Origin of the sequence: Ollibium composti, assembly GCF_004801285.1 — a bacterium.
GTDB lineage: Bacteria > Pseudomonadota > Alphaproteobacteria > Rhizobiales > Rhizobiaceae > Mesorhizobium > Mesorhizobium composti.
Window position 1 is genome coordinate 1 of record NZ_SSNY01000018.1, and the last position, 54,996, is coordinate 54,996.

At 65.3% G+C, this 54,996-nt stretch carries 48 protein-coding genes and 2 tRNA genes; 18 read left to right on the forward strand and 32 right to left on the reverse strand.

The window, feature by feature from the left end; all coding sequences use genetic code 11:
- Positions 1 to 253: 253 nt before the first annotated feature.
- The 9 genes from E6C48_RS21345 to E6C48_RS22675 all read right to left on the reverse strand — a co-directional run bounded on the left by E6C48_RS21345 (position 254) and on the right by E6C48_RS22675 (position 5,874).
- Positions 254 to 329, reverse strand: a tRNA-Phe gene (locus tag E6C48_RS21345).
- Between the two features lie 181 nt (positions 330 to 510).
- Entirely contained in the window at positions 511 to 741 is a 231-nt protein-coding gene (yacG, locus tag E6C48_RS21350) for a DNA gyrase inhibitor YacG (protein WP_136360217.1), read from the reverse strand.
- A 10-nt stretch (positions 742 to 751) separates the two neighbouring features.
- Positions 752 to 1,381, reverse strand: a complete 630-nt coding sequence (locus E6C48_RS21355; RefSeq protein WP_136360218.1) for a Maf-like protein — start codon at positions 1,379 to 1,381, stop codon at positions 752 to 754.
- Between the two features lie 25 nt (positions 1,382 to 1,406).
- Positions 1,407 to 1,625: a translation initiation factor IF-1 gene (gene infA, locus E6C48_RS21360; protein ID WP_006200926.1), complete on the reverse strand. Its 219-nt coding sequence runs from the start codon at positions 1,623 to 1,625 to the stop codon at positions 1,407 to 1,409.
- Positions 1,626 to 1,846: 221 nt separating this feature from the next.
- Entirely contained in the window at positions 1,847 to 2,332 is a 486-nt protein-coding gene (locus tag E6C48_RS21365) for a UPF0262 family protein (RefSeq protein WP_136360219.1), read from the reverse strand.
- A 6-nt stretch (positions 2,333 to 2,338) separates the two neighbouring features.
- The gene (gene hisD, locus E6C48_RS21370) at positions 2,339 to 3,631 is read right to left on the reverse strand and encodes a histidinol dehydrogenase (RefSeq protein ID WP_136360220.1); all 1,293 of its coding nucleotides are present in this window, start codon (positions 3,629 to 3,631) and stop codon (positions 2,339 to 2,341) included.
- Positions 3,632 to 3,639: 8 nt separating this feature from the next.
- On the reverse strand, positions 3,640 to 4,074 hold the full coding sequence (locus E6C48_RS21375; protein WP_136360221.1) for a DUF2948 family protein: 435 nt from the start codon (positions 4,072 to 4,074) through the stop codon (positions 3,640 to 3,642).
- 207 nt (positions 4,075 to 4,281) lie between these two features.
- Entirely contained in the window at positions 4,282 to 5,583 is a 1,302-nt protein-coding gene (gene murA / locus E6C48_RS21380) for a UDP-N-acetylglucosamine 1-carboxyvinyltransferase (protein ID WP_136360222.1), read from the reverse strand.
- A gap of 126 nt (positions 5,584 to 5,709) precedes the next feature.
- A complete protein-coding gene (locus E6C48_RS22675; RefSeq protein ID WP_168734618.1) occupies positions 5,710 to 5,874 on the reverse strand; it encodes a hypothetical protein in 165 nt (54 codons plus the stop codon).
- A gap of 133 nt (positions 5,875 to 6,007) precedes the next feature.
- Here E6C48_RS22675 and E6C48_RS21385 point away from each other — a divergent pair.
- The 3 genes from E6C48_RS21385 to E6C48_RS21395 all read left to right on the forward strand — a co-directional run bounded on the left by E6C48_RS21385 (position 6,008) and on the right by E6C48_RS21395 (position 8,621).
- A tRNA-Thr gene (locus E6C48_RS21385) sits at positions 6,008 to 6,082 on the forward strand.
- A gap of 581 nt (positions 6,083 to 6,663) precedes the next feature.
- On the forward strand, positions 6,664 to 7,422 hold the full coding sequence (locus E6C48_RS21390; protein WP_136360258.1) for a WecB/TagA/CpsF family glycosyltransferase: 759 nt from the start codon (positions 6,664 to 6,666) through the stop codon (positions 7,420 to 7,422).
- Complete coding sequence (locus tag E6C48_RS21395; protein WP_136360223.1) at positions 7,419 to 8,621, forward strand: FAD-dependent oxidoreductase; 1,203 nt, start codon at positions 7,419 to 7,421, stop codon at positions 8,619 to 8,621. Before E6C48_RS21390 ends, E6C48_RS21395 begins: the two co-directional genes overlap by 4 nt.
- A 42-nt stretch (positions 8,622 to 8,663) precedes the next feature.
- Here the strand turns inward: E6C48_RS21395 and E6C48_RS21400 are convergent, their stop codons facing one another.
- Complete coding sequence (locus E6C48_RS21400) at positions 8,664 to 9,812, reverse strand: GNAT family N-acetyltransferase (protein ID WP_136360224.1); 1,149 nt, start codon at positions 9,810 to 9,812, stop codon at positions 8,664 to 8,666.
- A gap of 237 nt (positions 9,813 to 10,049) precedes the next feature.
- Between E6C48_RS21400 and E6C48_RS21405 the strand changes: the two genes are divergently transcribed.
- Entirely contained in the window at positions 10,050 to 11,579 is a 1,530-nt protein-coding gene (locus E6C48_RS21405; protein WP_230978901.1) for a glucosamine inositolphosphorylceramide transferase family protein, read from the forward strand.
- Positions 11,580 to 11,588: 9 nt separating this feature from the next.
- On the opposite strand, the gene E6C48_RS21410 is transcribed toward E6C48_RS21405, so the two are convergent.
- From E6C48_RS21410 to E6C48_RS21435, 6 genes are all read right to left on the reverse strand, one after another.
- Positions 11,589 to 12,683, reverse strand: coding sequence for a glycosyltransferase family 4 protein (locus E6C48_RS21410; RefSeq protein ID WP_136360225.1), 1,095 nt, complete (start codon positions 12,681 to 12,683; stop codon positions 11,589 to 11,591).
- The gene (locus E6C48_RS21415; protein ID WP_136360226.1) at positions 12,680 to 14,083 is read right to left on the reverse strand and encodes a lipopolysaccharide biosynthesis protein; all 1,404 of its coding nucleotides are present in this window, start codon (positions 14,081 to 14,083) and stop codon (positions 12,680 to 12,682) included. Before E6C48_RS21415 ends, E6C48_RS21410 begins: the two co-directional genes overlap by 4 nt.
- 180 nt (positions 14,084 to 14,263) lie before the next feature.
- The gene (gene ggt / locus E6C48_RS21420) at positions 14,264 to 16,003 is read right to left on the reverse strand and encodes a gamma-glutamyltransferase (protein WP_136360227.1); all 1,740 of its coding nucleotides are present in this window, start codon (positions 16,001 to 16,003) and stop codon (positions 14,264 to 14,266) included.
- 97 nt (positions 16,004 to 16,100) lie between these two features.
- A complete protein-coding gene (locus E6C48_RS21425) occupies positions 16,101 to 17,102 on the reverse strand; it encodes an Hsp33 family molecular chaperone (RefSeq protein ID WP_136360228.1) in 1,002 nt (333 codons plus the stop codon).
- 114 nt (positions 17,103 to 17,216) lie between these two features.
- On the reverse strand, positions 17,217 to 18,128 hold the full coding sequence (gene argF, locus E6C48_RS21430; protein ID WP_136360229.1) for an ornithine carbamoyltransferase: 912 nt from the start codon (positions 18,126 to 18,128) through the stop codon (positions 17,217 to 17,219).
- Between the two features lie 13 nt (positions 18,129 to 18,141).
- On the reverse strand, positions 18,142 to 19,338 hold the full coding sequence (locus E6C48_RS21435) for an aspartate aminotransferase family protein (protein WP_136360230.1): 1,197 nt from the start codon (positions 19,336 to 19,338) through the stop codon (positions 18,142 to 18,144).
- A 348-nt stretch (positions 19,339 to 19,686) separates the two neighbouring features.
- On the opposite strand from E6C48_RS21435, the gene E6C48_RS21440 reads away from it, so the two are divergent.
- Complete coding sequence (locus E6C48_RS21440; RefSeq protein ID WP_136360231.1) at positions 19,687 to 20,205, forward strand: GcrA family cell cycle regulator; 519 nt, start codon at positions 19,687 to 19,689, stop codon at positions 20,203 to 20,205.
- Between the two features lie 129 nt (positions 20,206 to 20,334).
- Here E6C48_RS21440 and E6C48_RS21445 read toward each other — a convergent pair whose 3' ends face one another.
- The 3 genes from E6C48_RS21445 to E6C48_RS21455 all read right to left on the reverse strand — a co-directional run bounded on the left by E6C48_RS21445 (position 20,335) and on the right by E6C48_RS21455 (position 23,518).
- Positions 20,335 to 21,342 (reverse strand): magnesium and cobalt transport protein CorA, encoded by a 1,008-nt coding sequence (locus tag E6C48_RS21445; RefSeq protein ID WP_136360232.1) that lies wholly within the window; start codon positions 21,340 to 21,342, stop codon positions 20,335 to 20,337.
- Positions 21,343 to 21,441: 99 nt separating this feature from the next.
- Positions 21,442 to 22,167, reverse strand: coding sequence for a phosphate signaling complex protein PhoU (phoU, locus tag E6C48_RS21450; RefSeq protein ID WP_136360260.1), 726 nt, complete (start codon positions 22,165 to 22,167; stop codon positions 21,442 to 21,444).
- Between the two features lie 115 nt (positions 22,168 to 22,282).
- Entirely contained in the window at positions 22,283 to 23,518 is a 1,236-nt protein-coding gene (locus E6C48_RS21455; RefSeq protein WP_136360233.1) for a sensor histidine kinase, read from the reverse strand.
- 107 nt (positions 23,519 to 23,625) lie between these two features.
- Between E6C48_RS21455 and ppk2 the strand changes: the two genes are divergently transcribed.
- Entirely contained in the window at positions 23,626 to 24,522 is an 897-nt protein-coding gene (gene ppk2, locus E6C48_RS21460; protein ID WP_136360234.1) for a polyphosphate kinase 2, read from the forward strand.
- Here the strand turns inward: ppk2 and E6C48_RS21465 are convergent.
- The 4 genes from E6C48_RS21465 to ilvD all read right to left on the reverse strand — a co-directional run bounded on the left by E6C48_RS21465 (position 24,512) and on the right by ilvD (position 29,456).
- Positions 24,512 to 25,075, reverse strand: a complete 564-nt coding sequence (locus E6C48_RS21465) for a DNA-3-methyladenine glycosylase (protein ID WP_136360235.1) — start codon at positions 25,073 to 25,075, stop codon at positions 24,512 to 24,514. The two genes, ppk2 and E6C48_RS21465, sit on opposite strands and share 11 nt — an antisense overlap.
- Positions 25,076 to 25,078: 3 nt before the next feature.
- Entirely contained in the window at positions 25,079 to 25,996 is a 918-nt protein-coding gene (locus E6C48_RS21470) for a DMT family transporter (protein WP_136360236.1), read from the reverse strand.
- 110 nt (positions 25,997 to 26,106) lie between these two features.
- Positions 26,107 to 27,387: an amidohydrolase family protein gene (locus tag E6C48_RS21475; protein WP_136360237.1), complete on the reverse strand. Its 1,281-nt coding sequence runs from the start codon at positions 27,385 to 27,387 to the stop codon at positions 26,107 to 26,109.
- A 233-nt stretch (positions 27,388 to 27,620) separates the two neighbouring features.
- Entirely contained in the window at positions 27,621 to 29,456 is a 1,836-nt protein-coding gene (ilvD, locus tag E6C48_RS21480; RefSeq protein WP_136360238.1) for a dihydroxy-acid dehydratase, read from the reverse strand.
- 223 nt (positions 29,457 to 29,679) lie between these two features.
- On the opposite strand from ilvD, the gene E6C48_RS21485 reads away from it, so the two are divergent.
- Positions 29,680 to 30,153: a VOC family protein gene (locus tag E6C48_RS21485; protein ID WP_136360239.1), complete on the forward strand. Its 474-nt coding sequence runs from the start codon at positions 29,680 to 29,682 to the stop codon at positions 30,151 to 30,153.
- Positions 30,154 to 30,220: 67 nt separating this feature from the next.
- Here E6C48_RS21485 and E6C48_RS21490 read toward each other — a convergent pair whose 3' ends face one another.
- Both E6C48_RS21490 and E6C48_RS21495 read right to left on the reverse strand, forming a co-directional pair.
- Positions 30,221 to 33,307 (reverse strand): efflux RND transporter permease subunit, encoded by a 3,087-nt coding sequence (locus E6C48_RS21490; RefSeq protein WP_136360240.1) that lies wholly within the window; start codon positions 33,305 to 33,307, stop codon positions 30,221 to 30,223.
- On the reverse strand, positions 33,304 to 34,509 hold the full coding sequence (locus tag E6C48_RS21495) for an efflux RND transporter periplasmic adaptor subunit (RefSeq protein WP_136360241.1): 1,206 nt from the start codon (positions 34,507 to 34,509) through the stop codon (positions 33,304 to 33,306). The genes E6C48_RS21490 and E6C48_RS21495 overlap by 4 nt, the downstream gene beginning before the upstream one ends.
- Before the next feature lie 160 nt (positions 34,510 to 34,669).
- Between E6C48_RS21495 and E6C48_RS21500 the strand changes: the two genes are divergently transcribed.
- The 7 genes from E6C48_RS21500 to E6C48_RS21530 all read left to right on the forward strand — a co-directional run bounded on the left by E6C48_RS21500 (position 34,670) and on the right by E6C48_RS21530 (position 41,845).
- Entirely contained in the window at positions 34,670 to 35,209 is a 540-nt protein-coding gene (locus tag E6C48_RS21500) for a TetR/AcrR family transcriptional regulator (protein WP_136360261.1), read from the forward strand.
- A 44-nt stretch (positions 35,210 to 35,253) separates the two neighbouring features.
- A complete protein-coding gene (locus E6C48_RS21505; RefSeq protein WP_136360262.1) occupies positions 35,254 to 36,165 on the forward strand; it encodes a LysR substrate-binding domain-containing protein in 912 nt (303 codons plus the stop codon).
- 133 nt (positions 36,166 to 36,298) lie between these two features.
- Entirely contained in the window at positions 36,299 to 37,459 is a 1,161-nt protein-coding gene (locus tag E6C48_RS21510; RefSeq protein ID WP_136360242.1) for an ABC transporter substrate-binding protein, read from the forward strand.
- Between the two features lie 154 nt (positions 37,460 to 37,613).
- Complete coding sequence (locus E6C48_RS21515; protein ID WP_136360243.1) at positions 37,614 to 38,621, forward strand: ABC transporter ATP-binding protein; 1,008 nt, start codon at positions 37,614 to 37,616, stop codon at positions 38,619 to 38,621.
- 59 nt (positions 38,622 to 38,680) lie between these two features.
- Complete coding sequence (locus E6C48_RS21520) at positions 38,681 to 39,586, forward strand: ABC transporter permease (protein WP_180375730.1); 906 nt, start codon at positions 38,681 to 38,683, stop codon at positions 39,584 to 39,586.
- Positions 39,576 to 40,391, forward strand: coding sequence for an ABC transporter permease (locus tag E6C48_RS21525; RefSeq protein WP_136360245.1), 816 nt, complete (start codon positions 39,576 to 39,578; stop codon positions 40,389 to 40,391). Before E6C48_RS21520 ends, E6C48_RS21525 begins: the two co-directional genes overlap by 11 nt.
- Before the next feature lie 26 nt (positions 40,392 to 40,417).
- A complete protein-coding gene (locus E6C48_RS21530; protein ID WP_136360246.1) occupies positions 40,418 to 41,845 on the forward strand; it encodes a gamma-aminobutyraldehyde dehydrogenase in 1,428 nt (475 codons plus the stop codon).
- 193 nt (positions 41,846 to 42,038) lie between these two features.
- Here the strand turns inward: E6C48_RS21530 and E6C48_RS21535 are convergent, their stop codons facing one another.
- From E6C48_RS21535 to E6C48_RS21560, 6 genes are all read right to left on the reverse strand, one after another.
- Positions 42,039 to 42,332 carry a formate dehydrogenase subunit delta gene (locus tag E6C48_RS21535; protein ID WP_136360247.1) on the reverse strand — a complete coding sequence of 98 codons (294 nt, stop codon included), beginning with the start codon at positions 42,330 to 42,332 and terminating at the stop codon, positions 42,039 to 42,041.
- The gene (gene fdhD, locus E6C48_RS21540) at positions 42,322 to 43,092 is read right to left on the reverse strand and encodes a formate dehydrogenase accessory sulfurtransferase FdhD (RefSeq protein ID WP_230978902.1); all 771 of its coding nucleotides are present in this window, start codon (positions 43,090 to 43,092) and stop codon (positions 42,322 to 42,324) included. The genes E6C48_RS21535 and fdhD overlap by 11 nt, the downstream gene beginning before the upstream one ends.
- 57 nt (positions 43,093 to 43,149) lie before the next feature.
- Positions 43,150 to 46,065 (reverse strand): formate dehydrogenase subunit alpha, encoded by a 2,916-nt coding sequence (gene fdhF / locus E6C48_RS21545; protein ID WP_136360249.1) that lies wholly within the window; start codon positions 46,063 to 46,065, stop codon positions 43,150 to 43,152.
- Between the two features lie 10 nt (positions 46,066 to 46,075).
- Positions 46,076 to 47,632, reverse strand: coding sequence for a formate dehydrogenase beta subunit (locus E6C48_RS21550; RefSeq protein WP_136360250.1), 1,557 nt, complete (start codon positions 47,630 to 47,632; stop codon positions 46,076 to 46,078).
- Positions 47,629 to 48,108, reverse strand: a complete 480-nt coding sequence (locus E6C48_RS21555) for a formate dehydrogenase subunit gamma (protein ID WP_136360251.1) — start codon at positions 48,106 to 48,108, stop codon at positions 47,629 to 47,631. Before E6C48_RS21555 ends, E6C48_RS21550 begins: the two co-directional genes overlap by 4 nt.
- A gap of 132 nt (positions 48,109 to 48,240) precedes the next feature.
- Positions 48,241 to 49,140, reverse strand: a complete 900-nt coding sequence (locus E6C48_RS21560; protein ID WP_136360252.1) for a LysR family transcriptional regulator — start codon at positions 49,138 to 49,140, stop codon at positions 48,241 to 48,243.
- A gap of 123 nt (positions 49,141 to 49,263) precedes the next feature.
- On the opposite strand from E6C48_RS21560, the gene E6C48_RS21565 reads away from it, so the two are divergent.
- The 3 genes from E6C48_RS21565 to E6C48_RS21575 all read left to right on the forward strand — a co-directional run bounded on the left by E6C48_RS21565 (position 49,264) and on the right by E6C48_RS21575 (position 52,181).
- Positions 49,264 to 49,905, forward strand: coding sequence for a DUF47 domain-containing protein (locus tag E6C48_RS21565; RefSeq protein WP_136360253.1), 642 nt, complete (start codon positions 49,264 to 49,266; stop codon positions 49,903 to 49,905).
- A 6-nt stretch (positions 49,906 to 49,911) separates the two neighbouring features.
- Positions 49,912 to 50,916 carry an inorganic phosphate transporter gene (locus tag E6C48_RS21570; protein WP_136360254.1) on the forward strand — a complete coding sequence of 335 codons (1,005 nt, stop codon included), beginning with the start codon at positions 49,912 to 49,914 and terminating at the stop codon, positions 50,914 to 50,916.
- Between the two features lie 104 nt (positions 50,917 to 51,020).
- Positions 51,021 to 52,181 (forward strand): Mrp/NBP35 family ATP-binding protein, encoded by a 1,161-nt coding sequence (locus E6C48_RS21575; protein WP_136360255.1) that lies wholly within the window; start codon positions 51,021 to 51,023, stop codon positions 52,179 to 52,181.
- A 152-nt stretch (positions 52,182 to 52,333) separates the two neighbouring features.
- Here the strand turns inward: E6C48_RS21575 and E6C48_RS21580 are convergent, their stop codons facing one another.
- The gene (locus E6C48_RS21580) at positions 52,334 to 52,780 is read right to left on the reverse strand and encodes an SRPBCC family protein (RefSeq protein WP_136360256.1); all 447 of its coding nucleotides are present in this window, start codon (positions 52,778 to 52,780) and stop codon (positions 52,334 to 52,336) included.
- 147 nt (positions 52,781 to 52,927) lie between these two features.
- On the opposite strand from E6C48_RS21580, the gene E6C48_RS21585 reads away from it, so the two are divergent.
- Complete coding sequence (locus E6C48_RS21585; RefSeq protein ID WP_136360257.1) at positions 52,928 to 54,730, forward strand: IlvD/Edd family dehydratase; 1,803 nt, start codon at positions 52,928 to 52,930, stop codon at positions 54,728 to 54,730.
- Positions 54,731 to 54,996: the final 266 nt, after the last annotated feature.

A 54,996-nucleotide genomic window follows, 5' to 3' on the forward strand; every position in this document is an offset into this window, starting at 1 on the left:
GCACAGGCCGCAACGAGCAAGAAGGAGAAAGCCGCCCCTTGACCAAAACCTAAGACCCAAACCATACATGAAGGCGGGTCACTTCTCGGCGAAAATCCCGGGTCAGCTCTCAGCGGAAATCAACACCATCTGGCAAAGCAGGCGTTTGAGCGCGCCGCTGAGTCAATAATTGTCCCACTTTCTACCAAAGAGGAAAAAAGTGGGACACTTTTTCCGCCTAAGACATTGAAAAGAAAGGAGAAAATAAGAACTTTGGTGCCCAGGGGCGGAATCGAACCACCGACACGCGGATTTTCAGTCCGCTGCTCTACCAACTGAGCTACCTGGGCCCTCGACCGCGACAGCGCATCCGCCTGCGGTGATCGTCGAGCGCCGGAGCGCCGCCGAAAGCGCGTGGGTTATAGCATGAGAATGACGCCTGTCCAGCGCCGGAAAGTCGATTTCGACGGGAAAGATCAGCCTTTGTTGCGCGGACCTCGGCGGCGTCGTCGAAGCGGGCCGCGGAACCGTTCAGCCGTCCTCGCCGCTGGGTGACGTGCGGCCTGAATCCGGCTGGTCTTCCTGCTCTTCGTCCTCGCGCACGGGGATGACGTAGGCGCCCTTCAGCCAGCGGTTGAGGTCGATCGCCTTGCAGCGCGGCGAACAGAACGGATAGGTCTCGCGTGCCGACGGGCGGCCGCATTCGGGGCAGGGGCGCTTCGGCCTGAGCGGCGTGACGGGTGCGCCAAGTCCGGTGCTCATGACGCCATGCTCATGAGATTGCGCCCGCCGGCGCAGCCTCGTGCGCCCGGTAGCCTTCGCCGGCAAGCAGCGCCGTGGTCTCGTAGAGCGGCAGACCGACGACATTGGTGTAGGAACCGACCAGCTTGACGACAAAAGCGCCGGCAAGGCCCTGCACGGCATAGCCGCCCGCCTTGCCGCGCCATTCGCCCGACGCGATGTAGCGCTCGATCTCGGCCCGCGGCAGGCGCTTGAAGCGCAGCCGTGTCTCCACCAGCCGCTGGCGCTGCTTGCCGTCCGGCGTGATCAGGCAGACGCCGGAATAGACCCGATGGGAGCGACCGGACAGCAGTTGCAGGCAGGCTGTCGCATCATCGATCGTCTCGGCCTTGGGCAGGATGCGGCGCCCGACCGCGACGACCGTATCCGCCGCCAGGACATAGGCCGGTGTGTGCCCCGGCTCGGCCCGCAGCGAGGCCGCCGCCTTTTCCGCCTTCTCCTTCGCCAGTCGCTTGGCCAGCGAGCGCGGATGCTCCGAGCGCTGCGGCGTCTCGTCGATGTCGGCCGGCAGGATGCGGTCCGGCTCGATGCCGGCCTGCTGCAACAGTTCGATGCGGCGCGGCGAGCCGGAAGCAAGCACGAGCGTCTGCGAAGGGCTCATGGCAGGTCCTTCGGCCGGCTGGCGATCACTTGAAGCGGTAGGTGATGCGGCCCTTGGTCAGGTCGTAGGGCGTCATCTCGACCAGGACCTTGTCGCCGGTCAGCACGCGGATGCGGTTCTTGCGCATGCGCCCGGCGGTGTGGGCGATGATCTCGTGTTCGTTTTCGAGCTTCACGCGGAACATGGCGTTGGGCAGCAGTTCCGTTACGACGCCCGGAAACTCGAGGACTTCTTCCTTCGGCATTCGTTACCTTTGGTCTGGGTGATTTCCGGCAGGAAGGCCGGATTTGCGCGGAACCTATATGATCGCGAACGGTTTGTGAACACGCTTATTCACTTGGTCCTGCCCTCGGCTACGGCCTCGGGCGTTCGTCGCTCGAAAAGTCCGTTCCGGGGCTTTTCGCCCGCTGCGCAGACCGCTCGGTGCCAGCCCGGGTCCCGCTGTCTGCGGCAGCTCCCGGGCGCTCACCCTCGCCAATGCAGGACGCACACCAGCGTGAACAGACGCCGTGCCGTGTCGAAATCGATGTCGATCTTGCCGGAAAGGCGCTCCAGCAGCGTCTGCGAGCCTTCGTTGTGCAGGCCGCGACGGCCCATGTCGATGGCCTCTATGTGGCTCGGCGTCGAGGAGCGGATGGCCTCGTAGTAGCTCTCGCAGATCAGGTAGTAGTCCTTGACGATGCGCCGGAACGGCGTCAGCGACAGGATGTGGGTGACGACGGACGCCCCGTCCTCGCGGCTGATGGCGAAGACCAGCCGCGACTCGGCCAGCGAAAGCTTCAGCCTGTAAGGGCCGCCCTGGTCGTCGCCGACGGGGGCAAAGCTGTTTTCCTCGATCAGGTCGAAGATCGCCACCGCCCGCTCGTGCTCGACGTCGGGCGTCGAGCGGCCGATCGTTTCGTCCAGTTCGACGTCGACCAGCTTGGCGCGGCTATGATCGCCCCCTGACATGGCCGCCTACATATTCAGCCTGACGGCGACGGAGCGGCCATGCGCGTCGAGTCCCTCGGCCTTTGCCAGTGCGATCGCCGCCGGACCCAGTGCGCGCAACTGCTCGGAGCCGAGCTTGAGGATGGAGGTGCGCTTGACGAAATCGAGCACCGACAGGCCGGACGAGAAGCGCGCCGAACGCGCGGTTGGCAGCACGTGGTTGGAGCCGCCGACGTAGTCACCGATGACTTCCGGCGTATGCCGGCCGAGGAACACGGCGCCGGCATTGCGCAGTCGAGCAAGAAACCCTTCCGCATCCGCTATGGCCAGTTCGACATGCTCCGCCGCGATGCGGTCGGCGAGCGGCAGCGCGGCCTCGATGGTGTCGACCAGGATGACGGCGCCGAAGTCGCGCCAGCTTGCCGCCGCCGTTTCGCTGCGCGCGAGCGTCTTCAACTGGCGCTCGACCGCCTGTTCGACGGCGGCGGCGAAAGCTGCGTCGTCGGTCATCAGGATGGACTGCGCCGAGACGTCGTGCTCGGCCTGCGCCAGAAGGTCCGCGGCGATCCAGTCGGGATCGTTGTCGGCATCGGCGATCACCAGCACCTCGGAGGGGCCGGCGATCATGTCGATGCCGACCGTGCCGAACACTTGCCGCTTGGCGGCGGCGACATAGGCGTTGCCGGGGCCGACGATCTTCGCCACCGGGCGGATCGTCTCGGTGCCGTAGGCAAGGGCGGCGACCGCCTGGGCACCGCCGACGCGGTAGATCTCGGAGACCCCGGCGAGATCGGCCGCGACCAGCACCAGCGGATTGACGGCGCCGCCGGAGGCCGGCACCACGATGACCAATCGCTCAACGCCGGCCACCCTGGCCGGCACGGCGTTCATCAGCACAGAGCTCGGATAGCTCGCCGTGCCGCCCGGCACGTAAAGCCCGACCGCCTCGACCGCCGTCCAGCGCGAGCCGAGTTCGACGCCGATAGCGTCGGTGTAGCGGTCGTCCTTCGGCATCTGCCGCGCATGATGGGCGTGGATACGGTCGCGCGCCAGCTTCAGGGCTTCCACCGTGGCCGGGTCGGCCTGCGTATAGGCGCTTTCGATATCCTGCCGCGAGATGGCGATGCCGAGTGTCGTCAGGTCGGCGCGGTCGAAACGGCGCGTATAGTCGATCAGCGCCGCATCACCTTCGGCGCGCACGCGCGCGATGATGTCGCGGACCGTCGTATTCACGTCGGCGGAAACCTCGCGCTTGGTGGTCAGGAAGGCCGCGAAACGCTGCTCGAAACCGGCATCGGATTGGCGAAGGGTGATGGCCATGATGCCGCTCAGACCTTGTGGAGGGGACGCGCGGATGCCTGCCAGGCGCCGCCGACATCGGCCAGCCGCGCCTCGATGCACTCGACGTCCAGCATGATGGTGCCGCCGCCCGAGAAGATGAGTTCGACCAGCCCGGCAGGCGCGTTGATCGCCACGAAGCTGACGGCCAGCAGCGACAGTACCTCGTCCGGCCTGTCCCGTCGGATGCCGCTGGTCTTGGCGCCGAGCACCCGGTCGAAATGCAGCACCGCCTGGCGGCGTTCGTTGTGGCGGCGCAGGAAACCGGACTTGGCCTCCCAGGCGAACCGGTTCATCGGCAGGACGAAGCGCTTGGCGGCGGGCAGGAACTGCAGGTCGCCCACCTTCATGACGGCGTCCTGCACATGCGCCGAAACGACCTTCAGGTCATCCTCGTCGAGGGCGAGAAGCTTGAGCGCGGTCATGCGGATTTCGCACCTGCGAAGGTTTTTCCAACATCACTCTGTTAGGCGGTCTTTGGCGCAGGCGCAACCGGGGAGGATGGAAGGGAGTAGGGGAGTAAGGGAGTAGGGGAATAAGGCAGTAAGGCAGTAAGGCAGTAAGGGAATGGGCTTCGGCTGACGGAAGCCTGCAGCTCACATATTGCCCTACTGCCTTAGCGCCCTATTGCCTTAACCACTTATCCTCTCGATCACCGCGCCGCAGCCCGACAGTTTCTCTTCCAGCCGCTCGAAACCGCGGTCGAGATGGTAGACCCGGTTGACGGTCGTTTCGCCTTCGGCGGCGAGGCCGGCGATGACCAACGACACCGAGGCCCGCAGGTCCGTCGCCATCACCGGCGCGCCCTTCAGCTTGGAGACGCCTTCGACGATGGCCGTCTGGCCCGATAGCGTGATGTGCGCGCCGAGCCGCGCCAGTTCCTGGACGTGCATGAAGCGGTTCTCGAAGATCGTCTCGGTGATGCGCGATTTGCCCTTGGCCATTGTCATCAGGCCCATGAACTGCGCCTGCAGATCGGTCGGGAAACCGGGGAAAGGTTCGGTGGTGACGTCGACCGGGGCGATGCCGGCGCCGTTGCGCCGAACGCGGATGCCGGCATTGGTCGGCGTGATCTCGGCACCCGTCTTCCGGATGACGTCGAGCGCCGCTTCCAAAAGGTCCGGCTGTGCGCCTTCCAAAAGCACGTCGCCGCCCGTCATCGCCACCGCCATCGCATAGGTGCCGGTCTCGATGCGGTCGGGAATGACCCGGACCTTGGCGCCGGAGAGCTCATCGACGCCTTCGATGGTGATGGTCGAAGTGCCGGCGCCGTGGATCTTCGCGCCCATGGCGATCAGGCATTCGGCAAGGTTGACGACCTCCGGCTCGCGGGCGGCGTTTTCCAGCACCGTCTCGCCGCGCGCCAGCGAAGCCGCCATCATCAGGACATGGGTGGCGCCGACCGATACCTTCGGGAAGGTATAGCGGTTGCCGCGCAGCCGGTTCTTTGCCTTGGCGACGACATAGCCTGTATCGACGTCGATGTCGGCGCCGAGCGCCTGCAGACCCTCGATGAACAGGTCGACCGGCCGCGTGCCGATGGCGCAGCCGCCCGGCAGCGACACTTTCGCTTCGCCCATGCGCGCCAGAACCGGCCCGATGACCCAGAAGGAAGCGCGCATCTTCGATACCAGCTCATAGGGGGCGGTGGTGTCGACGATGTTTTCGGCGGTGAAGTTGATGGTGCGCGAATAGCCGCTGGTAGTGCCGCCGTTCTGGTGGTCGCGCTTGCCGTTGACGGAGTAGTCGACGCCGTGGTTGCCGAGGATACGGATCAGTTGCTCGACGTCGGCCAGGTGCGGCACGTTTTCCAGCGTCAGCGTCTGCGGCGTCAGCAGCGAGGCGATCATCAGCGGCAGGGCGGCGTTCTTGGCGCCGGAGACGGGAATGGTTCCGGCAAGCGGGTTGCCGCCGACGATCCTGATGCGGTCCATGAAAAAGCGTCCCTTCGGCCGTATGGCCCGATTCAATCGATTGGTCCTGCCCCGGCTCCGTCTAGACGATGAGCCGGCGCGGTTCAAGAAATAGGCGGCCCGTCCCCTTGGGCCAAAGCGTGGCGCTCAGCGTTCGCGCTTGTCCGTCGATGCCGCCAGCCCTTCGGGCCGTGCGTCGGGCTTGCCACTGCGGCGCGAGCGTGCCTGCGTCTTGCGCTTCTGCAAGTTGGCGCGCAGCGCCTCGGCAAGCCGGGCCTTGCGGTTGTCCTTGTCCCTGGAAGTGTCGGTCATGATGTCCCCGATCCGCCGTTGAACATAAGAGGGAATGTGGCAGGCGCAAGGCTGCCGCGTGCCGGAGATAAAAGCCTGCACACATAACTTGCGCTGACGGAAACGATGTGGCAGAAGGCGCCGCATTCAAGGCGCTGCAGTAGCTCAGTGGTAGAGCACTCCCTTGGTAAGGGAGAGGTCGAGAGTTCAATCCTCTCTTGCAGCACCATTCTATCCTACTGATAGGCAAAAACTACCTGATTTCCTTGGCCTTTTACCGCTGCTTCCGGTACGCGGGGGCGGTAGATGAGCTGGGGATGCACGAAATTGGCCATCACGCCAAAAGATCGCCTTCAGCCTTTGCCTGACGAGCGGCCTCGCGCCGTTTTCGCAATTCCTTGCACGGCAAGGCAGTGCCGGAACGAAATGAGGCTTCGCCGGTGTCCAGCGCCTGACGAAACAACCGGTCCGGGCAAGTCGATCGGCAAAACTGGTGATGGTTTTTGACAGTTCCAGAAGGTTGGAAAAACTCATGCTTCTTTGAGTTTATAGATAAAATTTTAATAAGATTTGAAGATTAACCTTCTGTTAAGAACAGACTTAACAGAAATCCGGCATTCGTATACAAATCAATCAAGCGAAGCCACTTGATGTTAATCAGTAGCTGTTTGTTTTCAAAACGCAATTTGCGGGCTTCGTGATAGTCGCAGGCCGCCGGCGGGATTGTTGTCCTGTTTGCGGCCATCGTCGATCGGCCTGGGGTTGCAGGTGCCGATCGGTTGGGAGTTCGAATTGACGTCATACGCACAGATGGTGGCCGCCGTTCCGACCGTCACTGTAGGTGGCTTTTCCGTCAGCGCAGCCGACCGGCAGACGGCCGCGACGATGATGATCCGTGCCGCCAGCGAGCGCGCCGGCGCGGGCCGCCCGCTCTATTTCACCTCTATCAACGGCGAGGTCATTGCCCGCGCCCGCGTAGAGCCGGACATCGAAACGCTGTTCAGCGCCGCCGACCAGATTCTCGCCGACGGGCAGCCGCTGGTACTGGCCTCGCGCTGGCTGTGCCGCGACCGCTTGCCCGAGCGCGTCGCCACCACCGATCTGTTCCACGACGTCGCTCGTCTGGCCGAACAGACTGGCACCACCTTCTATATGCTGGGCGCCGACGAGGAGGAAAATCCGAAGGCCGTGGCGGCCGTGCGCGCCGCCTATCCGAAGCTGCGCCTTGTCGGTCACAGCCATGGCTTTCTGAAGGGCGCGGCGCTGGAGGAAAAGGTCGACGAGATCAACCGGCTGGCGCCGGACATCCTGTGGCTCGGGCTCGGCGTGCCGCTCGAGCAGCGTTTCGTTCGCACCTTCTCGAACCGGCTCGGCAATGTCGGCGTCATCAAGACTTCCGGCGGTCTGTTCAATTTCCTGTCCGGCAAGAACAGCCGCGCGCCCTCGTGGATGCAGAAGGCCGGCTTTGAATGGCTGTGGCGCCTGCTGCTCGAACCGCGGCGGCTGTTCTGGCGCTATCTGACGACCAATCCGCGCGCCCTCTATGCCATACTAAGGTATTCCGAATGACCACCACCGTTGCCCCCGGCACCGGGATCGAGTGCGACGTCGCCGTCGTCGGCGGCGGGTTGAGCGGCACGCTGGCCGCCATCATGCTCGGCCGCGCCGGTTACCGGGTTGCGCTGGTCGACCGCAACGCGGTGTTTCCGCCGGAATTCCGTGTCGAGAAGATCGGCGGCGACCTCGTGTCCCGTATCGAACGGATCGGCCTGCTCGACGCCGTGTCGGCCAATGCCGCCCGTTTCGACGAGATCGTCAATGCGCGGCGCGGGCGTGTCCTCGACCGCACAAGGACCCCGCATTTCGGTTTCCTCTATGAAAATCTCGTGGCCGCGATGCGTGCGAGCCTGCCCGAGACGGTCACCCTGATCGTTGGCCGGGTCAACGACCTGAAGACGAGTTCCGATCGGCAGCAGGTCTTCGTGCATGAGCAGGGCATGGTGGAAGCGCGTCTGGTGGTGCTCGCCACCGGCATGGGCGATCTCTTGCGTCGCACGCTGGGCATGGAACGCCGGGTCATCCACGAACGCCAATCGCTGACCTTCGGCTTCGATATCCGTCCTGCCGACGGCAGCTTCAAATGTTCCGCGCTCACCTACTACGGCGAGCGCGTGTCCGACGGCATCGACTATCTGTCGCTGTTCCCGACTGTCACCGGCATGCGGGCGAACCTGTTCACCTTCCGCGATCATCGCGATCCCTGGGTCAAGGCTTTCAGGGAAAGCCCGACGGAGACTTTGGCGGCCACCTTGCCGGGCCTGCGCAAGGTGCTGGGTGATTTCCAGGTGGTCGGCCGGGTGCAGAACTGGATCATGGACCTCGCCGTCGCTGAAAACTGCCGGCAGGACGGCGTCGTTCTGATCGGCGACGCCTATCAGACCTCGTGTCCAGCCGCCGGCACCGGCTTCAGCCGGTTGCTGACGGATGTCGAAAGGCTGTGCCACGTCCATGTGCCGCAATGGCTGGCGACGCCCGGCATGACGGCCGACAAGATCGGCTGCTATTACGACGATCCGGCAAAGCAGGCGGCAGACGCCTCGGCGCTGGCGCAGGCGAAATATCGCCGCAGTCTGACGGTGGATACCGGTCTCGCCTGGCGCGTTCGCCGGTTGCTGCTGGTCTGGCGCCGTCGTCTGGTCGATCGTCTCGGCAGGCTGTCGCCCGGTACGGTCGCGCGGTTGAGGACATTATCCGGCCGCCCGGCCTGAGCCGCCACCTTCTAGCCCTGTCCGTGGCCCCGGACCGCTCGGTCAGCCGGGTGTGACTTCCTTCGGCACCGATTTCGCGGCATCCGCCTGTCCGCTGGTCTCGTGAGGCTTGTGGAAGATGCGGCGCGCCAGCGATTTCACTGCCGGCATGCGCTCTGTGATCAGCTCGGCCGCGTAGCCCAGCGGGCTGCCGGGACGCGATATCTTCCACATTGTCGCCGGTTCGGCACCAAAGGTAAGTTTATAACGCTCGTCGCCGATGGTGAAATCGAGCACCCGCTCGCCGCGTTCGATGCAGTCGCGCGCCACCTGTTCGAACATCAGGCTGCCGATCGACTGGTTCTTGAAATTCTCGAAGTCGAAACCGCCGAGAATGACCAGGAAAGAGGAATCCCGGTGCGCGAGGCCGAGCACGCCGGCGATGACCCGGTCGTCGAGCCACAGCGTATAGGTACGCGTGGCGTCATCGCGCCCGTCCAGCGCCATGCCACGATAGAAATCGTAGTAGGCGGGAAGCTGCAGCAGGTCGCCGCCATTCTTGGGATCGCCGAAACGAAGGCCGCGATAGAACTTCATCGCCTCGAAAGTGGCGTCGATGGCCGCCGCATCCCGTGCGCATTCGAACCGCACGGCGCCCTTGCGATGCAACTGGCGCGACTTCTTGTCCAGTTCCTTGCAATAGGAGCGCTCGAGCCGGCGCTGACGCCACAACGGATAGGTTTCGTCCAGCGGCGTCGCATAGGCGTTCATGCCCATGCTTTCGCGCTCGATGTCGAACAACCTTTCCAGCCGCAGGGACTGGTCGGCCAGTTTGCCGATGCGCAACAGGTCGTAAGGCCGGCAAAGCCGTCGGATGGCCGCCACGCAGGCCGGATCGGCGGCAATCTGAGCGAAGGTCGCGGCATCGGTCACCGGCGATACATAGTCGGAAACGCGCATGTCCGCGAACTCGACGACGCGCAGCATGGCATAGCGCTGCCGCACCAGCGGCAGTACCATGGCGAGGCGCTTGTCGTCGGCAAAGCGTATGACGATGATCAGCGGTGCGATCGAATTGCCGATCGCGAGCTTGCCGTAGAGGGCCGACAGCCATCGCGGATGCTGGAAGGCGCTCGCCACCGACCGCGCGAACAGCGAGGCGTATTCGGGTGACTGAAAGTCGAAGGAGTTTTCGACGGCAACTTCGAACATGGGTGCGGAATCGCGCCTGCGGCAGGGAGCGTTGTCGAGCTTCTGTCTGCTTCGGCGGGGCAAGAGTCAAACGGATGTTCGGGGTTTGGTTTACCGACTGCCAAGAATGACCGTGTATAAGGCGGGCTGCAGCCGATCCGGATGGGCATGGATCGGATGCGGGAGCGAGGCAAGGGGGTAAGGCATGGGCGACAAGGGGTTGTTCTTGCGAAGCGCCGACCGGCGCGGAGCCGATCCGTGTTGCGGCGTCGCAGCACGAGGATACCGAATGCCGATGACCAGCCGGTCAAGGCTGCTGTCATGGCCGTAGTGGATGTGATCGTTCCCGCCTCGCGGCCGCGGCTGTGGCAGCGGGTTCTTGTCGAGCGGTTGCGGGCGTGCGGCCACGATGTCGCGGTCCTGCACCAGTCCGCCGACCCCTGGCCCGCAGCGGCCTTGCAGATACTGCGATTCGAACGGCGTCTCTTCAGGCGCCGGGCGGTCGGTCTCGCAACGCCGGTGGAGGCGATAACGCAGGTGCAGACGCAGCGTCCTGCAGACCTGAGGCTCGATCTGACCGGGGTGGCGCCGCCGTCGCCGGCGCCGACGGTGCGATTGACCTTCGACGGACGATTTTCGGATTTCGCCGCTGTGAGCGCGGTCGCGGCCGGCCGCCTGCCGGACCTGCAGGCCGTCCTGGCGGACGGCACGGTCGTCGGTCGGGCTGCCCCCATGATCGACAAGCGCGAAGCCACCGCGCTCGGCATCGAGGATGTGCTGGCACGCGCCGTCACCCTCGCGCTTTCCGTCGTCGCCCGGTTCGACGGCGGGTGGGCGGACGAGCGGCAAAAAATTGCGCCTGCGACCGGCGGAGCAGGGGGTAGCGGCTTCGTTGGCCGCTATGTGACGTCTGCCTTGCCGCGGCTCGGTCGCGAAGCGCTGCGGCGGGCGCGCTTTCGCCACGCTCACTGGCGCGTCGGCTACCGCTTCATCGACGGCCCCGGCGTGGCTGAAACCGGCATGCTGGGCGATGGCTGGCGGCAGTTGCCGGACGACGGCACCCACTTCTATGCCGATCCTTTTCCCTATGCGTGGAGGCAGGGAGAGCATCTGATCTTCGTCGAGGATTACCCCCACGCCACCGGCAAGGCGATCATCTCGCTCGTGCGCATCGGTGCCGACGGCGCGGTGCGCGGGCCGGTCGAGCCGGTGCTGGAGGAGCCGTTCCATCTTTCCTATCCGCAGGTCTTCGACTGGCAGGGCGATGTCTGGATGCTGCCGGAAGGCAGCGCCAGCGGTCGGCTGACACTTTATCGCGCAGCGCGGTTTCCCGACCGCTGGGTCGCCGAAGCGGTCCTGCTGGAGGGCAAGATCTCCGACGCGACGCTGTTCCAGCAGGATGGTTCGTGGTGGCTTTTTGCCACCGACCGCGACGGTTATGGCAGCACGTCCGACACGATGGTTGTCTTTCGTGCACCGTCTCCCGCCGGGCCCTGGCGCCCGCACCGGATGAACCCGATCGTCATCGACCGCGCCATGGCGCGGCCGGGCGGCGCTTTCGCCACGGTCGACGGACGGCCCCTGCTGCCGGTGCAGGACGGCACCGAAGGCTACGGCGGTGGGCTCGGCCTCAGCGAACTTCTGGAACTGGACGAAAATACCGTTCGTTTAGCTCCGCCGCGCCCGGTATCGGGGCGGGGAGACTGGCCCTATCCGCGCATCCATACGCTCAACCGCGCCGGCCGGCTGGAGGTGATCGACGGCATCGCAGCCGTGCGTCGGCGCTAAGTCGATGCCTCAGGCAAGCAGTCTTTCATAGGCAAGACACATGGCGGCGGGCGAATAGCGCTCGGCCAGCCGCCGGCCGTTCTCGGAGAGCTTGTCTGCCAGGCCCGGCGTTCGTACCGTCTCTTCGAGAGCAGCGGCGAATCCCGCCGCGTCGCCGCCGTCGACGAATAGGGCCGCTGGTTCGCCGCTTGCGGTCGACAGAACCTCGCGCAGAACGGGCAGGCCGTTGGCTACCACCGGCAGGCCGGCGATCGCCGCTTCGGCGACCGAAAGGCCGAAGGTCTCGTTGACGGACGGGAAGGCGAAGACGTCGCCAGCCGACAGGAACTCGAAGATGCGCGACGGCGGCACCTCGCCGACGAAATGCAGCCGGTCGGCGACGCCGTTTTCGCGGGCGAAGGCCGTCAACGCCTCGCGCTCCGGCCCTGCGCCGGCAATGGCGACGTGGAGTTCGTTCAGCCGGCACAGCGCGCCGGCCAGCGCGAGATGGTTCTTGTCGCGTGTCAGACGGCCGGTCGTGACGGCCAGCCAGGCATCCTGCGGCAGGCCGAAGGCTGCCCGCGCCTCGCGCTTGTCATAGGTTCCCGGCGGTCCGGGCACGCCATGGTCGATGCGTCGCATGCGCTGCTTGTAGGCTTGCGGATAACGGTCGAACTGCCCTTCCGTCCAGGCCGAGTTGACGACGTTGAGCTGGTAGGCGCCGAGCACGCCCATCGCCTTGTCGATCCTGCTGAGCAGGCCCATGACGCCGTGGCTCTGCGGTGCGCCGCTCTGGTTGGCGACGACGTGGCGCGCGCCGGCAAGCCGTGCGGCCAGCGTGCCGAAGATGTTGCCATAGTGCTGGTAGGAGATGACGGCGTCCGGCCGTTCGCGGCGCATGTAGGCGACCAGCCCGGCCGCCGCCCGCATCTGGCCCGGTAGGCCGCCCGGCTGCGAGGACAGCACGAAATCGGCATGGGGATCGTTATCGTAGGCCGCCGTCTTGCGATACATGAAGACGGTGCGCACGGCATGGCCGCGTGCCCGCAATCCTTCTCCGACCATGTCGGACACGCGCTGTGCGCCAGCGGCCTCGGCCTGCGTCTGGACCTGAACGATCTTCATGCGGTGTGGTCGCGCGGCACGAAGCCGGTTCGTTTCGGCCGGACGGCGGACAGAAGTCCGGCCACCGACGGGTTGATGCCGATCGAGCGGCTGCAGATCATCACCTCCCATATGGTGGCGATCATCACGGTGCCCGCCGTGCCGAGACCGACGCCGAGCGGGCCGAGAAGCCATGTCAGCAGGGCGGTAACGGCAAGCCCCACCACGTTGACGGCGACCAGCAGCTTGACCAGCGAATGCTGGAGGCCCGTCAATTGCATCAGGAGCTCGACCGGGCCGCAGGCGGCGGCGACCGTGGCGCCCAGGCCGAAAAGAATGAGCACGGTGTGGATCGCCGGCGTCGCGTAACTGGCGTCGAACGCGGCGAGAATCAATGGGCCGAGCAGCCAGAAAGCCAGAAGAATGACCAACGCCGCCGCGAAGCTGCCGAGCGCCGTCAGGCTGGTCATCTTCTGTACATGCGCCTTGTCGCCGCCATAGAAGGCAGCCGAGATTTCCGGCGCCAGCGCCTGGTTGATGCCATTCAGCGCCAAGAGCACCAGGCGCGTCGTACGGTCGGCAACGAAGACGGCGCCGGCGATCTCCGGCCCGAGGATGCCAGCCACCAGCAGCGTGCCGACCTGACCGAGCGCCGGCGGCAGCGAGGTGGCGCCCCAAAGGCCCATCGTCACCGTGTTGAATTCGGCCTTCTGCCCGTCGCTCAGCGGCGGCGGCCGCGCACCCAGCGTGTCGCGCAGCAGCGCCACCGTCTGCGGCAGCACCGACAGGATGAGCAGGCCGGCAGTGAGCAGCGTCGCCATCACGGCGCTGATCTTGATGCCCTCGAAACGCAAGGCCAGCACCGCCGCGATGGTGAGCGCGCGCCACACCACGTCGCGCGGCAAGAGGCCGGAGATCAGCGCGCCCTTAGCGCGGAAGGCACCCGAGGCGAACTCCGACCAGCCGAGCGCGCCCGACAGGATGGCGGCCGAGACGCATAGCGGCAGCCATTCGACGGTGTCTTCTCCGAAATAGGGAGCGAAGCCGAAGGCGACGACCAGTAGGCTGGACAGGATGACGCCGGCAAAGGCGACAGCGATCGACCGCACCATCATGCCGTGCGCGGAAGGCAGGTCGCCGGCCTCGGCATATTGCGGCCAGAACCGGAGCACCGTGCTCTGCTGACCGACGCTGGCGAAGAACGACACCAGGCTGGCACCGGCATAGGCGGCGCTGTAGAGGCCGAACTGGCGACCGTCCGTGACCATGGCGACGGTCACGAACATGGCGAACGAAAGCGCCGCGCTGGCAAGCTTGATGACGCCGGCGACGGCGCCGCTCTTGGCCAGCCCGGCAATCGACATCCGCATGGCGGTGCCGTTACCCGCGGCGTCGCGGGCGGTCTCGTCTCGGTCGGTCATGGACGTCTGCAAGGATCATTCACGACGCGGCCGCAAGCATGCGAACAGTCAATTCGGCTCCCTTTCCCCGAAGCGGCCCAGCGATAGTCCAATCGGCGGTTCCCCGCCACAAGGAACCGCGCCGATGGTTACCACCAGAACAACATAGGTCGCGGCCGCGTAGCGGCTGGCGGGAGCCGGCTAGTAACCCAGCGCCTCGCCCGAGCCGGAGCGGCTGTCCATGGCGCCGTTGTAGCGCGCGCCGCCGCCCTTCTCGATCTCGCCGAGGCTCTTGCCGCCGACCAGAATGCCGGCCGCCTGGCCCCATGTCTTGTCGTCCTCGCCGACGTCGAGGTGGTAGCCCATGCCTGCGAGCAGCTTCAGCGTGTCCGGCGACAGCCCGTCCGACTCGACATAGAGCGTGTCCGGCAGCCACTGGTGATGGATGCGCGGCGCATCGATCGCCTCCTGGATGTCCATGCGATGGTCGATGACGTTGAGGATCGCCTCCAGGGTGATGGTGATAATGCGCGAGCCGCCGGGGCTGCCGATGACCATGAAAGGCTTGCCGTCTTTTGCCACCACCGTCGGGCTCATCGATGAGAGCGGCGTCTTCTTCGGCTGGATGGCGTTGGCCTCGCCCTGCACCAGCCCGTAGAGGTTGGGCACGCCGGGTTTCTGGGTGAAGTCGTCCATCTCATTGTTGAGCAGGACGCCGGTGCCCGGCGCCACGACGCCGGCGCCGAAGGAACCGTTGAGCGTATAGGTGACGGCCACCGCATTGCCGTCCTTGTCGATGATCGAATAGTGCGTCGTCTCGTTGCTCTCGCCGAAGCCCTTCGGCATGAGGTCCTGCGAGACACCGGCGCGGAATGGGTCGATCTTGCTGCGGATTTCGGCGGCATAGGCCTTGTCCAGGAACTTCGACACCGGGTTGTCGACGAAATCCGGGTCGCCGAGCGCCGAGTTGCGGTCGACATAGGCATAGCGCATCGCTTCCGCCATCAGGTGCACGGTGTCGGCCGAGCCGGCGCCGAGGTAGGCGAGCGGATAACCCTCCAGCACGTTCAGGATTTCGCAGATGATGGTGCCGCCGGAGCTGGGCGGCGGCGCCGAGACGATCTCGTAGCCGCGATAGGTGCATGTCACCGGCTTCAGTTCGCGCACCGCATACTGTTCGAAGTCCGCCTTGGTCAGGATGCCGCCCTTGGCCTGGCTGGCGGCTGCGATCAGTTCGGCCGTCTTGTCCTTGTAGAAGGCGTCCTGCCCCTTTTCGGAGATGGCCGATAGCGTGGCGGCGAGATCGGGCTGGACAAGTCGTTCCCCCGCGTGATGGGCCGAGCCGTCCGGTTTGAGGAAGATCGCCGCGGCCGCCGGATCCTTCGCCAGCCGCTGCGCGTCCTTGGCGAAGGTGGCGGCGTCGCCCTGGTTCAGCTCAAAGCCTTCCCTTGCGAGCTTTATGGCCGGCGCCATCAGGTCCTGGCGCGGCATCGTGCCGTATTTCTCGCGCGCCATTTCGAAGCCGGCGACCGAGCCAGGTACGCCGACGGCCAGATAGCCGTCGAGGCCGGCCCTCTCGATCGGCTTGCCGTCCTTGTCGAGATACATCGTCTTGGTCGCCGCCAGCGGCGCCCGCTCGCGGAAGTCGAGGAAGGTGGATGTTCCGTCCTTGAAGCGGACGGTCATGAAGCCGCCGCCGCCGATGTTGCCGGCCGTGGGGTAGGCGACTGCCAGCGCGTAGCCGACGGCGACGGCCGCGTCGACGGCGTTGCCGCCCCGTTTCAGCACGTCGACACCAATCTCGGTGGCGAGATGCTGCGCGCTCACCACCATGCCGTTCTCGCCCTTTGCCGGCGCCGGCGAGGCGGCGAAGCCGGGATCGGCCAGAGCGATCGCGATGACGGTGGCGAAGGCGAGAGAAGGGATGCGCGCGGTGAACATGGCCGATCCTCCGGTTGACGGATCGGCCTAGAAGACCGCGCCGACGCTCTTCTGTCCACCCTTGCCGGTGAACAAAGGGCGCCGGCGCGCTTCCTGGTTACTGCGCTTGCGCGAACTCGGCCGGATCGAACTCGTAGGCGGTCGAGCAGAATTCGCAGGCGACGTTGATCTTGCCGTCCTCGGTGCTGTCGCGGATTTCTTGCGCCGTGAAGCCGGCGAGGATGCCGTGGATACGCTCGCGCGAGCACGAGCAGCGGTCGGCGACCTCGACCGCGTCGAAGACGCGCACGCCGTGCTCGTGGAACAGCCGGTAGAGCAGCCGCTCGGCGCCGACGGTCGGATCGACCAGTTCCGCCGGCTCGACTGTGCCTGCCAGCATGGTGGCTTCCTGCCAGGCGTTGTCGACCGGATCGTGCACGGCTTCCGCCGTGTCGCCGTCGCCACCGGGCAGATCCGGCACGCGCATGCGCTCCGGTGCCTCGGGAAGGAACTGCGTCAGCAGGCCGCCGGCGCGCCATTGCTGGCAGCCGCCAGGCAGGACCTGCCTGGCTACGGCAAGGCGCACGTCCGTCGGGATCTGCTCCGACTGGCGGAAATAGATCCTCGCGGCTTCCTCCAGCGAGATGCCGTCGAGCTGGACGATGCCCTGATAGCGCTGCGTGTGCTGGCCCTGGTCGATGGTCAGCGCCAGCACGCCGGTGCCGAGCAGCGTCGCGTCGGAGACCTCGCCGGCCTCAACGAGTGCCGCCAGCCGGTCGGCGTCGAAACGCGCGTAGGCGCGCAGTGCATCCGGGGTGGAGAAATCCGCCACCAGCATGTCGATCGGCCCGTCGGTGCGGGTCTGCAGGATGAATTTGCCCTCGAACTTCAGCGACGTGCCGAGGAGCACGGTGAGTACGCAAGCCTCGGCCAGCAGGCGCGCCACCGGTTCGGGATAGGCGTGCCGCGCCAGTATGGCATCCAGCACGGAGCCGAGCTGTACGGTGCGGCCGCGCACGTCGAGCGGGCCGACCTCGAAGGGCACAACGTGGTCGTCGCCGGCGTGGTCGAATTCGCCCAACCTTGTTTCGTGTTCACTCACGGTGATTGCTTCCAACATGACAGGATCTCCGGCCGGCCCTGCCATCCCTCACGATGGCACGCCGCCAATGGCGCTAGACTTTGGGTGATGCGCCGGAGATAGGCATCACCCTGACGCCGTTCAAGCGTCCCCTTACGCCCCAAGGCACCAGGCGAGCACCGCCTTTTGCGCATGCAGCCGGTTCTCGGCCTCGTCGAAGACGACGGAATGCGGTCCGTCGATGACCTCGTCGGTGACTTCCTCGCCGCGATGCGCCGGCAGGCAGTGCATGAACAGCGCGTCCGGCTTGGCCTGCTTCATCAACGCCGCGTTCACCTGATAGGGCATGAAGACGTTGTGGCCGCGCGCGCGATGCTCGGCACCCATCGACACCCAGGTATCGGTGACGACGCAGTCGGCGGCCCGCACGGCCTCCTCAGCCGTCTTCTTGAATTCGATAAGCCCGCCGTTGGCGCGCGACCAGTCGACGAACTTCTCGCCGGGTTCGCTTCCCTGCGGTACCGCTACATTGAGGGTGAAGCGGAAGCGCGCCGAGGCTTCGAGCAGCGAATGCAGCACGTTGTTGCCGTCGCCGGTCCAGGCGAAGGTCTTGCCCGCGACCGGCCCGCGATGTTCTTCGAAGGTCATGATGTCGGCCATGAGCTGGCAGGGATGCGTGTCGTCCGTCAGCCCGTTGATGACGGGAATCGTGGCGTTCTCGGTCAGTTCGGTAAGCCGCTCGTGTGACGTCGTGCGGATCATGATCGCGTCGACGTAGCGCGACAGCACCTTGGCCGTGTCGGCGATCGTCTCGGAGCGGCCGAGTTGCATTTCGGTGCCGGTCAGCATGATCGTCTCGCCACCGAGCTGGCGCATGCCGACGTCGAACGACACGCGCGTGCGCGTCGAGGGCTTGTCGAAGATCATCGCCAGCACCTTGCCGTCGAGCGGGCGCGAGCGTTCGCCGGCCTTGAGGCGGGCCTTGCGCGCCGAGGCGTCGGCCAGGATCGAACGCAGGTCGGTTTCGGAAACGGTTGAAAGGTCGGTGAAGTGGCGAAGCGTCATGGTGGCGTCCGGCTTACTCGGCGGCGGCCGAAGCCGCCTCCGCAAGGCCTTTGGCGGCAGCCCGGATGCGGGCAAGCGCATCCTGGATCTCGGCGTCGCTGACGGTGAGCGGCGGTAGCAGGCGGATGACGTTGTCGCCGGCCGGCACGGCAAGCAGATGCTGGTCGCGCAGTGCCATGTTCACCTTGCCGTTGGGCATGGTGCATTTCAGCCCGAGCATCAGGCCGGTGCCGCGGATTCCTTCGATCACCTGCGGATACTCGTCGGCGACCGCAGCCAACCCCTGCTTGAACAGAAGCGCCTTGCGGTTGACCTCGTCGAGGAAACCCTGTTCCAGCACGACGTCGAGTACGGCGTTGCCGACCGCCATGGCGAGCGGATTGCCGCCGAAGGTGGTGCCGTGCACGCCGGCGGTCATGCCCTTGGCCGCCTCGTCGGTGGCCAGGCACGCACCCATCGGAAAGCCGCCGCCGATGCCCTTGGCGATTGCCATCAGGTCGGGTTCGACGCCCGCCCACTCGTAGGCGAACAGCTTGCCGGTACGGCCGATGCCGCACTGTACCTCGTCGAAGATCAGCAAAAGGCCGCGCTCGTCGCAGAGCTGGCGCAGGCGCTTGAGCGACTGCATGGGGAAGTCGCGGATGCCGCCTTCGCCCTGCACCGGCTCGAGCAGGATGGCGGCGGTCTCTGCGGTGATCGCCTTTTCGGCGGCCCTGAGGTCGTCGAACGGCACCTGGTCGAAACCCTCCACCTTGGGACCGTAGCCTTCGAGGTATTTCTGCTGGCCACCGGCGGCGATCGTCGCCAGCGTGCGGCCATGGAAGGCGCCTTCGAAGGTGATGATGCGGTAGCGCTCCGGCTGGCCGTTGACGTAGTGGTAGCGGCGCGCCGTCTTGATCGCGCATTCCAGCGCTTCGGCGCCGGAATTGGTGAAGAACACCTTGTCGGCGAAGGTGGCGTCGACCAGCCGCTCGCCCAACCGGCGCTGGCCGGGAATCTCGTAGAGGTTGGAGACGTGCCACAGCTTGGCGGCCTGCTCGGTGAGCGCCGCGACCAGATGCGGATGGCCATGGCCGAGCGAGTTGACGGCGATGCCTGCGGCGAAATCGAGATAGCGCTCGCCTCGCTCCGTAACCAGCCACGCACCTTCGCCCTTCTCGAAGGCCAGGGGAGCACGGGCAAAGGTCTCGTAAAGCGCCGAACCGCTCATTATATGTCTCTCCGGAAGCGGAAAATCAAAAAGCCGCCAACGCGGCGGCCTTTCCCGGTTTATCGTGGTTTTTCGCTGTGAAGTCAACGATACCGTCGTTGGGCCACGGACGGAAATCTTCCAACGGAAGCTTCTTGTAGCAATCCGGCAAGTTGGGGAAAACCGCAAAAACCGATTCGGTGTTGCCGTTGGGACTCTTGTCACCGAGTCAACGCATACGGTAATTATGAGCGGGAAATAACTAGATTTCGTGCGGCGGATCTAATCACCTCGTATATGTGGTGCCGTCCGGCAGTTGCCGGAACGGGGAACGATTCCGATTCCGTACGGTTCGTAAGGAGCGGCCTCATGAACTGGACTGACGAGCGCGTCGAGCTTCTGCGCAAACTGTGGTCGGAGGGCCTGAGCGCCAGCCAGATCGCGGCGCAACTGGGCGGGGTCAGCCGCAACGCGGTGATCGGCAAGGTGCACCGGCTCAAGCTGTCGAGCCGCGGCCGCGCGGCGGCGGCGCCGACCCGCACCAAGAAGACTTCGCAGGGCACGTCCTCCACCAAGTCGGTGGTTCGGGCCGCGAGCGCGCCGCGCCATGTGACGGCGTCGATCGGCGCGACCGCGCTGCAGACTCAGTTCGAAGCCGAGCCGGTTGCCCGCCAGTATCTGCGCCCGGTGGAAGACGTGGTGGTGCCGATCTCGCGCCGCCTGCAACTCGTCCAGCTCACCGAGCGCACCTGCAAATGGCCGAACGGCGACCCGCTGTCGGAGGACTTCCACTTCTGCGGCAACGATGCCGGCGAAAGCGGACCCTACTGTACCTATCATTCGCGCATCGCCTTCCAGCCGGCGGCCGAGCGCCGGCGGGCGAGGTAGGCATTTAAGGGAGTAGGGGAATAGGGGAGTAAGGCAGTAGGGCAATAGGGCAATAGGTGAAAAAGAGGCATGAGCCGCCTCTCCGATTTCCCTACTGCCTTACTGCCCTATTGCCTTAACGCCCTGATCTCACAGCCACCCGTTCTTCCTGAACCGCCAGTACAAAAACAGGCAGATGCCGGCGATCACGGTCAGTACCGCCGGATAGCCGTATTCCATCTTCAGCTCCGGCATGTCGGAAAAGTTCATGCCGTAGATGCCGGCGAAGGCGGTGGGCACGGCGAGGATGGCAGCCCATGAGGCGAGCTTCTTCGAGACCGCCGTTTCCTGGCTCTGGCCGACCAGCACGCTGGCTTCGAAGGCGAAGGCCAGCACCTCGCGCAACGAGTCGATCTTCTCATGCACCGTGCGGATATGGTCGGTCACGTCGCGGAACATCGGGTGCATGGCGGGCTGGATCTGCGGCAGTTCGGCACTGGTCAGCCGCCGGCAGACCTCGACCAGCGGTAGGGCCGCGTTGCGTAAGCGGAGTAGGTCGCGCCTGAGCATGTAGAGCCGCTCGATGTCGCGCGTGTCCATCGGCTTGACCAGCACCTGGTCCTCGATTTCCTCGACCTCCGTCTCGATCTGTTCCAGCACCGGCATGTAGTTGTCGACGATGAAATCGAGGATGGCGTAGAGCACGAAGTCCTCGCCCTTGGCGAGCGCATGCGGGCAGGATTCCCAATGCTGGCGCACCACCGTGTAGGAGGTCGACGGCCCGTGGCGGACGCTGACGATGTAGCCTTTGCCGACGAACAGGTGCGTTTCCCCGAAGGTGACGCGGCCGTCGATCAGTTGCGCCGTGCGCGCCACGATGAACAGCGCCTCGCCGTACTGCTCCAGTTTCGGCCGCTGGTGCGGGTGCTCGGCATCCTCGATGGCGAGATCGTGCAGGTTGAACTGTGCCTGCACGCGGGCGAGCAGATCGGCGCTGGGTTCGAGCAGGCCGATCCACACGACATGGCCGTCCTTGCCTGCCCAGGTGCCTGCTTCCTCGATGGAAATGTCGGCCACCCGCTTGCCCGAGGCATAGACGCTGCAGGCGATCACGCCTGCCGTCGGCGGCGCCGGCTTGAGCTCACCCACATGGTCCATCGCGGCCTCCCGAGGACGATGTCCTCTCTCGCGGCAGTGAGTTCGTGAACGCCGTGAAGTCTAGCCCAATCGCGGTGCCGCTTCGAGGGCCTTCGCCGTTCAATTCGATGCGATGGTTCCCGGCGCCGTCACGCGGTCGGTCTTGTCGCCTTTCGGCCGTTCCACCGGCATCTGCTCGCCGGTGGCGATATGGTAGATCGTCTCGGCGATGTTGGTGGCGTGATCACCGATGCGTTCGACGTTCTTGGCGCAGAACAAGAGATGCGTGCACGGCGTGATGTTGCGCGGGTCTTCCATCATGTAGGTGAGAAGTTCGCGGAACAGCGAGGTGTACATGGCGTCGATCTGGTCGTCGCGGTCGCGCACGAAGCCGATGCGATCGACGGCGCGGGTGGCGTAGATGTCCAGCACATCCTTGAGTTGCGTCAGCGCCAGCTCGGCCAGCGCCTCGATGCCGCGGAACAGGCTGGTCGGCTGCCGCGCCTCGGTGACGGCGACTACGCGCTTTGCGACGTTCTTGGCGAGATCGCCGACCCGCTCGAGGTCGGCCGAGATGCGGATAGCGCCGATGATCTCGCGCAGGTCCGTTGCCATTGGCTGGCGGCGCGCGATGACGACGATGGCCTTGTCGTCGATCTCGCGCTGGCCGTCGTCCAGCACCGCGTCGTCGGCGATCACCTTCTGCGCCAGCCCGGCATCGGCATTGACGAGGGCGGCGATGGATTGCTCCACCATGCGCTCGGCATGGCCGCCCATGGCCGCGATGCGCCTGGCCAGATAGGCCAGTTCCTCGTCATAGGCACTGACGATGTGCATGGTCTGCATGGGCATGACGCCTTTCCGGTCGATTCGCGATTTCCAGTTTGCCGATTGTTACGCCGGCAACATGACAGGAAGACGAAACCGTTCGCTCAGACATAGCGCGTGCAGAATTATTATTCTAGTTCGCCGGCAAATGAACGGTGAAGGCGGCGCCTTTGCCGGGCTCCGAGGCGATGGACAGGCGCCCGTGGTGGCGCGTCAGTATGTGCTTGACGATGGCAAGGCCGAGCCCGGTGCCTTTCTGCGCCCGGCTGCTCTCGGCGTCGATGCGGTAGAAGCGCTCGGTGACGCGCGGGATGTGTTCTTCCGCGATGCCCGGCCCGAAGTCGCGCACCGTCACGTCGACGGTCGGCTCCGGCCCGTCATGGCCGGGCGTGACCGAGACCACCACCCGGCCGCCCGACTGGCCGTATTTGCAGGCGTTTTCGACAAGGTTCTCGAACACCTGGAAAAGCTCGTCGCGGTCGCCTGGAATTTCCGTCGGCTCGTCGGGGAATTCGCGTTCGATGACGACGCCGTTGTCCTTCGCCAGCGGCGTGAGCGTATCGATGACGGCCTTGAGCGTACCGGTGAGGTCGACCCTGCTGCCCGGCCTTAGATAGGGCTTCATCTCCAGCCGCGACAGCGACAGGAGGTCGTCGATCAGCCGCGCCATGCGTCCGGTCTGGTTCTGCATGATCTGCAGGAACTTGTCGCGCGCCGCCGCGTCGTTGCGGGCGGGGCCGCGCAAGGTCTCGATGAAGCCTGAGATGGAGGCCAGCGGCGTGCGCAGTTCGTGGCTGGCATTGGCGATGAAATCGGCCCGCATGCGGTCGATGCGGCGCGCCTCGCTCTGGTCCTTGAAGATCAGCACGTAGAGGCCGCTGCCATGGCCGACGGTTGAGGCGCTGACACGGTAGAGCCGCTCCACCGGCAGCTTTTCCGCGTAATCGATGCTGTCGGCGCCGACGCTGCCGGAAAGCACGTTGTCCAGCAGCACCTGCATTTCCGGCGCGCGGAACTTGAGCGGCAGCGAGAGCCCCGGCGCCAGGCTGCCGAAAGTGGCGATGGCGGCGGCATTGGCATGCACCACGGTCGCCGTGCGGTCGAACAGGATGAGCGGATCGGTGACGGCCTGCGCCAGATGCTCCGCCGGCAACCTTTGCAGGTCGTCGGCCATGGCGGCGCCTGCGCCTTCGCCGTTCTGGTTCTCGCCATCGCCGACCACCAGGACGGACGCGACGAGCAGGAGGCTGAGGCCAACCGGCACCACGAGGGAAGAGCCGGCCAGCGCATGGGCGACCAGGATCGCGACGATGCCGGCCGTCAGCAATCGGCGATGTCGCCACAGTTTCCGCCAGAGCGCCTCGATCATTGCGTTCTTCCTGCCGCGCCGGACGTGCCGGCGGACATAACTTCCCGCTGGACCGCCGGCAGGCCTCCCCATAGCATGAAGACGATGACGAAAAAGGTTCTGTCTGCATGAAAAAGAGCGATGCACAGCCCGAGCGCACCGGGCCGCTGAAGATCGAGATCGGGGGCAAGGAGCGCATCTTCGACATCGACGATCCGGTGCTGCCCGACTGGATCGAAAACCACAAGCTGACGACCGGCGGCTATCCCTACGACAAGAAGATGAAGGGCAAGGATTACGACGAGACGCTGGAACGGCTGCAGATCGAATTGGTCAAGGCACAGGCCTGGCTGCAGAAGACCGGCCAACGGGTGATCGCGTTGTTCGAGGGGCGCGATGCCGCCGGCAAGGGCGGCACCATCTTCGCCATCCACCAGTACATGAACCCGCGCACGGCCCGCAATGTTGCGCTGCCCAAGCCGACCGAGCCGGAGCTAGGGCAATGGTATTTCCAGCGCTACGTCCGGCATTTCCCGACTTCCGGCGAATTCGTCAGCTTCGACCGTTCCTGGTACAACCGCGCCGGTGTCGAGCCGGTGATGGGTTTCTGCACGCCCGAGCAGCACGAGCGCTTCCTGCACGAGGCGCCGCATTTCGAGCGCATGATCCGCAACGACGGCATCCATTTCTTCAAGTTCTGGCTGGACATCGGCCGCGAAACACAGCTCGACCGTTTCCACGACCGTCGCCACAGCCTGCTCAAGAGCTGGAAGTTCTCGCCCATCGACATCGCCGGCATCACCAAGTGGGACGCCTACACCAGGGCGCGCGACGAGATGGTCAAGCGCACCCACGCCAAGGAGGCGCCGTGGATCGTCATCCGCGCCAACGACAAGCGTCGCGCCCGGCTTACCGCCATCCGGCGGCTGCTTCTGTCGCTGCCCTATGACGGTCGCGACCTCGATGCCGTCGGCAAGGAAGACAAGAAGATCATCGGCGAAGGGCCGTCGAAACTCAACGGTTGATCGTTTCCCGGAAGCGGCGGCTGACGAAGGACGATCCCGCGAGGCCGAAGCGCCACGGCTTGTCGACGGCCCGGGTGATGCCGATGCGCAGGCCGGTCGCCACCGGCATCGGGTCCGCCGGCAATTCGAGCGAGAAGGGCGGCCGGTCGAGGGCTGCGCCGTTCAGCGAAATGTCGACGCCGAGCGCCTGGCAGAGCCGACCCGGTCCTGAGCAGAGCTGCGGCAATCGATGGGTCTGCCGTCGCGTTTCCATGATGGTGATGCCCGCTTGCGGCTCGATGGCGCGGATGAGCACGGCGCTGCCCGGCAGGCAGACGAAATTCAGGCACCAGTGGATGCCGTAGGAGCGGTAGACATAGGCGTGCGCGGCCGCGCCGAACATGGCGCCGTTGCGCTTCGTCTCGCCGTTGTAGCTGTGCGAGGCCGGATCGTCGCGCTCATAGGCTTCCGTCTCGACGATGATGCCGCCGACACCGTCCACGGCAAGCCGCGCGCCGATCAGGTCCCTGGCGACGATGCTGGCCGGTCTGGTGAAGAAGGTTTCGAACGTCACTGCTCAGTTCACGCCCTTCGGCACCACCTCCGGCGGCACCGTATCGACCACCTTCTGGCGATGGAAGATGAACAGGCCGGCGACGACGACGATGGCCGCGCCGATCAGCGTACGGGGGCCGGGCACGTCGCTGAAGAAGACGAAGCCGAACACCACGGCCCACAACAGCAGCGTGTATTGCAGCGGCGCCAGCGTCGAGGCCGGCGCCAGTTTCAGCGCGCGCGTGATGAGGAGATGGGCGATGCACGATACGACGCCGAGCAGGAGCATGGCGCCCAGGTCGAAGGCACTCGGCGTGGCCCAGTTGCCGATGGCGAGCGCGGCACCGACCACGAGCATGCCGACCGTCTGCCATGTCACCAGCGTCGTGTCGCTGGTGCCGCGCAGCAGTCGCCCGAGAATGATGGTGAAGGCGAAAGCGATCGACCCAACCAGCGCGAAGAGCGAGGCCAGCGAGAAGGCGGCGGAAGACGGCTTCAGGATGATCAGCACGCCGCAGAAGCCGATCAGGATGGCGATGGTGCGCCGCCAGCCGACCTTTTCGCCGAGCAGGAAATGCGACAGTGCCGCGACGTAGATCGGGCCGGCCATGTAGAAGCTCATCACATCGGCCAGCGGCAGGTAGACGACCGCTGCATAGAAACAGCCGGTGTCGGCGGTGGTCGCGACGACGCGCAGCACCTGCAGCAGCGGCCGTTCGATGTTGAAAAGCTTGCCCGCGCCCTGCCGGGCCATCATCGGGCCGAGCACCAGGAAGGCGCCGACCGAGCGGATCGCCACCACCTCGCCGACCGAGAAGGACGCCACCAGCCATTTGCCCATGGCGTCGTTGAGAGCGAACATGAAATCGCCGACCAGCATCAACAGGATGCCGGCGAGCAACAGGTTCTTCGTGGTCAGTTTTGCTGCAATGGTCGCCATGGTCGGCAAAATCCCTCCGACTTGGCTCGGATTTGTCCGCCTTTAGCCCGGCCGGTTGCGGCTGGCGAGGGAAATCGGTTGGCGCAGAGGATGCCGGGGCAAGAGGGCGGCTATCCCGCCCGATGTCTCCGGTTCACCGTCTTCGGTCGACCGGCGATCGACAGCCGCGTGTCCTGCTGCGTGCGCTCGGCAACCACTTTGCCGCGCGCGATGACGGCGAGCCGTTCCGGCCGCAGCCGCACCGCCTCGATGGCGTCGCCGGCGTCGAGCACGACGAGGCTGGCACGCTTGCCGACAGCCAGCCCAAGATGGTCGAGGCCCATGATCGAGGTATTGACGGTCGTCACCATGTCGAAGCACTTCGCCATGTCGGCAGGCGACGACATCTGCGCCACATGCAGGCCCATGAAGGCGACGTCGAGCATGTCGGCGGTGCCGAGCGAATACCATGGGTCGAGCACGCAGTCCTGCCCCCAGCCGACGCGGATGCCGAGCGCCTGCATCTCCTTGACCCGCGTCAGCCCGCGTCGCTTCGGGAAGGTGTCGTGGCGGCCTTGCAGCATGATGTTGATGAGCGGATTGGGGATGGCCGAAACCCTGGCTTCGGCGATCAGCGGCAACAGCTTCGAGACGTAGTAGTTGTCCATCGAGTGCATGGAGGTGAGGTGCGAGCCGGCCACCCGGCCCTGCAGGCCGAGGCGCTGCGTTTCGTAGGCGAGCTGCTCGATATGGCGCGACAGCGGATCATCCGTCTCGTCGCAATGCATGTCGACCATCAGACCGCGCTCGGCGGCGATTTCGCAAAGCTCCGTGACCGAGCGCCGGCCGTCTTCCATGGTGCGCTCGAAATGCGGTATGCCGCCGACCACATCGACGCCCATGTCGAGCGCGCGGATGGTGTTTTCGCGCGCCGTCGGCGAGCGGTAGAAACCGTCCTGCGGGAAGGCGACCAGTTGCAGGTCGATATACGGCGCGACGGTCTTCTTCACCTCCAGCAGCGCCTCGACGCCGAGCAGCCGGTCGTCGCAGGTGTCGACATGCGAGCGGATGGCGAGCAGGCCCATCGAAACGGCCCAGTCACAATAGGCGAGCGCCCGGTCGCGCACCTCCTCGAAGGTCATCACCTTCTTCAACTCGCCCCACAATGCGATGCCTTCCAAGAGCGTGCCCGAGGCGTTGATGCGCGGGATGCCGTAGGAGAGCGTCGCGTCCATATGGAAATGCGGATCGACGAAGGGCGGCGAGACGAGGTTGCCGGTGGCGTTGATTACCCGTCCGGCCTCGGCCTCGAGCTTCGGCTCGATCGCCGCGATGGTCTCCCCGCGAATGCCGATATCGGCCTTTCGGCCGTCCGGCAGGGTACCGTTGCGGATGAGGAGATCGAAAGTCATGCCGTTTCCCGGTCGATTGGGTTCATATTTTCAGGATGCGTCCTTCGAGGCTCGCGTCGCTCGCACCTCAGGATGAGGACGCTTGGGCGCTGTTCGGATGCCGAGATATTCTAGGCCGGCACCATAAGGCTTCGGTTCGGCATCAAACGGTCCTCATCCTGAGGTGCGAGCGAAGCGAGCCTCGAAGGACGCACCCAATTGGCTGTGGAGTCCCGCAAGGCCTGGCTTCACGCTTACTCCGGCATCTTGCGTACCGCGCCCTTGTCGGCGCTGGTGGCGAAGGCGGCGTAGGCGCGCAATGCCTGGGTGACGTTGCGCTTGCGCTTTTCGGCGGGCTTCCAGCCGGCCTTGTCCTGCGCGGCGCGGCGGGCGGCAAGCTCGGCTTCCGGTACGGCGAGGTTGATGGTGCGGTTCGGGATGTCGATCTCGATCAGGTCGCCGTCGCGCACCAGGCCGATGGCGCCGCCTTCGGCCGCTTCCGGCGAGGCGTGGCCGATGGAGAGGCCCGACGTGCCGCCGGAAAAGCGCCCGTCGGTCAAGAGCGCGCAGGCCTTGCCCAGACCCTTCGATTTCAGGTAGCTGGTCGGGTAGAGCATCTCCTGCATGCCCGGTCCGCCGCGCGGGCCCTCGTAGCGGATGACCACCACGTCGCCGGCCTTCACGGCGTTGCCGAGGATGCCCTTCACCGCCGCGTCCTGGCTTTCGAACACCACGGCCGGGCCGGAGAATTTCAGGATCGATTCGTCGACGCCGGCGGTTTTCACGATGCAGCCGTCGAGCGCGATGTTGCCCTTCAGAACGGCGAGGCCGCCGTCCTTGGAGAACGGATGCTCGGCCGAGCGGATGACACCCTTTTCGCGATCGAGGTCGAGTTCGTCCCAGCGCCGTTCCTGGCTGAAGGCGACCTGGGTCGGCACGCCGCCGGGGGCGGCGAGGTAGAAGTCGCGCACCTTCTGGCTGTTGGTGCGCGAAACGTCCCAATGCCCGATGGCCTGGCCAAGCGTGGCGGTATGTACCGTCGGCTGGTCGCGGTTGATGAGGCCGGCTTTGTCCAGCTGGCCGAGGATGGCGAAGATGCCGCCGGCGCGGTGGACGTCCTCCATGTGCACGTCGGCCTTGGCCGGCGCCACCTTGGACAGGCACGGCACGCGCCGCGACAGGCGGTCGATGTCGGCAAGCGTGAAGTCGATGCCGCCTTCGACAGCAGCGGCGAGAATGTGCAGCACCGTGTTGGTCGAACCGCCCATGGCGATATCGAGGCTCATGGCGTTCTCAAAGGCCGGCTTGGAGGCGACGTTGCGCGGCAGAACGCTCTCGTCGTCCTGTTCGTAGTAGCGCTGGCAGAGATCGACGACGAGATGACCGGCCTCGACGAACAGCCGCTTGCGGTCGGCATGGGTGGCGAGCGTCGAGCCGTTGCCGGGCAGGGACAGGCCGAGCGCCTCGGTCAGGCAGTTCATCGAATTGGCTGTGAACATGCCGGAGCAGGAGCCGCAGGTCGGGCAAGCCGAGCGCTCCATCACCGTCACCTCCTCGTCGGAGACGGAATCGTCGGCGGCAGCCACCATGGCGTCGATCAGGTCGACGGCGGTGACCTTGTCCTTCCACACCACCTTGCCGGCCTCCATCGGCCCGCCGGAAACGAAGACGGCCGGGATGTTGAGGCGCATGGCCGCCATCAGCATGCCGGGGGTGATCTTGTCGCAGTTGGAGATGCAGACCATGGCGTCGGCGCAGTGCGCGTTGACCATGTATTCGACCGAATCCGCGATCAGTTCGCGCGACGGCAGCGAATAGAGCATGCCGTCATGGCCCATGGCGATGCCGTCGTCCACCGCGATGGTGTTGAATTCCTTGGCCACACCGCCCGCCTTCTCGATCTCGCGCGCCACAAGCTGGCCGAGGTCCTTCAGGTGGACGTGGCCGGGCACGAACTGGGTGAAGGAGTTCACCACCGCGATGATCGGCTTGCCGAAATCCGAATCCTTCATGCCGGTTGCGCGCCAAAGGCCGCGCGCGCCGGCCATGTTGCGGCCGTGGGTGGTGGTACGGGAACGGTAAGCTGGCATCGGATCGTCCTTGCGGCTGCGCCTTGCGCCTAATTTCACTGGAACTGCTGGCCTTATATACGCCGGGCGCCGGCCTTGCCATTGTTTTGCGCTGCGCCAGATTGAACCTGCGTCGCTGGGTGGAGGGCAGCCGGAATACTTTTTTCAGCGGGGATGTCGGATTGGCCTTGTGCTGCCCGTCCTCGAAGCGTCGAAGCCGAGGCCGATACCCGAGGAGAAAACAATGCAGAAGATCAGCCCATGCCTGTGGTTCCGTAACGAGGCCGAAGAGGCGGTGGACTTCTATGTCTCGATCTTTCCCGACGCGAAGAAGGGAACCGTGTTACGCAGCGGCGAAGGCGGGCCCGGCCCGGCTGGCAGCGTCATCATGGTTCATTTCGAGTTGTTCGGACAGTCGTTCCAGGCACTGAACGGCAATTCTGAGGACGTGTTCAACAATTCCATCTCGCTGTCTGTCGATTGCGAGGACCAGGCCGAGGTCGATCACTACTGGGACAGCCTGATCGGCGATCGCGGCCGGGGGATAGCCTGCTCCTGGCTGAAGGATCGCTACGGCGTCGCCTGGCAGATCGTACCGCGGATCCTGCCGAAGTTGCTCGGCGATCCCGACAAGGCCAAGGCCGGGCGCGCCATGGCGGCGATGATGAAGATGGTCAAGATCGACGTCGCCAAGATCGAGGAGGCGGCAAAAGGCTGACCAGCCTGACCGGAAATGGAAGAAGGCGGCGGATCGCTCCGCCGCCTTTTTCTGAATGCCGATCGGTCTAAAGCCAGTCGGTCGCCGGCATCAGCGCCGGGTCGGGCTTCTCCGCATGCTGCGGCAGGTCCTTCGACGCTATGAAGGTGTAGAACATCGGCACCACGAACAGCGTGAACATCGTGCCGACGAGAATGCCGGTGAAGATCACAAGGCCCATCGAGTAGCGCGCTGCCGCACCCGCGCCGCTGGAGGTGATCAGCGGCACGACGCCGAGCGCCATGGCTGCCGTCGTCATCAGGATGGGCCGCAGACGCACCTTGGCGGAAGCGATGATGGCGTCGCGCCGTCGCATGCCATGGATCTCGCGCTGCTGGTTGGCGAACTCCACAAGCAGGATGCCGTGCTTGGTGATGAGGCCGATCAGCGTGATGAGGCCGACCTGGGTGTAGATGTTCAAGGTGCCGAGCCCGAGGTTGAGCGGCACGATGGCGCCGAAGATCGACAGTGGCACCGCCATCATGATGATGAGCGGATCGCGAAAGCTTTCGAACTGCGCGGCGAGCACGAGGTAGATGACCAGCACCGCCGCGGCGAACGCGATCATGATGGTGTTGCCCTGTTCCTTCTCCTGCCTGGACTGGCCGGAATAGTCGACAAAGAAGGTATCGGGCAGCGTCTCATGGGCGATCTGCTCAAGCGTCGCCAGTCCGTCGCCGGTGGTGACGCCGGGCAGCGGCAGGGCCGAGATCGTCGCCGAGTTCAACTGGTTGAACTGCTCGATCGCCGCCGGCGAGGCGTTGGTGGAAATATTCACCACCGCCGACAGCGGCACCATTTCACCGGTCGTCGAGCGCACGAAGAACTGGCCGAGTTTCTCGGGATTGTTGCGGAACTCCTCGGGCACCTGCGGGATGATGTCATAGCTGTTGGAGTCGCGGTCGAATTGCGCGACCTCGGCGCCGCCGACAAGCAGCGTCAGCGTGCGGCCGATATCGGCGATGGGAATGCCGAGCGCCGCCGCGCGGTCGCGGTCGATGGTCACCGTCACCTGCGGCGCGTCGTAGGCCATCGAGTTCTGCACGATGATGAACTTGCCGGTCGCCTGCGCCTTGTTCTTGATCTGCTCGGCCGCCTCGTAGACCTGCGAGGCTTCGCCGGTGGACCGCACGACCATGCTGATCGGCAGGCCGCCGCCGGAGCCGGGCAGCGTCGGCGGAGCGAAGACGAAGGCCTGCACGCCCGCCACCTTGGCAAGCCGGTTCTGGATGTCGGCCTGCAGTTCCTTGGAACTGCGGACACGCTGGGCCCAATCCTTGAAGGCGAAGCCGACGAAGGCCTGGCCGGTGTCGCCGCCGAAGGCGACGGCCGAGAACTGCGCCCGCGTTTCGGGGATGTCCTGTGTCAGCTCGCGGATCTGGGTGACATAGCGGTCGGTGTAGTCCGCCGTCGCGTAACGCGGCGCCGTCACCAGCGAGAGCAGGAAGCCCTGGTCTTCTTCCGGCGCCAGCTCGCTCGATGTCTTGGTGAACATGAAGCCGGTCAGGGCGACGAGCACCAGCACGATCATCAGCGTCACCGGCCGGTACTTCAGCGAGCCGGTGACGAGCTTTTCGTAAATGTGCTCGACATAGCCGAATGTGCCGTCGACGATGCGCTGGAAACGGCTGTGGTTGCCGGCTTTCAGGATACGGGCCGACATCATCGGCGTGATCGTGATGGCGATGAGGCCCGACAGGACGACGGAGCCGGCCAGCGTCACGGCGAATTCGCGGAACAGCGCGCCCGTCAACCCGCCGGTGAAGGCCAGCGGCGCGAACACCGCCGCCAGCGTCAGCGTCATGGCCACGATCGCCGAGGAGATTTCGCGCATGCCGTTGAAGGCCGCCTGGATGGCCGACATGCCGTCTTCTTCCATGTGGCGGTGGATGTTCTCCACCACCACGATGGCGTCGTCGACGACCAGGCCGATCGCCAGAACCATGGCCAGCAGCGACAGAAGATTGATCGAATATCCAACTGTATAGAGCAGGAAACACACGCCGATCAGCGACAGCGGAATAGTGACGATCGGCATCAGCACCGAGCGGAAGGAACCGAGGAACAAGAGGATGACGACGATGACGATGGCAACCGCCTCGCCGATGGTTTTGAAGACTTCCTCGATGGAGGCGCTGATCTGCTCGGTGGAATCGTAGACGACCTCGATCGTCATGCCCTGCGGCAGCGTTTCCTGGATCGTCGGCACCAGCTTCTGGATGGCAGCGGCGGTCGTCAGCGGATTGGCGGCCGGCGTCGGGAAGACGGCGAGGAAGGTGCCCGGCTTGCCGTTGAAGGAGACGCGGGTGTCGGTGCTTTCTGCGGCCAGCTCGATGGTGGCCACGTCGCGCAGCCGTACCACGTTGCCATCCTTGGTGCGCAGGGGCAACTCGCCGAAGGCTTCCGGCGTCTGGATGGTGGAGCGCACCGTGATGGACGAGACGTAGTATTCGTTCTCGGTCTTGCCCGGTGCCGACAGGAAGTTCGATGCCTGGATGGCCGCAAGCACTTCGGCGGCGGTGACATCGCGCGAGGCGAGCTTCACCGGGTCGATCCACACGCGCATGGAATAGTCGGCGGCGCCGAACACCTGCACGTCCGAGACGCCTTCGACCGTCGACATGCGCGGGCGGATGACGCGCTCGATGTATTCGGTGAGCTGCTCCGGCGTCATGTTCGGATTCTGCATGGAGATATACATCATCGCGAACGACTGGCCGGTGCCCTTGACGATCACCGGGTCCTTGGCTTCCGTCGGCAGCACGCCGCGCACGCCCTGCACCTTGGACATCACCTCCGTCAGCGCCACGTCCGGGTTGGAGCCGAGCTTCATCTGCACGGTCACCGTGCTGGACGACGGCCGGCTGGCCGAGGTGACGTAGTCGATGTTTTCCGTCGAGGACACGGCGCGCGCGATCGGCGCCGAGATGAAGCCCTGGATCAGGTCGGCGCTGGCGCCCGGATAGGCGGTGGTGATGGTGATCGCCGTCTCGTCCACCTTCGGATACTGGCGGATCGACAGGCTGGAAATGCCCTGGAAGCCCAGGAGCAGGATCATGCAGGCCAGTACGGTCGAAAGGACCGGCCTGCGGATGAAGAGGTCGGAGACGTTCATTGTGCGGTCCCCTGTTTGGCGTTCGACAATTCCGGCGTAAGCGTGTTGTCGACCGTGACGTGCGCGCCGTTGGAGAGCCGGTTCTGGCCCGCCGTCACCACCTCGTCATCGGCCTTGACGCCCTCGGTGATCTCGACCAGTCCGCCGAAATGGCGGCCCGACTTGACGAAGATCTGCCTGGCGACGAGGGCAGGAGCCTCCGTCTTCGGCGCGGCCGGCTTTTCGGCCGAGGCGTCCGCCGCCTTGGCGCCCTCCGCAGGCTTTTCGGCCGCCGGCGGCGTCTCCGTCTTCGGCGCGGGAACGACGGTGTAGACGAAATCGCCGTAGAGGCTGGTCGTCAGCGCCGTTTGCGGGATCGCGATGACGTTATCCTCCTTCGGCAACTCGACGCGCACCTGAAGGAACTGGCCGGGGCTCAGCTTGCCGTCGGAATTGGTGACTTCGGCGCGTACCGAAACCAGCCGGCTGATCGGGTCGATCTTGGGGTCGATGCCGGTGATGGCGCCGCGATAGGGCAGCTTGTCCAGCGTCAGGCCGAACGAGACCGGCTGGCCGATCTTGAGGGCGGCGAACTGCTGTTCGGGCACGGTGAAGTCGACGCGCATGGTGTCGAGGTCCTGCAGCGTCACCACCGTCGCGCCGGGAGCGATGTACTGGCCCTCGTCGACGCGCGGAATGCCGGCGGTGCCGGAGAACGGCGCCTTGAGCAGCTTCTGTTCGGCCAGCGCCTGCAGCTTGGCGACCTGCGACTTCGAGGTCGATGCGGCCGCTTCGGCGGAATCGAGCGCGGCCTGGGTGCCTGCTCCGCTCTTGCGCAGAGCCTGCGCACGGTCCAAGGCCTGCTGGTCAAGGGCCGCCTGGGTCTTGGCCGCCGCGAGGTCCGCCTGCTCCACCGCGTCGTCGAGCCGGACCAGAAGCTGGCCCTGCTCCACATGATCGTTCGCCTTGAACTGGATTTCCTTGACGATGCCGGTGGTTTCCACGGTGAGGTCGACGCCGCGCGAGGCCGCGGCCGTGCCGATCGCCTCGATGCCAGGCGTCCAGGTGGTGGGCTCGACCTTGACCGTCGATACCGTCAGCGACGGCACTGGCATGTTGGCGAAATACTGCTGGATCGCCTTGTCGCGGAACAGGTTGAAGCCGACGATGCCGCCGCCGATGAGGACAAGCAGAATGAAGGCAATGATGAAGCGCTTGATCACGGACGGTCCCTCGGGCGGCGTTTGGTATGGATGGCCGTACACGCTGACTTCGCTGCGTGCACGGAGGCACCGGCGTGAAACGCCGGTTTTGAATCGCGGCACTTACTGTACCGTCCGGACGGTCTTGTCAACCGGGGTGCGGCTAATATATGGGGGGGGCATGGCGACTTCCCGAAGAACCAACTCGCGTGAAAAGATATTGGCTGCGGCGGCCGATGTCGCGCGGGTATCCGGTCCGGGAAATGTTTCCCTGGAGGCGGTGGCCAGTCGTGCCGGCGTCTCCAAGGGCGGACTTCTCTACAATTTTCCCAGCAAAGGCAAGCTCATGCAGGCGCTCGTGGAGCGCTACCTGGGCGAATTCGAACAGTCGCTGACCGAGGCGCATGCTAGCGGCGAGAGCCTGCTCGAAGCCTTCGTCAAGCGCTCTGTCCGGGAATGTCAGGAGAGTGAACCGTCCTCGGCTTCGTGGGTTTTTTCCGCGATTGCCGAAGATCCGGATTTCCTGACGCCGATGAAGGCATTCCACCGCCAGCTCTTCGCGCGTCTCAAGGGCGAGACGAACGACCTGCGCGCCGTTCTGCTGTGCTACCTCGCCATCGAGGGCCTGCGCAGCCTGAATCTGTTCGATTTCGATATCCTGTCGCCCGAGGAACGCGACGTGCTTCTGTCTTCATTGCTGGAGATCGCCGAAAAGGCTTGATCGCAGCCCTTTCCAGTGCCGCCCGCACCGTGTTTATTCGGTGCATGGCCTTCACCATCCGCCAGCTCCAGTTCTTCGTCGCCGTCGCCGAGCAGGGCACGGTGTCGCGCGCGGCACAGAACCTGTCGATCTCGCAGTCCTCGGTGACGGAGGCGATCAAGGAATTGGAGGGCGACCTTGGCGTCGAACTGTTCGAGCGCCATCCGCGCGGCCTGTCGATTACCCACAAGGGGCATCAGTTCCTGCGCCATGCCACCAAGATCCTGGCCGACGTTTCGGACGCCCGCCGTGCCTTCCTCGATGCGCCTGCGGCGACCGGCGGCAGGCTGCAACTCGGCGTGACCTCGCTGGTCGCCGGCTACGTGCTCTCCGATCTTCTCGCCCGCTACCGCCGTGCCAATCCCGGCGTCGAAGTCTCGGCGATCGAGGACAATGGCGACTACCTTGAGCACCTGCTGGTCGGCGGCAAGCTCGACATCGCCGTCATGGTGACCTCCAACCTGCGCGACCGCATGGCATTGCAGTCGGAAATCCTGGAGGTGTCGGCCTACAGGTTATGGTTGCCGCTCAGCCACCGGCTGACGACGACGGAAATCATTGGCATCGGCGATCTCGCAGGCGAGCCGCTGATCATGCTCACCGTCGACGAGACGGAGGAAAATACCGGCAAGCTGCTCGCCGCCATCGGCACCAGGCCGAACGTCGCCTTCCGCACCCGTTCGGTCGAGGCCGTTCGCAGCCTTGTCGCCACGGGCGCCGGGGTGGCGCTGCTGCCCGACCTCGTCTACCGGCCGTGGTCGCTGGAAGGTGACCGCATCGAGCAGCGCGACGTGTCCGGCGCGTTGCCGGTGGTCCAGGTCGGCATGGTCTGGCGGCGTGGCTCCGGCCTGCCGCAGGCGGCGCGCGACTTTATCGGCCTTGCCCAGGCCCAGCGCACGGTGCGGCAGCGGCCGTAACCGATACCTATCGGTAAAACCGATATCGGCGTTCTGATAAATGAATTTGCGAAACCGGGATTTTCGCGACACCTTCTCTCCAAGGGATCAAAGCCGCCGCTGGAGTGTGGCCCCTTTGAATGGGAGGATGACAATGAATTCATTCCTGAAGTCCTGCACAGCCTTGACCGTCGCGCTGACCTTCGCCGGTCAGGCTGTCGCGCAGGAGGCGCTGAAGGAACTCGGCAAGGGCGAAGGCGCACTCAATATCGTTGCCTGGCCGGGCTACGTCGAACGCGGCGAGACGGACAAGGCCTACGACTGGGTGACGGATTTCGAAAAGGAAACGGGCTGCAAGGTGACGGTCAAGACCGCCGCCACCTCCGACGAGATGGTGTCGCTGATGAATGAGGGCGGCTTCGACCTCGTCACGGCCAGCGGCGATGCCTCGCTGCGCCTCGTCGCCGGCAAGCGCGTGCAGCCGATCAACCTCGACCTGATCCCGAGCTGGAAGACGGTGGACGAGCGCCTGCAGAACGCGCCCTGGTACACGGTCGGCGGCGTCCATTACGGCGTGCCCTACCAGTGGGGGCCGAACGTGCTGATGTACAACACCGAGATCTTCAAGGAAGCGCCCAAGAGCTGGAATGTCGTCTTCGAGGAGCAGACCCTGTCGGACGGCAAGTCCAACAAGGGCCGCGTGCAGGCCTATGATGGGCCGATCTACATCGCCGACGCCGCCAACTACCTGATGGCGCACAAGCCCGAGCTCGGCATCAAGGACCCTTATGAGCTGAACGAGGACCAGTACAAAGCCGCGCTCGAACTGCTGCGCGTCCAGCGCACGCTGGTCGGCCGCTACTGGCACGACGCCGCCATCCAGGTCGACGATTTCCAGAACGAAGGCGTTGTCGCCTCCTCCTCGTGGCCGTTCCAGGTCAACACACTGGTCGCTGCCAAGCAGCCGATCGCCTCGACCGTTCCGGAAGAGGGCGCCACCGGCTGGGCCGACACCACCATGATGGAGGCCGACGCCGCGCATCCGAACTGCGCCTATATGTGGATCGAGCATTCGCTGAAGCCGAAGGTGCAGGGCGACCTCGCCGCATGGTTCGGCTCGGTGCCGGTCGTGCCCGCCGCCTGCAAGGGCAACGAACTTTTGACCGACGAGGGGTGCAAGACCAACGGCTTCGAGAACTTCGACAAGATCAAGTTCTGGAAGACGCCGACCTCCAAATGCGCCACGCAGGGCGATCAGTGCGTGCCCTACTACCGCTGGGTGTCGGACTACATCGGCGTCATCGGCGGACGGTAAATGCCTGTCCTTCCCCTTCTGGGGAAGGATGCCGCGCGAGGTGGGGACGGATGAGCTCCTCCCATTTCCATCTCCACCCGCGCCTGCGGCGTGACTTCCTCCGTAGAGGAGGCGGCGTCCCCGCTCTCGATCGTAAATCTGAGGCGACAGCACGATGACCCCAGCCGTTTCCTTCCAGGGCGTATCCCGCCATTTCGGCGCGGTGAAAGCCGTCGACGCGCTTTCCCTCGACATCCAGCCTGGCGAGTTCTTCGCCATGCTGGGGCCGTCCGGCTCCGGTAAGACGACCTGTCTCAGGCTCATCGCCGGTTTCGAGCAGCCCACCGCAGGGTCCATTTCCATCTTCGGCGAGCGTGCCGAGGGCGTTCCGCCCTATCGCCGCAACGTCAACACCGTCTTCCAGGACTACGCGCTGTTCCCGCATCTCAATGTGCTCGACAACGTCGCCTATGGCCTGATGGTCAAGGGCACTGGCAAGGCGGAGCGGCACAAGGCTGCGGAGGAGGCGCTCGCTCTTGTGCGCCTGCCCGGCTATGGCGCGCGCCGGCCCGGCCAGTTGTCCGGCGGCCAGCGCCAGCGCGTCGCGCTTGCCCGTGCACTGGTCAACCAGCCCAAGGTATTGTTGCTGGACGAGCCGCTCGGCGCGCTCGATCTCAAACTGCGCGAGGACATGCAGGAGGAGCTGAAATCCTTGCAGAAGGCGCTCGGCATCACCTTCGTCTTCGTCACCCACGACCAGGGCGAGGCGCTTTCCATGGCCGACCGCGTGGCCGTCTTCAACGAGGGCCGCATCGCCCAGGTCGGTGCGCCGCAGGACATCTACCAGAAGCCGGCGACCCGCTTCGTCGCCGATTTCGTCGGCTCCTCCAACGTCCTGCCGCCGGATTTCGTCCAGCGCTGGTCCGGCCAGAAACGCTGGGGATCGCTGCGGCCGGAAGCGATCCGGGTCAACCTTGGCGGCGGCGCCAAGGGGAATGAGGGCGTGGCGGCGCGTCTCGTCGCCACCAACTACCTCGGCGCCACCACGAGGCTGGCGCTCGATGCCGACGGTCTGCGGCTGCATGCCACCGTACCGGCCGGGTCGGCGCTGCCTCGGGAAGGCGAGCAGGTGACGCTCTCCTTCAACCGCGAGAGCCTGCATCTGATGGAGGAAGGCGCGTGAGCGTGCAGGCGACCCTGCCGACGCGGCAAGCTCCCGCCGTGCTGCCTTCGTCGGGCGGCATGCGCGGCGCGCTGTCCGACCTGTTCTGGCGACGGCCGCGCGTCCTGCTGCTGCTGATGCTGGCGCCGCCGCTGTTGTGGCTGGGCATCGTCTATATCGGCTCGCTGATCGCCCTGCTTTTGCAGAGCTTCTTTTCGATCGATGAGTTTTCCGGCCTCATCAACCGGCAGTTCACGCTGAAAACCTACGGCGACCTGTTGCAGGCCGCCAATCTCGACATCATCCTGCGCACGGTGACGATGGCAGCCCTTGTGACGCTGGCCTCGGCGGCCATCGCCTTCCCCATCGCCTACTACGCGGCGCGCTATGCGCGCGGCCGCTGGAAGGCCTTGTTCTACCTCGCCGTCATGCTGCCCCTGTGGTCGAGCTATCTCGTCAAGGTCTATGCCTGGAAGCTGATCCTCGCCAAGGAAGGTATTCTCACCTGGCTGTTGGCCAAGGTGCATCTCGGCTGGCTGCTCGACGGCTGGCTGGCGCTGCCCTATGTCGGCGGCTCCTCGCTCTCGGTCTCGGCCACCGGCACCTTCATCGCCTTCGTCTATGTCTGGCTGCCCTTCATGATCCTGCCGGTGCAGGCCTCACTCGAGCGCGTGCCGACGAACCTCATCGAGGCATCGTCCGACCTCGGCGCCTCGCCCGGCCAGACGTTCCGTAACGTGCTGTTCCCACTGGCGCTCCCCGGTATCGTCGCCGGCTCCATCTTCACCTTCTCGCTGACTTTAGGCGACTACATCATCCCGCAGATCATCGGCACCTCGCGCCTGTTCATCGGCCAGGCCGTCTATGCCCAGCAGGGCACCGCCGGCAACATCCCGCTCGCCGCCGCCTTCGCCGTCGTGCCCATCGTCATCATGGGCTTCTACCTGTGGGGCGCCAAGAAGCTGGGGGCCTTCGATGCGCTCTGACCGCAACGCGTCCGCCCCCCTGCCGCTGAAGGTCGCCGCCGCCTGTGGGCTGCTGTTCCTGCACCTGCCGATCCTGCTGATCTTCGTCTACGCCTTCACCACCGAGGAAAAGACCTTCCAGTGGCCGCTGCCGGGCTTCACGCTGCAATGGTTCGGCGTCACCTGGAACCGGCCGGACGTGTGGTCGGCCCTATCGCTCTCCGTGCGCGTAGCCGCCATCTCGACGTTGATCGCGCTGGTTCTGGGCACGCTGTGCTCGGCCGCCGTGTCCCGCTCGAAATTCTTCGGCCGCGAGACGATCTCGCTGCTGGTCATCCTGCCCATCGCGCTGCCCGGCATCATCACCGGCATCGCGCTGCGCTCGGCTTTTTCGCTGACCGACATTCCCTTCTCCTTCTGGACCATCGTGCTCGGCCACGCCACCTTCTGCGTGGTGGTGGTCTACAACAACGCCGTCGCCCGCTTCCGCCGTACCTCCGGCTCGATGATCGAGGCGTCCTACGATCTCGGCGCCGACGGCTTCCAGACCTTCCGGCATGTCGTGCTGCCCAACATCGCGACAGCCCTTCTGGCCGGCGGCATGCTCGCCTTCGCGCTGTCCTTCGATGAGGTCATCGTCACCACCTTCACCGCCGGCCAGCAGCAGACGGTGCCAATCTGGATGCTGGAGGAACTGATCCGCCCGCGCCAGCGCCCGGTCACCAATGTCGTTGCCATGGTGGTGGTGATGGTGACGTTCCTGCCCATCCTGTTGGCCTACTACCTCACCCGTGACGGCGACCAGATCGCCGGTTCGGGCAAATGAATCCCAAATCATCACGGGAGTTCCCCATGCACACCGAAATGCTGATCGGCGCGAAGTTCGAGAAAGGCACCGAGGCCGGCGAGGCGGTGCTCAATCCGAAGACCGGCGCCACCATCCTCGACCTGCCCGAGGCCAACCCGGCGCAGATCGAGGCGGCGGTGGCGGCTGCCGAAAAGGCGTTCGCGAGTTGGTCGCGCACCACGCCGGCCGAGCGATCGGCATGCCTCCTGAAGATTGCCGACCGCATCGAGGCGGACGCCGCCGAGTTCGCCCGGTTGGAAGCGTTGAATTGCGGCAAGCCGATCAATTCGGTGTTGAATGACGAGATCCCGGCCATCGTCGATTGCTGGCGCTTTTTCGCCGGCGCGGTGCGCACCATGCCGGGGCAGGTGGCGGGCGAATACCTGCCCGGCCACACCTCGATGATCCGCCGCGATCCGGTCGGCGTCGTCGCTTCCATCGCGCCGTGGAACTATCCGCTGATGATGATGGCCTGGAAGCTGGCGCCGGCGATCGCCGGCGGCAACACCGTCGTCTTCAAGCCGTCCGAACAGACGCCGCTGACGGCGCTGAAACTGGCGCGTGTGCTGGCGGATGTGCTGCCGGAAGGCGTCGTCAACGTCGTGCTGGGCCGTGGCGACAGCGTTGGCAGCCCGTTGATCAACCATCCGAAGGTCAACATGATCTCGATCACCGGCGACGTCGCCACCGGCAAGAAGGTGCTGCAGGCTGCCGCCAAGTCGGTCAAGCGCACGCATCTCGAACTGGGCGGCAAGGCGCCGGTCGTCGTCTTCGACGACGCCGATCTCGACGCGGTGGTCACCGGCCTGCGCGCCTTCGGCTATTACAATGCCGGGCAAGACTGCACCGCCGCCTGCCGCATCTATGCCGGCAGGAAGATCTATGACAAGCTGGTCGCCGATCTGTCGTCCGCCGTCTCGACCATCAGGTACAACCGCCCGGACGACACAGAAAACGAGATCGGCCCGCTGATTTCCCGGCGCCAGCGCGACCGCGTGTCGAGCTTCGTCGAGCGCGCCTCGGAACTGAAACACATCGAGATCACCACCGGCGGCAGGCCGGGCGAGGGGTCGGGTTTCTTCTACCAGCCGACCGTGGTGGCGGGTGCCTTGCAGGAAGACGAGATCGTGCGTCGTGAGGTGTTCGGCCCGGTCGTTTCCGTCACCCACTTCTCGGATGCGGACGAGGCGGTCGCCTGGGCCAACGACAGTGACTACGGGCTCGCCTCGTCGGTATGGACGAAGGACATTGCCCGCGCCATGGCGACGGCGGCGCGCCTGCAATACGGCTGCACCTGGATCAACACGCACTTCATGCTTTGCAACGAGATGCCGCACGGCGGGCTGAAGCAATCCGGCTACGGCAAGGACATGTCGCTCTACGCGCTGGAGGATTATACGGCGGTGCGGCACGTTATGATTGCGCATTCGTAGCTTTCCTCGCCCCGTTTACGGGGAGGTGAGGAACGGTCTGCGAAGCAGACGAAAAGCCAATTGCTTGGCTTTTCGAGTGACAAACGCCGGCAGGCAGGTGAGGGGCGGTGCCGACTTTGCGAATATTCGCGCAGCCCCTCATCCGCCCTTAGGGCACCTTCTCCTCGCAAGCGGGGGAGAAGGAAGAGCTGCTCTATCCGACCGCCTTGGCCTTTGCCGGCAATGGCGGAGGGCCGTCCAGCGGCGCCGGCGGGCGCCTGATGCTGGGCGCGGCTTTCAGCACGAACTCGTCGAAGCCGGGCGTGCCGCCGTCGATCATCTCGAAGAACTGCCGCCGCATGCGCGGTTCCCAGAACTTGTTGATGTGCTCGGCGACACCGGCAATGCCTTCCTCGCGCGGCTTGGAATGGAAGAACGTCGCGATCTGATTGGCCATGACCATCAGCTTATCCTTGGTGGTCATCGAAGAATTCAGGTCATGCGACATGCTTGGCTGCTCCCCTCGTCACCCGCTCGGGGTGGGTAAAAACATCGAAATCGTCGCCGCGCACCAGCGCGACCAGCGTCATGCCGGCCTCGTCGGCGGTGCGGATGGCAAGCGCGGTCGGCGCCGACACTGCAACGATCGCCGGCGATCCGATCGCCGCAGTCTTCTGCACCATCTCGACCGAGACGCGGCTGGTCACCACCACCGCTCCGGAAGCGCCGTCTATGCCGGCCCTGGCCAACGCACCGCCCAGCTTGTCCAGCGCATTGTGGCGGCCGACATCCTCGCGCGCCGCGACGATGCCTTTGCCCGGCACGTAGAAGCCGGCGGCATGCACCGCGCCGGTCTCGGCATGCAGCGGCTGTTGCTTCGCCAGCAACCGCACCGCGCCGGTGATGTCCTCGGGCGTCAATTGCAGTTTCGAGCCGCCGACGCCGTCGACCGAGCGCATCGCCTCGTCGATCGATTCGATGCCGCACAGACCGCAGCCGACCGGTCCGGCCAGCCTGCGCCGGCGCGCTTCGAAGCGCTTATTGGCGCTGTCTTTCAGCCTGATCTGGATGTCGATGCCGGCGCCGAGATCCTGCACCTCGATGGCGTCGATCTCGTCAGGTGACCCGACGATGCCTTCGGTCAGCGAGAAACCGAGGGCGAAATCCTCGAAATCGGCGGGCGAGGCCATCATCACCGCATGCGTCGTGCCGGCGAAGCTGAACGCCACCGGCGCCTCCTCCGGAACGTTGCGCGGCGCGCTCGCCATGCCGCTGGCGCGGCGGGCGAGCCGCGACGTGGAGGTGATGGCGGGGCGGGTCAAAACCTACTCCGCCGCTTCGAGATGGCCTTTGATGCGCCGCGTCTTCTTCGACAGGTCTTCGTAGTCGCGCTGCCATTCCGTCGGCCCGTTCGACGGCCCGACCTGCACGGCGGTCACCTTGTATTCGGGGCAGTTGGTCGCCCAGTCGGTCGCTTCGGTCGTCACCACGTTGGCCTGCGTGTCCGGATGGTGGAAGGTGGTGTAGACCACGCCCACCGCCACGCGGTCGGTGATCAGCGCGCGCAGCGTCGTCTCGCCGGAGCGCGACGCCAGCCGGACCCACTGGCCGTCATGGATGCCACGATCCTCCGCATCGTGCGGGTGGATCTCCAGCCGGTCCTCCGGGTGCCAGACGCTGTTGCCGGTCCGCCGCGTCTGCGCGCCGACATTGTACTGGGTGAGGATGCGCCCGGTGGTGAGCAGCAACGGGAAGCGCGGTCCGGACCTTTCCTCCGTGGCGACGTATTCGGTGCGCACGAAGTTGCCCTTGCCGCGCACGATGCCGTTGATGTGCATGATCGGCGTGCCGAGCGGCGCTTTTTCGTTGCACGGCCACTGCACCGAGCCTTCACGCTCGAGAAGATCGAAGGACACGCCGGCGAAGGTCGGCGTCGTCGCCGCGATCTCGTCCATGATCTCGGATGGGTGCGTGTAGTTCCAGTCGAGCCCAAGCGCGCGCGCCAGTTCCTGCGTCGCTTCCCAGTCAGCGTAGCGGGCTTTCGGCTCGATCACCTTGCGCACCAGGTTGATGCGGCGCTCGGCGTTGATGAAGGTGCCGTCCTTCTCCAGGAAAGTCGAGCCGGGCAGGAACACATGGGCGTAGCGCGCCGTCTCGTTGAGGAACAGGTCGTGCACCACCACGCATTCCATCGCTGCCAGGCCGGCGGCGACGTGCTTGGAATCGGGGTCGGATTGAAGAATGTCCTCGCCCTGGATGTAGATTCCCTTGAACGAGCCGTCGGTGGCAGCGTCGAGCATGTTGTTGATGCGCAGGCCCGGCTCCTTGTCGAGCGTGACGCCCCACAGGTCCTCGTAGATCTGGCGCACCGAATCGATGGCGATATGGCGATAGCCCGGGAATTCGTGCGGGAAGGAACCCATGTCGCACGAGCCCTGCACGTTGTTCTGGCCGCGCAGCGGGTTCACGCCGACGCCGTTGCGGCCGAGATTGCCCGTCGCCATGGCGAGGTTGGCGAGCCCCATCACCGCGGTCGAGCCCTGGCTGTGCTCGGTCACGCCGAGGCCGTAATAGATGGCGCCGTTGCCGCCGGTGGCGTAGAGGCGTGCCGCCTCGCGGATCGTCTCGGCGTCGACGCCGCAGATCCTCGCCGTCTCTTCCGGATTGTAGCGCGCGTCGGAGACGAACTCGCACCAGTCCTCGAAGGCGTCCCAATCGCAGCGTTCGCGGATATAGGTCTCGTTGTAGAGCTTCTCCGTGACGATGACATGCGCCAGTCCCGTCAGGATGGCGACGTTGGTGCCCGGCTTGATCGGCAGGTGGTGAACGGCCTTCACATGCGGGCTTTTCACCAGGTCGATGCGGCGCGGGTCGATGACGATGATCTTGGCGCCTTCGCGCAGGCGCTTCTTCATGCGCGAGGCGAATACCGGATGCGCGTCGGTCGGGTTGGCGCCGATCAGCAGCATGACGTCCGCTTCCTCGACCGAATCGAAATCCTGCGTGCCGGCCGAGGTGCCGAGCGTGGTGTTGAGGCCGTAACCGGTCGGCGAATGGCAGACGCGCGCGCAGGTATCGACGTTGTTGTTGCCGAAACCCTGCCGCACCAGTTTCTGCACAAGGTAGGTCTCCTCGTCGGTGCAGCGCGACGAGGTGATGCCTCCGATGGAGGCGCGGCCGTACTGGTACTGGATGCGGCGGAACTCGCCGGCGGCATGCGCCAGCGCTTCCTCCCAGGTCACCTCGCGCCACGGATCGGTGATCTTCTCGCGCACCATCGGCGAAAGAATCCGGTCCTTGTGCGTGGCGTAGCCATAGGCGAAGCGGCCCTTGACGCAGCTGTGGCCGTGGTTGGCCTTGCCGGCCTTGTACGGCATCATGCGCACGACCTCGTCGCCCTTCACCTCGGCCTTGAAGTTGCAGCCGACGCCGCAATAGGCGCAGGTCGTCACCACCGAACGCTCCGGCATGCCTTTTTCCAGCACCGCCTTTTCGCGCAGGGCGTCGGTCGGGCAGGCCTGCACGCAGGCGCCGCAGGACACGCATTCGGATTCGACGAAGGCCTCGTTCATCGAGGCGACCATGCGGCTTTCGAAGCCGCGGCCCTCGATGGTCAGCGCGAACGTGCCCTGCACGTCCTCGCAGGCGCGCACGCAGCGCGAACAGACGATACACTGGGCCGGATCGTAGCTGAAATACGGGTTGGAATCGTCGCGCACCATGTAGTCGATGGTGAGCGATCCATGGCCCGGCGCCACGCCGTCTTCCGGCTTCACATGGTTGCGGCCCTCGACGCCGTAGCGGTTCTCGGAGAGCCCGACCATTTTCGCGACATGGTCGAATTCGCTGGCACCTGTACCGGCCTTTTCGCCAAAACCCGTCGGATGGTCGGACACGTAGAGTTCCATGACGCCCTTGCGGATGGCGTCGAGCCGGTCGCTGGTGGTGTGGACCACCATGCCTTCGCCGACCGGCGTCGTGCAGGATGCCGGCGTGCCGTTGCGGCCTTCGATCTCGACCAGGCAGACCCGGCACGAGCCGAAGGAGTCCAGCATGTCGGTGGCGCACAGCTTCGGGATCTCGACGCCCGCTTCCATAGAGGCGCGCATGATCGAGGTGCCTTCCGGCACCGTGATCGAGCGGCCGTCGACGGTCAGCGTCACCGTCTTTTCAGCCTTGGATTCGGGCGTGCCGTAGTCGATCTCGGTGACGAGCGAGGAAATGTCGGCCTTGACGTTCATCGGTCCGCTCCTATTCCGCAGCGGCGCGCACGGGCGCCGGCTTGAAGTCCTCGGGGAAGTGGGTCAGCGCACTCATGACCGGATAGGGGGTGAAGCCGCCCAACGCGCACAACGACCCGAATTTCATAGTATTGCACAGGTCTGTGACGAGAGTGAGGTTCTTCTCCGGTTCGATGCCGGCGGCGATCCGGTCGATCGTTTCGGTGCCGCGCACCGCGCCGACGCGGCAGGGCGTGCACTTGCCGCAGCTTTCGACGGCGCAGAACTCCATGGCGAAACGCGCCATCTTCAGCATGTCGGCGCTGTCGTCGAAGACGGTGATGCCGGCATGGCCGATCAGCCCGTCACGCTTGGCGAACTCCTCGTAGTCGAACGGCGTGTCGAACAGGCCGCGCGGGAAATAGGCGCCCAGCGGACCGCCGACCTGCACTGCCTTCACCGGCCGGCCGCTTGCCGTGCCGCCGCCGATATCGTCGACGATTTCGCCGAGCGTCAGGCCGAAGGCGGTCTCGAACAGGCCGCCGTGCTTGACGTTGCCGGCGATCTGGATCGGGATCGTGCCGCGCGAGCGGCCCATGCCGAAGTCGCGGTAGTATTCCGCGCCCTTGTCCATGACGATCGGCACCGAGGCGAGCGAGATGACGTTGTTGATCACCGTCGGCTTGCCGAACAGGCCCTGGATGGCCGGCAGCGGCGGCTTGGCGCGCACCACGCCGCGCTTGCCCTCGAGGCTGTTCAGCAGCGAGGTTTCCTCGCCGCAGACATAGGCGCCGGCGCCGACGCGCACCTCCATGTCGAAGGCATGCGCCGAACCCAGCACCTTGACGCCGAGCACGCCCGCCTTGCGGGCTATCTCCACCGCCCTGTTCATCTTGGCGACGGCATGCGGATATTCGGAACGGATGTAGATGTAGCCCTTGGTCGCGCCGGTCGCGATGCCGGCGATGGCCATGCCCTCGATCAGCACGAAGGGATCGCCTTCCATGATCATGCGGTCGGCGAAGGTGGCCGAATCGCCCTCGTCGGCGTTGCAGACGATGTATTTCTGGTCAGCCGCCGTATCGAGCACGGTCTTCCACTTGATCCCGGTCGGGAAGCCGGCGCCGCCGCGTCCGCGCAGGCCTGAATCCGTCACCTGTTTGACGATGTCGGCCGGCTGCATGGCGATGGCCTTGCGCAGGCCCTTGAGGCCGCTGTGGCGCTCGTAGGCGTCGAGCGACAGCGGGTCGATGATGCCGCAGCGCGCGAAGGTCAGCCGCGTCTGTTTCGCCAGGAACGGGATCTTGGCCGGATCGCCCAGCCAGCGCTTGTGATGGCTTCCCTTCAGGAAGCCACTGTCGAAAAGTCCTTTGACGTCGGAGACCTTGACCGGGCCGTAGGCGACGCGCCCGGCATCGCAGGCGACCTCGACCATCGGTTCGAGGAAATAGGCGCCGCGCGAGCCGTTGCGCACGATCTTGGCCTCGATACCGCGCTCCTTGAGTTCCTTCTCGATCGCCTTGGCGACTTTGTCGGCACCGAGTGCGACGGCACCCGAATCGTCGGGAATGAAAATGCGGGGGATCATGAGCGCACCGCCTCGACGATCTCGTCGATCTTTTCGTTATCCAGTCGGCCGATCACTTCGCCGTCGAGCATGGCGGAAGGGGAGCAGGCGCACAGGCCCAGGCAATAGACCGGTTCCAGTGTCACCGAGCCGTCCTTCGCCGTCTCGTGGAAATCGATGCCGAGCAGTTGCTTGATCCGCGCCGTCGTCGCGTCCGAGCCCATCGACTGGCAGGCTTCCGCCTGGCACACCTTCAGCACATGCCGGCCGCCGGGTTCCTTGCGGTAGTCGTGATAGAAGGAGGCGACACCATGCACTTCGGCACGCGACAGGTTCAGCTCGTCCGCGATGACGCGCAGCGCCTCCTGCGGGACGTAGCCGAATTCGCCCTGGACGCCGTGCAGGATGGGAAGCAGCGGCCCTTCCAGCGCCTTGAATTCCTGGATGATCGACGCCGTGCGCGTCGCTATTTCGGTACTTGCAGGCTGCACAGCCATGCAGCGCCCTCCCTGTCGTCGCGGTCTACCCGCTAAGTCCTTAAGAAACCGGAGCAAACCGGCGGAATCAATAGCGTTGTCCCGTTGCTTGATAGAAATTTTCTATCAATCCGTTGTTGTAACCCTTTTAGATCAACGCTCCTGCCGGAAATCGCTTGCCAGCGTCATTGCCTCGTCCAACAGCGCCGACACCAGCGGCGTCTGCGGCTGCCGCGGGGCAGCCACTAGGCCGACCGTGTGGCGGGCATCCGGATCAACGATGGGAATGGACCGGATCGGTTCGGAAAAGCCGAACGTTTCCGTGAGGTTGAGCGGCATGATCGACGACCATTTGCCGGTCCTGATGTGCGAGAACAGCACGATCATCGAATTCGATTCGAGCGTCGGCCGCACCTGCACGCCGGCTTCGGCGAGGTGCTGGTCAATGATGCGCCGGTTCTGCATGTCGGGGGTGAGCAGGCAGAGCGGCAGCCGGCTGACCTCGGCCCATGACACATGGTCGCGGTCGGAGTAGGGCGTGCCGACGGCCGTGATGAGCTGGTAGCGCTCGTTATAGAGCGGCACGCTTGCCACCCGTCCCAGCGGCTCGTTGTCGAGATAGGTAATGCCGGCATCGATGTCGAAATTGCCGAGCAGGGTGAGCACCTCGATAGAGGTTCTCGATAGGATCGAAAAGGTGACGCCGGGATGCTTCTCGCGGAACGGCGTCGTCAGCCTTGCCACCATGGCGAGCGCGGTGGGGATGGCGGCGATGCGGATATGGCCGGTGAGGCCGATCTTGGCCGCGCGCATCTCCTCCTTCATGGCCCGCGTGTCGCCGACGATGCGCCGCGCCCAGGCGAGCACCTGCGCGCCCTCCGGCGTCAGCCCCTGGAAGCGCGAGCCGCGCTTGACCAGCATGACGCCGAGCTGGTCCTCCAACTGCTTGATGCCGGCCGAGAGCGTCGGCTGCGTCACCCCGCAACGTTCCGCCGCGCGGCCGAAATGTTCCTCCCTGGCCAGCGCGATGAAGAATTCCAGCTTGTCGATCATGGCCGAACCTATCATGAGGCAACCGGCCGGCCATGCCGGCATCCCCACTTTTTGCACCAGTTTGTATTTGCGCCGCCGGCTAATCGCGTTATGGGACGCCATCGCCGCAAAGGGACGTCGGAAATGCTGGGCTGGTTTCGCAAGCTTCTGCCGCGCGAGGATCGTTTCTTCGATCTGTTCGACCGGCACGCACGCACGGTCGTGGCCGCCGCCGAGGCGCTGGAACATCTGCTTTCGGGCGAGGATGTCGAGGCCAACTGCGACAGGATCGTCACGCTGGAAAAGGAAGCCGACACCATCGCTGCCGAGGTGATGCTGGCCGTGCGGCGCTCCTTCATCACCCCCTTCGACCGCAGCGACATCCAGGACCTGATCCAGTCGATGGACGACGCCATCGACATGATGAACAAGACGGTCAAGACCGTGCGGCGGTTCGAGACGAAGGAATTCGATCCGCTGATGCGCGAAATGGGCGGCACGATCGTCGACGCGGCCCGGCTGGTCGCCAGGGCCGTGCCGCTGCTGGCCAAGGCCAATGCCAACGCGCAGCAACTGGCGATGATCGCCGAGGAGGTGACGCGCGCCGAGGAGCGGTCCGACGAACTGCATGAGCGGGGCCTGAAGGACCTGTTCCACCGCCATCGCACCGGCAACGCCATGGCCTACCTGACAGGCTCGGAAATCTACAGTCAGCTCGAAAAGGTGGTCGATCGTTTCGAGGACGTCGCCAACGAGATTTCCGGCATCGTCATCGAGAACGTGTAGCCGCCGATGGAAGCTTCGCTCGCCTTTCCGCTGCTCGCCGGCCTGATTGCCGTCGCGCTGTTCTTCGATTTTCTCAACGGCCTGCACGACGCCGCCAATTCCATCGCCACCATCGTCTCCACGCGGGTGCTGAGGCCGCAATACGCCGTCTTCTGGGCGGCCTTCTTCAATTTCATCGCCTTCCTGTTCTTCGGCCTGCACGTCGCCGAGACCATCGGCAAGGGCATCGTCTCGGCCGAGATCGTCACGCCCGCCGTCATCTTCGCGGCGCTGACGGGCGCCATCGTCTGGAACATCCTTACCTGGTGGCTCGGCATCCCGTCCTCGTCCTCGCATGCTCTGATCGGCGGGCTGGTCGGCGCCGGCGTCGCCAAAGCCGGCACCGGCGCCATCGTCTGGGGCGGGCTGAGCAAGACCGTCGCGGCAATCGTGCTGTCGCCCGCCACCGGATTCGTGCTGGCGTTGGTCCTTATCCTTCTGGTGTCGTGGCTGTTCGTGCGGCAGACGCCGTTCGCCGTCGACAGCACCTTTCGCGTCGCGCAGTTCTTTTCTGCCTCGCTCTATTCGCTCGGCCACGGCGGCAACGATGCGCAGAAGACGATGGGCATCATCGCCGTGCTGCTCTACTCGCAAGGCATGCTGGGCGACACGTTCTATGTGCCTCTGTGGGTCGTGCTGACCTGCCAGTCGGCGCTGGCGCTCGGCACGCTGTTCGGCGGCTGGCGCATCGTCCACACGATGGGTTCCAAGATCACCCGGCTCAATCCCATGCAGGGCTTCTGCGCCGAGACCGGCGGCGCCATCACCCTGTTCGGCGCGACGTGGCTCGGCATTCCCGTTTCCACCACCCACACCATCACCGGCGCCATCGTCGGCGTGGGTGCCGCGCGCCGCGTTTCGGCCGTGCGCTGGGGGCTTGCCGGCAACATCGTCGTCGCCTGGGTCGTCACCTTGCCGGCCACCGCGGCCATCGCGGCGCTGACCTACTGGGTCTCGCATCTGGCCGGCTGACGGCGCGATCTGGCGCTTGCGTCCCGGCGAAAGCGGATTATGTGACTCTTGATTTCGCCATCACGCCCGCCGGACATGCGGTCCGGCCAGCCAAGGAATGATCCATGACCGTCACCAAGGAAACCGTCATTGAGCACCTGAAGACGGTCAACGGGCCGGACTTCACCGGCAACATCGTCGATCTCGGCCTGGTGTCGGAAATCTTCATCGCCGATTCCAAGGTCTTCTTCTCCATCACCGTTCCGGCCGAACGGGCGCAGCAGATGGAGCCGCTGCGCGCCGCCGCCGAGCGCGTCGTCAAGACGATCCCCGGCGTTGCCGGCGCGGTCGTGGCGCTGACCGCCGAGAAGAAGGGCGGCGGCATGGAAAACGCCCCGCCGCGCCAGCCGCCGCGACCGGCTCCAGCTCCTGGCGGCCATGCCCCGCATGCGCCCGCTTCGCGCACCTCCGGCAAGCGCGGCGTGCCAGGCATCGAAGCGATCATCGCCGTGGCGTCCGGCAAGGGCGGCGTCGGCAAGTCCACCACCGCCGTCAACCTTGCGCTGGGGCTCGCCGCCAACGGCCTGAAGGTGGGCGTGCTCGACGCCGACATCTATGGCCCGTCCATGCCGCGCCTGTTGGGCATCAGGGGCCGGCCGGAGACGAAGGACGGCAAGATCCTGCAGCCGATGCAGAATTTCGGCCTCAAGGTCATGTCGATGGGCTTCCTCGTCGACGAGGAAACGCCGATGATCTGGCGCGGGCCGATGGTGATCTCGGCGCTGACGCAGATGCTGCGCGAATGCGAATGGGGGCCGCTCGACGTACTGGTGGTCGATATGCCACCCGGCACCGGCGACGCCCAGCTCACCATGGCCCAGCAGGTGCCGCTGGCCGGCGCCGTCATCGTCTCCACGCCGCAGGACCTCGCCCTTATCGACGCCCGCAAGGGCCTCAACATGTTCCGAAAGGTCGACGTGCCGCTGCTCGGCATCGTCGAGAACATGAGCTATTTCATCGCCCCCGACACCGGCAAGCGCTACGACATCTTCGGCCATGGCGGCGCCAGGAAGGAAGCCGAGCGGCTGGGCGTCACCTTCCTCGGCGAGGTGCCGCTGGAGATGGGAATTCGCGAAAGCTCCGACGACGGCAGGCCGGTGGTGGCCGCGAAACCGGACGGCCCCGAAGCCAAGATCTATCGCGACATCGCGGCCAAGGTCTGGGAGCGGCTGGCCGAGGAGAAGGCGTCGGCCGAGGGTGCTGCGCCGGCGATCGTCTTCGAGTAGCGGCGACGCTTCTTCCCTCGCCCCGTTTACGGGGAGAGGGTGGCTGTGAAACGGCCGGGTGAGGGGCGGCGCCGACTCGCGAACGTTTACGCTGCCCCTCATCCGCCCTTCGGGCACCTTCTCCCCGTAAACGGGGAGAAGGAAAAGTGCCGCTACCCTCCCACCTTCTCCCCGAACGTCGAGAAGAACTGGCCCGCCAGCTTCTTCGAGGTCGAGGTGATCAGCCGGCTGCCGAGCTGGGCGATCTTGCCGCCGACATCGGCCTTGGCCGCGTATTTCAGCATGGTACCGTCGCCGTCGGGCGTCAGCGTCACGTCCGCGCCGCCCTTGGCGAAGCCGGCGATGCCGCCCTTGCCCTCGCCCTGGATGGTGTAGGAGTGCGGCGGCTTCAAATTCTTCAGCGTCACCTCGCCGTTGAAGGTCGCCTTGATCGGGCCGATCTTCAGCACGACGGTTGCCGCCATCTCGGTTGGTGATTTCATCTCCAGGCTCTGGCAGCCGGGGATGCAATCCTTCAGCACGTCCGGATCGTTGAGGGCGGCCCAGACCTTCTCCACCGGCGCCACGATGCGCTCCTCGCCTTCGATCACCAAAGCCATTGCATCCTCCCGTCGAGACGTGGGAAATGCGTAGCTTGGTATGGCGTCGCTGTCCATCGCACCAAAGTCCGGGGTGCGACAGCGAACCCTCTTGCCGGGGGGACGGCGCTGTCCTATCCATTTATCAGACAAATAAGGATTTCCCCGATGGCAGGCGCCCCGACCCGGAAAAAGCTTCGCTCCCAGGAGTGGTTCGACAACCCGGACAATCCCGGCATGACGGCGCTTTACCTGGAGCGCTACCTGAATTTCGGCCTCACCCGCGAGGAACTGCAGTCCGGCAAGCCGCTGATCGGCATCGCCCAGACTGGCTCAGACCTGTCGCCCTGCAACCGCCACCACCTGCAGCTCGCCAAGCGCATCCGCGCCGGCATCGAGGCGGCCGGCGGCGTGCCCTTCGAGTTCCCCTGCCATCCCATCCAGGAAACCGGCAAGCGCCCGACCGCGTCGCTCGACCGCAACCTCGCCTATCTGTCGCTGGTCGAGGTGCTCTACGGCTATCCGCTCGACGGCGTGGTGCTCACCATCGGCTGCGACAAGACCACGCCGGCGCTGCTGATGGCCGCCGCCACCGTCAACATCCCGGCGATCGCCCTGTCGGTCGGGCCGATGCTCAACGGCTGGCACAAGGGCAAGCGCACCGGCTCCGGCACCATCGTGTGGGAATCGCGTCAGCGGCTGTCGGCCGGCGAGATCGACTACGACGAGTTCATGGAAATCGTCGCCTCCTCCGCACCGTCGACCGGCTATTGCAACACCATGGGCACGGCCACCACCATGAACAGCCTTGCCGAAGCACTCGGCATGCAGCTTCCGGGTTCCGCCGCCATTCCCGCGCCCTATCGCGAGCGCGGTCAGATTTCCTATGAAACCGGCAAGCGCATTGTCGAGATGGTGCACGAGGACCTGAAGCCCTCCGACATCATGACACGCGAAGCTTTCGAGAACGCCATCGTCGTCAATTCGGCCATCGGCGGCTCGACCAACGCGCCGATCCATCTCAACGCCATCGCCCGCCATCTCGGCGTGCCCCTGGACAACGACGACTGGCAGAAGGTCGGCCACAAGATCCCGCTGCTGGTCAACCTGCAGCCGGCCGGCGAATATCTCGGCGAGGACTATCACCATGCCGGCGGCGTGCCGGCGGTCGTCGCCGAACTGATGAAGGCCGGTCTCCTGCCGCATCCCGACGCCGTCACCGTCAATGGCAGGTCGATGGGCGAGAACTGCGCCGGGGCCGTCAACGAGAACCATGACGTCATCCGCACCGTCGCCGAGCCGCTGAAGAAAGAAGCCGGCTTCATCAACCTGAAGGGCAACCTGTTCGATTCGGCCATCATGAAGACCAGCGTGATTTCGGAGGAGTTCCGCGACCGCTACCTCATGAACCCGGCCGATCCTGACGCCTTCGAGGGCAAGGCCGCCGTCTTCGACGGGCCGGAGGATTACCACGCCCGCATCGACGACCCGGCGGAGGGAATCGACGAGCACACCATCCTGTTCATGCGCGGCGCAGGTCCCGTCGGCTATCCGGGCGGCGCGGAGGTGGTCAACATGCAGCCGCCGGCCTACCTCATCAAGAAGGGCGTGCACTCGCTGCCCTGCATCGGCGACGGCCGCCAGTCCGGCACGTCCGGCACGCCGTCGATCCTCAATGCCTCGCCGGAAGCCGCCGTCGGCGGCGGCCTGGCGCTGCTGAAGACCGGCGATCGCGTGCGCATCGATCTGAAGAAGGGCACGGCCGATATCCTGATTTCCGACGAGGAGCTGGCCAGGCGTCGCGTAGCACTCAACGGCAATGGCGGCTATCATTATCCGAAGCACCAGACGCCGTGGCAGGAAATCCAGCGCGCCATGGTCGACCAGTTCGATCAGGGCATGGTGCTGAAGCCGGCGGTGAAATACCAGGACGTCGCGCATACGGCGGGCATGCCGAGGGACAACCACTGAGGGCTGGCACTGAGTGCCGGCTTCCCCTCCCCCTTACGGGGGTGAGAAGCGGTCCGCGCAGCGGACGAAAAGCCAATTGCTTGGCTTTTCGAGCTTAGAACGCCCGGAGCGACAGCGAAGGGCAATAGCGCGGACTTCCCCCTCCCCCTTGAGGGGAGCGACTATCTGAGGTGTCAAGTTGCATTTGCGAACTCGGTGCGCGCGTCGCGTGCTTTTGCGTTGAGGATGACGAGTAGCTTGCGGGCGAGCGCGATGCGGATGACCAT

Excerpts from the sequence above, each read along its gene's own strand:
- yacG (WP_136360217.1), bottom strand. The coding sequence starts at position 741 with ATGAGCACCGGACTTGGCGCACCCGTCACGCCGCTCAGGCCGAAGCGC.
- E6C48_RS21355 (WP_136360218.1), bottom strand. The coding sequence starts at position 1,381 with ATGAGCCCTTCGCAGACGCTCGTGCTTGCTTCCGGCTCGCCGCGCCGC.
- infA (WP_006200926.1), bottom strand. The coding sequence starts at position 1,625 with ATGCCGAAGGAAGAAGTCCTCGAGTTTCCGGGCGTCGTAACGGAACTG.
- E6C48_RS21365 (WP_136360219.1), bottom strand. The coding sequence starts at position 2,332 with ATGTCAGGGGGCGATCATAGCCGCGCCAAGCTGGTCGACGTCGAACTG.
- hisD (WP_136360220.1), bottom strand. The coding sequence starts at position 3,631 with ATGGCCATCACCCTTCGCCAATCCGATGCCGGTTTCGAGCAGCGTTTC.
- E6C48_RS21375 (WP_136360221.1), bottom strand. The coding sequence starts at position 4,074 with ATGACCGCGCTCAAGCTTCTCGCCCTCGACGAGGATGACCTGAAGGTC.
- murA (WP_136360222.1), bottom strand. The coding sequence starts at position 5,583 with ATGGACCGCATCAGGATCGTCGGCGGCAACCCGCTTGCCGGAACCATT.
- E6C48_RS22675 (WP_168734618.1), bottom strand. The coding sequence starts at position 5,874 with ATGACCGACACTTCCAGGGACAAGGACAACCGCAAGGCCCGGCTTGCC.
- E6C48_RS21390 (WP_136360258.1), top strand. The coding sequence starts at position 6,664 with ATGGTGGCCGCCGTTCCGACCGTCACTGTAGGTGGCTTTTCCGTCAGC.
- E6C48_RS21395 (WP_136360223.1), top strand. The coding sequence starts at position 7,419 with ATGACCACCACCGTTGCCCCCGGCACCGGGATCGAGTGCGACGTCGCC.
- E6C48_RS21400 (WP_136360224.1), bottom strand. The coding sequence starts at position 9,812 with ATGTTCGAAGTTGCCGTCGAAAACTCCTTCGACTTTCAGTCACCCGAA.
- E6C48_RS21410 (WP_136360225.1), bottom strand. The coding sequence starts at position 12,683 with ATGAAGATCGTTCAGGTCCAGACGCAGGCCGAGGCCGCTGGCGCACAG.
- E6C48_RS21415 (WP_136360226.1), bottom strand. The coding sequence starts at position 14,083 with ATGACCGACCGAGACGAGACCGCCCGCGACGCCGCGGGTAACGGCACC.
- ggt (WP_136360227.1), bottom strand. The coding sequence starts at position 16,003 with ATGTTCACCGCGCGCATCCCTTCTCTCGCCTTCGCCACCGTCATCGCG.
- E6C48_RS21425 (WP_136360228.1), bottom strand. The coding sequence starts at position 17,102 with ATGTTGGAAGCAATCACCGTGAGTGAACACGAAACAAGGTTGGGCGAA.
- argF (WP_136360229.1), bottom strand. The coding sequence starts at position 18,128 with ATGACGCTTCGCCACTTCACCGACCTTTCAACCGTTTCCGAAACCGAC.
- E6C48_RS21435 (WP_136360230.1), bottom strand. The coding sequence starts at position 19,338 with ATGAGCGGTTCGGCGCTTTACGAGACCTTTGCCCGTGCTCCCCTGGCC.
- E6C48_RS21440 (WP_136360231.1), top strand. The coding sequence starts at position 19,687 with ATGAACTGGACTGACGAGCGCGTCGAGCTTCTGCGCAAACTGTGGTCG.
- E6C48_RS21445 (WP_136360232.1), bottom strand. The coding sequence starts at position 21,342 with ATGGACCATGTGGGTGAGCTCAAGCCGGCGCCGCCGACGGCAGGCGTG.
- phoU (WP_136360260.1), bottom strand. The coding sequence starts at position 22,167 with ATGCAGACCATGCACATCGTCAGTGCCTATGACGAGGAACTGGCCTAT.
- E6C48_RS21455 (WP_136360233.1), bottom strand. The coding sequence starts at position 23,518 with ATGATCGAGGCGCTCTGGCGGAAACTGTGGCGACATCGCCGATTGCTG.
- ppk2 (WP_136360234.1), top strand. The coding sequence starts at position 23,626 with ATGAAAAAGAGCGATGCACAGCCCGAGCGCACCGGGCCGCTGAAGATC.
- E6C48_RS21470 (WP_136360236.1), bottom strand. The coding sequence starts at position 25,996 with ATGGCGACCATTGCAGCAAAACTGACCACGAAGAACCTGTTGCTCGCC.
- E6C48_RS21475 (WP_136360237.1), bottom strand. The coding sequence starts at position 27,387 with ATGACTTTCGATCTCCTCATCCGCAACGGTACCCTGCCGGACGGCCGA.
- ilvD (WP_136360238.1), bottom strand. The coding sequence starts at position 29,456 with ATGCCAGCTTACCGTTCCCGTACCACCACCCACGGCCGCAACATGGCC.
- E6C48_RS21485 (WP_136360239.1), top strand. The coding sequence starts at position 29,680 with ATGCAGAAGATCAGCCCATGCCTGTGGTTCCGTAACGAGGCCGAAGAG.
- E6C48_RS21490 (WP_136360240.1), bottom strand. The coding sequence starts at position 33,307 with ATGAACGTCTCCGACCTCTTCATCCGCAGGCCGGTCCTTTCGACCGTA.
- E6C48_RS21500 (WP_136360261.1), top strand. The coding sequence starts at position 34,670 with ATGGCGACTTCCCGAAGAACCAACTCGCGTGAAAAGATATTGGCTGCG.
- E6C48_RS21505 (WP_136360262.1), top strand. The coding sequence starts at position 35,254 with ATGGCCTTCACCATCCGCCAGCTCCAGTTCTTCGTCGCCGTCGCCGAG.
- E6C48_RS21510 (WP_136360242.1), top strand. The coding sequence starts at position 36,299 with ATGAATTCATTCCTGAAGTCCTGCACAGCCTTGACCGTCGCGCTGACC.
- E6C48_RS21515 (WP_136360243.1), top strand. The coding sequence starts at position 37,614 with ATGACCCCAGCCGTTTCCTTCCAGGGCGTATCCCGCCATTTCGGCGCG.
- E6C48_RS21520 (WP_180375730.1), top strand. The coding sequence starts at position 38,681 with ATGCGCGGCGCGCTGTCCGACCTGTTCTGGCGACGGCCGCGCGTCCTG.
- E6C48_RS21525 (WP_136360245.1), top strand. The coding sequence starts at position 39,576 with ATGCGCTCTGACCGCAACGCGTCCGCCCCCCTGCCGCTGAAGGTCGCC.
- E6C48_RS21530 (WP_136360246.1), top strand. The coding sequence starts at position 40,418 with ATGCACACCGAAATGCTGATCGGCGCGAAGTTCGAGAAAGGCACCGAG.
- E6C48_RS21535 (WP_136360247.1), bottom strand. The coding sequence starts at position 42,332 with ATGTCGCATGACCTGAATTCTTCGATGACCACCAAGGATAAGCTGATG.
- fdhD (WP_230978902.1), bottom strand. The coding sequence starts at position 43,092 with ATGGCGAGCGCGCCGCGCAACGTTCCGGAGGAGGCGCCGGTGGCGTTC.
- fdhF (WP_136360249.1), bottom strand. The coding sequence starts at position 46,065 with ATGAACGTCAAGGCCGACATTTCCTCGCTCGTCACCGAGATCGACTAC.
- E6C48_RS21550 (WP_136360250.1), bottom strand. The coding sequence starts at position 47,632 with ATGATCCCCCGCATTTTCATTCCCGACGATTCGGGTGCCGTCGCACTC.
- E6C48_RS21555 (WP_136360251.1), bottom strand. The coding sequence starts at position 48,108 with ATGGCTGTGCAGCCTGCAAGTACCGAAATAGCGACGCGCACGGCGTCG.
- E6C48_RS21560 (WP_136360252.1), bottom strand. The coding sequence starts at position 49,140 with ATGATCGACAAGCTGGAATTCTTCATCGCGCTGGCCAGGGAGGAACAT.
- E6C48_RS21565 (WP_136360253.1), top strand. The coding sequence starts at position 49,264 with ATGCTGGGCTGGTTTCGCAAGCTTCTGCCGCGCGAGGATCGTTTCTTC.
- E6C48_RS21570 (WP_136360254.1), top strand. The coding sequence starts at position 49,912 with ATGGAAGCTTCGCTCGCCTTTCCGCTGCTCGCCGGCCTGATTGCCGTC.
- E6C48_RS21575 (WP_136360255.1), top strand. The coding sequence starts at position 51,021 with ATGACCGTCACCAAGGAAACCGTCATTGAGCACCTGAAGACGGTCAAC.
- E6C48_RS21580 (WP_136360256.1), bottom strand. The coding sequence starts at position 52,780 with ATGGCTTTGGTGATCGAAGGCGAGGAGCGCATCGTGGCGCCGGTGGAG.
- E6C48_RS21585 (WP_136360257.1), top strand. The coding sequence starts at position 52,928 with ATGGCAGGCGCCCCGACCCGGAAAAAGCTTCGCTCCCAGGAGTGGTTC.